The organism is Maribacter sp. 2-571, assembly GCF_050589625.1.
GTDB lineage: Bacteria > Bacteroidota > Bacteroidia > Flavobacteriales > Flavobacteriaceae > Pelagihabitans.
In genome coordinates this window covers 1-57,671 of sequence record NZ_JBNGOP010000027.1, presented here as the reverse complement: position 1 = coordinate 57,671, position 57,671 = coordinate 1, and the positions used below count along the sequence as shown (strand labels likewise).

Here is a 57,671-nt window from a genome sequence, read left to right as displayed (position 1 = left end):
ATCTGCACCTACAACGGCACCGCTATGGATAATGCAATTGTTTCCAATAACCGTTTCGGAATATACCTTTGCTCCGGCAAAAACGGTTACGTTATCACCAATGGTTACGTTATCGCCAATATAGGCGTTCGGATAAATTTTTACGTTGTCGCCCAAACGCACATTGTTACCCAAATAGGCAAACGCGCCCAAATAAATTCCTTCGCCATAGGTAGCGGTTTCCGATTTATAATTGGGTTGTTCGATACCTACCTTATTATTTTTTACCTGATTGTAATACTCCAATAATTTGGAAAAGGACTCGTAAGCATCGTCTACCTTGATCAACGCCGTGGCCAACTGCTGCTCCGGCACAAAATCTTTATTTACTATGGTGATGGATGCTTTTGTGGTGTAAATGTGGGATGTGTATTTAGGATTGGCCAAAAAGGTAAGGGAACCGGACTCCCCCTCTTCGATCTTTGCTAGTTTATGGACTGCGATATCTGGGTTTCCCTCCAATTCGCCTTCTAAAATTCCTGCAATTTGGCCTGCCGTAAAAATCATGGCAACAAAAGTAACAAAAATACTTAAAGCGTGTCCGAAAAGCGCTCTTTCGGATAACACAGATAATGTTTTGTTACCTTTTTGGAAAGTGCCTCAAGGTTAAAATGATCGGAAACCTTGATGATATCCACCAAGCGCCCCTTGTCCTTGCGAATATAAATTTGTTGTTTCCCGCTGTTATAAGCGGTATTTGCAATGGTATCCGAGAATACGAAATAGGCGGCCTCCTCCTCCGTAAAGGACTCCTCTTGCTTTAACTGTTCGAGACGGGTCTTTACCTTATTCGGATCAAACGGTTTGTTTTTCAGTTTTATATGCAGGAGTTTGCGATCTAAAAGCATAGCGCACAAATGGGACAAAACCCTATCGGGATGTTGCCGCCACTGTTTTAAAGCTCCCAGGATGTCGACATCATCAAGTAGGGAAAAGCGGTGCAATACGGTTTCAGAAAAATCGGAAGCCGTGATCTTGGTGGTCAAAAAGAAATGTAACGTATCGCTACAAGACACCTCCTTGCCCCGATCCAAGAGTTCCTTTGCCCGTTTCAAGCTCCGGATCAACAGTTGTTCGGCCACCAGGCTGGTTTTGTGCAAGTATACCTGCCAATACATAAACCTGCGCGCCATTAAAAATTTTTCAACCGAATAGATCCCCTTTTCTTCCACCACTAAGTTTCCATCCACAACGTTGAGCATGGCAATAAGCCGCTCCGCGTTGATATTTCCTTCGGAAACCCCCGTATAAAAACTGTCACGTTTTAGGTAATCCATCCGATCCATATCCAATTGACCGGACACCAACTGATTCAAAAAGTTTTTGGGATGGGTTCCCTTAAAGATGGCGATCGCGGTCGTTAAACTTCCGTTAAACTTATGGTTCAGGCGTTCCATAAAAAAAAGCGAGATGGCCTCATGCTGAACCCCCTCCACTATGCTATGCTCCATCGCATGGGAAAACGGTCCATGACCGATATCGTGCAACAGAATGGCTACAAGCAATCCTTCCTCTTCCTTTTTATCTATTGCAACACCCTTAAAGCGAAGCATTTGTACGGCGCGCTGCATCAGGTGCATACTCCCCAGCGCATGTTGGAAACGGGTATGGTGCGCGCCTGGATATACCAAATAGGACAGCCCCATTTGCGAAATGCGACGTAACCGTTGAAAATAAGGATGTGCGATCAAGTCGAAAATCAGCGGGCTCGGGATTCCAATAAATCCGTAAATTGGGTCATTAAAGCGGGTCAGTTTTTTGGAAGCCATAGGGTAGATACCTTTTTGAGAACGTAAAGTTATACATTATCAATCTATATCGTAGGCTACTTCTTTTATGTTACCGCCAAGAAACTTCGCAATGGACAAGCGTGCGCGCGTGACCTTGCTTTTACGAACGGATACCCATAAGAACGGCACTATATTTGGTGGATGGTGTAAGCGGAATATCCGAAACAACGAGAACAGGAACAGCTATGAATAAAATCAGCATACTTTGGGTCGATGATGAGATTGACCTTTTAAAACCACACATCCTTTTTTTAGAGAGCAAGAACTATGAGGTAATTCCCTGTAGAAGTGGCCAGGAGGCACTTGAGGAATTGAACGATAGCAAGGTCGACATTGTTTTTTTGGATGAAAACATGCCCGGAATCTCCGGATTGGAGACCTTGAATGAAATAAAGGTAAAAAATGCTGCGCTGCCCGTTGTCATGATCACCAAAAGTGAGGAAGAGTTTATCATGGAAGAGGCCATAGGGTCCAAAATCGCGGATTACCTGATCAAACCGGTAAACCCCAACCAGATTCTGTTGTCCCTAAAGAAAAGTTTGGACCATTCGCGACTGGTTTCCGAGAAAACCACCAGCAATTACCAACAAGAGTTCCGCAAGATCGCTATGGACCTTAGTATGGTAAATACCCATGAAGAATGGGCCGATCTGTATCGGAAATTAATCTATTGGGAACTGCGTTTGGAAGATATCGAAGACCCCAGTATGTTCGAAATATTGGAATCTCAAAAAGCGGAGGCCAATTTACAGTTCGGGAAGTTTGTCGACCGCAATTATGCCGATTGGTTCCAGGACCATGATGGCCCTGTAATGTCGCACACCCTGTTCAAGGAGAAAATAAGTCCGGAGTTAAAAAAAGGGCCGACCCTTCTCGTGGTAGTGGACAATCTTCGCTACGACCAGTGGATGGCGTTCGAAGGCAGTACGGCGGCATTTTATAAGAAGGAGCAGGAATCGGCCTATTTCAGCATTCTGCCCACGGCGACCCAGTATGCCAGAAATGCCATTTTTTCGGGGCTGACCCCTTTGGATATGGAAAAAAAGTATCCGAACTGGTGGAAAAACGATACGGACGAAGGCGGTAAGAACCTGTTTGAGGCCGACTTTTTAGGGGCACAGATCAAACGCCTGGGGTTGGACCTAAAGTGGGACTATCATAAAATAAGTAGTCTGAAACAAGGAAAAAACCTCTCCCAAAACTTCCGTTCCCAAAAAGACAACGACCTTACCGTTATTGTATACAATTTTGTGGATATGCTCTCCCATTCCAAAACCGAAATGGAGGTGATCAAGGAATTGGCCAGTAACGACAAGGCCTACCGTTCGCTTACCCAAAGTTGGTTTAAAAACTCGCCCTTGTTGGAAATCATCCAACAGGCGCAGACCATGGGAATGCGGCTGATCATCACCACCGATCACGGTACCATAAACGTAAAACAGCCTTCCAAAGTAATCGGGGACAAGGACACGAGCCTTAACCTACGCTACAAAACGGGACGCAGCCTTACCTATGAGGAGAAAGACGTTTTGGAAGCACGAGATCCGAAAAGTATTTATTTACCGAGCATTAATATGAGCAGTTCCTTTATTTTTGCCAAAAACGACCTGTTCTTTGCCTACCCGAACAATTACAACCATTATGTAAGCTATTATCGGAACACCTATCAACACGGAGGGGTGTCCTTAGAGGAAATGATCATTCCCTTTGTGGTATTGGCGCCCAGGTAATTTTCTCCAAACCGAAGCACAAGACTCGAATTTTCATCTCTAAAAATTTAAGCATTACCGTGTTTTTATTTGTTGAGATTGGAGGAGGACTAGGAAATGTTTTTTGAATATTTTTTTAGTTGTGTTGATAAAGTTTTTGCCATTGGCTCGCTTTTTGGTAAGCGTGGTGGCGTTATGCTTTTCAAAAATAGTTTCATAACTGCTGAAAAGCCTGGTTTTTAGGTTTCAAGTAAAAAATTTACCTGGTTTCATACGTTATCCGTACGCCATAAAAACATGGAAAAGTTGCTTCAACCCTACCAAAGCTCCACTTATAAGCACCACCAATATCGCGGCATCCAACACATTGATGACCAAATAAGTATCATTAAAATTAAAGGCTACTCTATTATTCCGAAATAGGGCCCCGATAACAAAAACTATGAAAAGACCGATAAAAATTTTGAAGCTCATGTCTAAAAAAATATAGTTTTATTGAATATTGTATTGATACCGCTTCCAGAGCAATTTAGGTAATGGAACGGATGCAGTTTTCGTTGTCATGATTTTTTATGGAAACTGAGATACGCACTTCAAACTGAAAAAAATCAACGTAGTAATATGTTTTACGACTTCTATCATATCGAATAATCGCATTAAAATCTTTGAGTTGGTCAACTAAAGTGTACACCAACCGTTCACTTATCTTTAAAACGAGTGCAAGTTCCTTTGGAGTGCCGGTCACTTCCTTTTGAATCAGCGCATGCAATCTTTGTAATCGTTCTATGTTTTTTAAAGAATTCAAATAATTGAAATTTCGTTATACGGTATCTTACCCTCAAGTAACAATTCCCTTTTTATTTTTTTAGGCTAATTGTTTTTTTGGTAATCACTAATTGACAAATCAATGATATAGAATATTTTCTATACTTACAAATTTGTTTAGAAAAAATACTATATTATGTTCTTTTTGTACTACATACAAGCTACCGCACGGAAATACCATATTAAATAAAAGAATGACGCCTGGTCCTTAGTTATGATAGCGGCAAGGACATCATGGATTTTTGCAGTTACCATTGTCCAATCCATATAATCCCTGAAATAAGAATTAGGAATCCGATTATTGTATAGCATGTTTACCGCTGTAATTCAACAAAAAAGTTTTCCGAAAAGTGCCCACATTGTTGTATATTTAACAAAGTTTTGCCTTTAACATGTAGTTTATTTTCTACATCGAAGTAATTATGTTAAAAACTATTGATCGACTTATGCAGTTTATTACCCATGCCGGTTTGAGTGCCAGGCAGTTCGATTTATCTATCGGGGCAAGTAATGGGTACACACTACGCATGAGAAAGAACAATGCGTCTATCGGCAGCGACGTTATCGAGAACATTGTCAAGATTTATCCGCAACTAAACTTGGTGTGGCTCATTACGGGGGAGGGAGAAATGCTAAAAACTGAGGAAGAACTTATCCTAGATTTTGATGATTTGCCCCGATCGGAGCAAATAGAAATAGAACAATTGATCGAACTAAAAATCAAGGAAAGGCAAGAAGAAGAATTACAGCGCCTCTTAAAGGAAGTTGCCGCTGAAATTGAAAAACGCGGAGGTCAAAAATAAAGGCTATTGCTTATTAATAGACTATCATTTTTCATTGGTATATTCTTCGTCATCCATAAAATATAGTATTCTACGGATTGATTTTTTTTACCAATATTGGATGTTATACCATATAATTTCTTCAATAAACGCATTTCCAATTAATTTATAAACTATCCGATTCGCTGTTCTTTGAAGTCTGTGAACTACCCTTTAGCGATTCGGAAGCGCTCATTTGATTCAATACCGCTTCCATTTCGGTTTCCAGATCTTCGTAAACATCCAATATCCGATATTTTACCCGGATCAAACGGGATACCGCATACAACAGGGCAACTACCAATAGAATCCATGGGGCGGCGCTAATATATTCCACTTCATCGACTTTTGTTGCTTTAGAATTGAAGAAGACTTCCCACAAGCGGTACGCTTCTAAAACAATCGGAGATAAAAGGGCATAACGCCACCACCTCCGTTCACTGATATACCATATAAAACAGACAAGTAGGCTACTAAATGTATGTGAAAAATACCAGCCTAAGCTTCTGAGAGAAGGAAAACCATAACTCTTAATTAACCAATTGGCAAGCTGGTATTCTTTGACATCATTCGGTAAAATGATATACTGGAAAGCCAAAAATGGCAGGCACAAAAGAAATGCACAAATCCCATAGTCTAATTTGCTCTTATATTTTTCTATCGAATCCGGTTCGCGTAGAAACAGTTGTCGGCCTACATGTCGTTTTTTATGATATAGCTGATAAAGGTACGTTTTGTCGTTCAAACCGACTTTTTTCATCTTAAGCGTTTCCATAGAGGCACTTAGCTGCCCGTAGTAACGGTCTAAATCTTTATTGTAGAATACATGCTGCCTTTTAAAGAAAAAATAATTGAAACGTTTAGCAGCGTGCTTTTGTCTTATTTGGTCAATTCCGTAAACCAAAAAAATCATAGCCAATCCCAATAAACCGGGCCAAAAGTAAACCATGGTACCCCCCCTTTCTTGGAAAACCGAAATGATACAGGATCTTGCAAACCAATAGGAAAAGGGAAAACTAGCAGCCAACAGAAAATTGCGCCACCAAAACCTGCAATGGAAAAACCAAAGTAAAAGTATTGTAAAAACAATTGCCGACTTTAGTATGAACCAAACCAAAACCAAATTACTTTTATAAAAATGGGAGAACTCCAAACCAAAAAGATAAATGGTGGCCGTATCACGCGAAAAAAAAGTATGTACCAATAACAAATGCGGGAGCAGGACGAGGGACAGCGCCAAGGCGAGTTCGCGGTAAAACACCTTACCCCACTTGTATGTCTTAGCTTGCAATGGCATAGGCGGCAAAGAAAACGATAATTAGGGACACTAGCTCAAATGAGCTTATGAATCGGAGAAAAAAATCGATGTTAGGGCGAAAAGAAGCTGATAAACGAGAATCATTTCTAGTTTTCACCGTAGTAATCAAGCAATCCTTCATTACGCCCAAAAAAGTATTATTTCGATTCTAAAAAACGGAATTACGGCTAATCTGTTTTTTAGAAAAAGTATAAAGTATCGGCTACATACTTTTCTTATGACGCTCAAGCGCAATTAACAACTGCTCCCGAAGTTCTAAAAGGTGTAAAACCCCTTCTTTTGTTGACTTGGTATTTTTTTTAGACACCTTGATTTCCTCTAAAGTGTTCCTTGATGTTTTATCCAAGGGATTTCTCGCAACTTCGGAAAGTACATATTCAATCTCCAAACAAACTTTTTGATATAGGTACATTACCAATGACTGATATCCAATATATTTTGAAAGCCCTATTAAGAGTGCCGTTAAAATCAGTAAACCGGGGAGTGCCTGTAAAATCTCAATCTCATCAGCTTTTGTAGAACTATTTAAAAAAGTTCCCGAAGCTGAAAAAAGTATGTCATAATAGGAGAAAGTATTGCGTACTTCCACCAGTGTTGGCAAGTAACGAACCAAACGGCCATTGGTACAAAAATGGTTATTTTGGAAACACACATCCAGTAAAAAGTAGCGAAATCCGGAAACCCGTTACTACCAAAAAGAAAAGGACCAAAACTGTAGACCGTTATACCGCTTTCAATTACCAAAAAAGAATAGTAAACGAATGGTACGGAAACAATCGAAATGATTACAATTATATCAACGTATCGAAAAGCTGGGGGCGTACGGCGTACCACCACTTCCATTTTCTTCTTTTTAAGAATGCCCTTATTAAAATAAAGATGCCTTAAATAGTCCTTTGTCCCAAGTAAATCTAATTCCGCAGGTTTTGTTTTAAACAAAAATGAAGAAGGCGGTATACCTGCTTTTTTTTGGATTATAAGGTTGCCCGGTTTAAATAAAATTCCATCCTGAAAGTATTTTTTAAACCTCAATTTTATCCAAACCAGAAAACAAAGCGTAATGGATGCCACGGTGAAAGAAAAGACAGCTAGATTATTTTCTATAATATCGGAATAATAAAAGGTTCTTCTCACCAAAGAGTCAATATAGAAAGCCAGAGGAATTACTAAAAACCAATTCCACCAATGAAAGTTGGTTATGAACCAAATTATGCACAAACCAAGTGCAACAAGCTTGACAACCACCTGCCACACAAAATTCTGAGAACTAATATAATTGTGTTCGTATGAGAATCCGAAAATATTCAAACTTGATGACCCACTATCCACAAAAACGTGGAAATAGGGCAGTAATGGGAATGACACGATCATTATTAAGACAAAGAAGTCCAACTGGAATTTTTTTTTCCAGAACAAACGGTGCAAACTATTTTTCGTCATTTCATTTTGATCAGCAGTTCCTTTGTTTCTCATTTAACATGATTCCGGTATTTTAAAGAAATCATTTTTGAAACTTGTTAATACATTTACTCGGAATCAGTTTTAACGCGTTCCTCTACGGTTTTTTGATATTCTTTATTTTTTGCTTTTAATGGTGCCACTGGCAAAGGAATTTAATCTAAGTTATTGTTGAAGTATACCTTTTATATCATTTCAAATGGCCAAAACAGAGACCCTATGATTTCGGACAACCTTTTGTTCTATTTGTTTGTATTTATCGAATGGGCTATTTGGAAAACCCATACATCGTTCTTGTAACCGACTCGACAGTGTATAAATAACCCAAAAGCCCTATTTATCTACCTTTTTTGAGTACTATTCAAAAGTTCTTCCATCTCGTTTTCCAGCCAATCATGAATGTCCAAAATTTGGTATTTTACACGTACCAATCTTGAAAGTAAAATTAAAATTAATAAGATGAATAACACAAAGGGAGCCGCTCTTAAATATTCTGATTCATCAACCACGCTTGAGGAAGTATTAAAAAAAACTTCCCATAACCGATATACCACTAAAACAAAAGGAGATAGAATAGCATACCGCCACCATCTGGTTTCTGTAAGGAACCATATCAGCAAAACTCCTAGAAAACAGAGTAGCTGAGAGGTATACCATACGAAAACATAAACGTTTTTAAAACCATGATCGTGAATAGTCCAAAACAAAAATTGATACTCCTTTAAGTTTTTTGGTAATACTTCGTATGAAAAATAGAAGATAGGAATAAGGAACAATAACAACCGAATTGTTTGATCCAAACTACTTGAAGGTTTTGGACCGATCAGGTATTCACTACTTACATCTTTCCGAAATAGTTGGCTGCCCACACTTGTTTTCTTGTAATACAAATGGCTTAAATACTTTTTGGGCGTCAACTTTTCTTTTTTAATGTTTAGTTTTTCTAATGAATCGACTAGGGCAGTATGGTATGTTTCTAAGGTTTTTTTTGTATCAAAAAATGATTTTTAAAAACCTTATCGTTTAAAATTGTTCGTTTTTTTTCGTTTAAAAACTTATCAAAAACAAAAATCAATACCACTACCGCTACACCAAAAATCCCTGGCCAAAGGTATTCCCCAACTAATTTTGTTTCTATCAAAAGGGCGGTCCTAAAGATTTTGGCAAAAGAGAATACGTATGGAAAAATCGTAAATAAAAGGTAATTACGCCACCAAAACCGGCATTGGAAAAACCAGATTAACAGCAAAGCCAAAGGAATGCCTTTTTTTAAACTATGCCATACAAAAGCCGTATTATTTACATAAGAATGCTTTATATTCAAACCCATAAACCAAAACGAAGATGAGCTATCATCGAACAATAGATGTAACGCAAGGGAATGGGGCAAAAAAACGATAAGTAAGGCGATAAACACTTCAACGGCATAAACGCCGCTTCTCTTTGATGTTGTGATGTTCATGTCTTTTATTCTAATACAGAACTACTTTTTTAGCCCTTAATTCGTTATGCTAAAAACTTAAACAGTCTTATCAGGCGATGGACGAATACATCCAACATCTTTAAGAATTTCAATAACAACATGGTACTAAAATTTATTAGCATTTTTATGGTTGCTATTTCCTGCTGTTTCTAAAACTTATTAAAGCAATTTTAACTTAAACCCATATACGGTTCTTTTAGCCGACTAGACATTTGTAAATAATCTGTAAACTCTATTTCTCTACCGTTTTTTAGGCGTTTTTCAAAAGTTCTTCCAGCTCGTTTTCCAGCCAATCATGAATATCCAAAATTTGGTATTTTACACGTACCAACCTTGAAAGTAATACTAAAACCGTAACAATGGATATCATAAAGGGAACAGCCTTAATATATTCAGGTTCGTCTACAAAACCAGTTTTTGTAAAATATGCTTCTGTTAAACGATAGGCTCCCAAAACAAAAGGTGATAAAATAGCATGCCTCCACCATCGATGCTCAGTGATATACCAGATAATCAACACTAACATAAAACACCATATTTGACTCATGTACCAAAAGTAAGCTTGAGCATCTATAAATCCATGGTTATCAATGGTCCAGATAAGAACCTGATATTCGGATACATCGGGCGGTATCAATTCGTGTAAAAAGTAAAAAAAAGGAAATAACAGCAATAGTATACACACCAAACGTTCGAATGCCCCGACTTTTGGCGTATTTATCCTATTACCGGATTGATCTCCGAACAAATATCTACCGACCAAAAGCTTATTGTAGTAAACTTGATATAAATAAGGCTTAGCTTCAATCTGCTTTTTTTTGTTTTTCAAAGACTCTAAAGAAGTTTTAAAGCTTTCAAATCTTGTGCGCAACAATTTCTTATCGGTGAGATAGTACTTTTTGAAATGATGCCCTTTAGAACTTCTTAATACCTTTTTGTCCATAAATAAAATGACCAATAGAAACAGCAAACCTAAAACAGCTGGCCAAACAAATTCAGCATGAAAGCTGGTTTCGTATCCACTAGCAATTACAAAGACCTTAGCGAATGAAAATAAGTATGTACATAAAGCAATTAGTATGTATTTTCGCCACCAATAGCAACAGTTAAAAAACCAAAGACTTAATAATGCCACTGGAACGCCTTTTTTAAAAACATACCATAAGAAAACGCTATTACTATGAAATTGATGATTGAAGTGGAAGCCTAGAAAGTGGATAGTATTGGAGTCGGTATCGAAAAAAGTATGTAAATAGACGATATAGGGTAAAAGAACGAGACAAATTGCCAAAAGCAACTCCAATGAAAACCTATTTCCCCCTATTTCCTTGACCATGATTTCAAAAAAAGCATAAATAAAACAATTATCGGTCAGATTACATACATGAATCCTACAAAACGATGAAAATAATCTATAAACAATCGGAGATAAATGCTACCGCCAAAAACATCATTAAAAACGCAGAACACAAGGTATTGTGCCTGCATGGCCCTATGGGGGTCGGTAAAACTACTTTGGTAAAAGCGTTGTTAATGGTACTTGGTGCCTCAGATAGCGGGAACAGCCCTACTTTTGGCATCGTAAACGAATACCACCATAACAACGGGAAACTTCTGGCCTACCACTTCGATTGTTATCGCCTGGAAGATGAAATGGAGGCCTATGATCTCGGTTTTGAAGAATATCTGGCAAAAAATGTTTGGGTCTTTATCGAATGGCCCGAAAAAATTACCGGACTTTTGCCATTGGAACATACCGATATTTTTCTAGAATTGGAACCAGATTTCAGTCGGAGTCTTCAACTAAAAAACCCTTGAAGGCAAACGCTTCAGCTTTCAACTATAAACGGATTTTATCGAGAACTACGCTTTTTTAACCAGCGGCGAAACGTTTTTCGCGAGTCTTTATTGTAATTTTCGCAAAAATTGTCTTAAAATTCGATGAAATACATGATTTTATCGATAAAGTCATCTTTTTTAACGTTTTTACGCTTTGTAGCCAAGGTATATTTCCTACTTTTATCCCAGAACAATAATTAAATTTCTAACTAAAAACCCCGTTTAAGATGAAAAAATTTGTATTTGGCCTTTTGGCATGTGTGACCCTTTTAGCTGTTTCTTGTGAGCCCAGTTCTACTGCTGAAGATGAGCAACTATATGAAACTGGTATTGAAAGAGAGTATGTTACTCCAGATCAAGAAAAAGAATAAATTTTAAGAAAAATACTTCTTACGCAAAAAGTTAAAAAGGGCAATCAATAAATTGCCCTTTTTTTCGTTATCTTTATGTATTAATCAAATCAATGGAAAACAAATCCATTCCGAATAAACGAAGGGCGATAAAGAAAAGATTATTTATAGAATCTTTTCTTGTTCTTTTTATCATTGTATCTCCTTTCATGTTCAATCTGCATAACTACTTACCAAAAGATCCAGAAGCAACTTTGGATATCTTTGGTATTACTATTGGAAGAAATGGCTTTCCCAATATTAAAAGTCATGCTTGGTTTCTATTGGGCAAAATCATACCACTTTACCTCCTAGCAATATGGTTTTTTACTTGTAAGCATTGGTGGTATCATATTATTTTGATACCGACAACGATGTATGCTTTTCAAATTTTTGAAGTAATGTTTTTTCAAAATGAGGTAGTAGACACAGACAATTTGTTTTGGTTGTTGCCTGTATGTATGGTGGTTATACCTTTTGTTTACTTTGTAAGAATTAAACTTTATGATAAACATGTTCATGGTATCGATTTGGAAGCGATGGAGGCTGAACTTAATAACCTGAGGGACAAACAACACAAGGAACAAGCTGCAAAAGAAGCCAAGCAAGCAAGTGCTACATCCCAAGAAAAACCCCGCTACCGTACGCTAAGTGAAAAAATCGAGTACGGCTTATCGACCCAAAACATTGAGCGGAAACTCAAAAAAATACAGCACGGGGTTAAAAATTTACTCCATTTCTAAAATTCTTGTAAGTGGTTTACGAGGGTTTTCTTCTCTTCGCTCCCCTAGTATCTCTTATCTCACTCTTTATTAAGCCTTTACCCACGATTATTTTCTGTGAAGATTATCAGTAATTTGTCGTAATTTTATCACGAACAATCGCCAATACGTCTTCTTGTTTTATGAAACAACCGAGTTCGCCTTTTAGCAAACAACAACTACTACCGCAAGAGGAAACGCTAGAAGTGTTAAAACAAAAGCGGGAACTTTTTATCGGTATTCCCAAGGAAAACCATTATCAGGAGCAGCGCATCTGCCTTACCCCCGATGCGGTAAACGCCATTACGGCCCATGGCCATCGAGTGCTGATCGAGTCCGGGGCAGGTGAAGGCTCCCATTTTTCCGATGCCGACTACACCAACGCCGGCGGCGAGGTAAGTCGCGATACCAAAAAAGTGTTCGGTTGTCCGCTCCTTCTTAAAGTGGAGCCCCCTACCCCTGCGGAAATCGAAATGGTGCATCCGCAGGCGACCATCATTTCAGCCTTACAGATAAAAACCCAGGACAAGGGGTATTTTGAACATTTGGCCAAAAAACGCATTACCGCCATTGCCTTCGAATATATCAAGGATGAGGACGGAAAATATCCTGCAGTGCGCTCCTTAAGCGAAATTGCGGGAATTTCCTCCGTATTGATCGCCTCGGAACTGCTTGCGGCCACTAACGATGGTAACGGACTCATGTTCGGCAACATTAGCGGTGTACCCCCTATCGAGGTAGTCATCATCGGTGCGGGCACCGTTGGGGAATTTGCCGCCCGGTCGGCCATTGGCCTCGGGGGAAACGTAAAGATTTTTGACAACTCCCTCACCAAGTTGCGCAACATACAATCCAACCTAAGGCAAACGGTATACACCTCTACCATACAGCCCAAGAATTTATTGAAATCCCTAAAACGTTGCGATGTGGCCATAGGGGCCGTTCGCGGTACCGATCGGGCGCCCGTAGTGGTCAGCAAAACCATGGTGGAGCACATGAAAAAAGGGGCCGTGATCATTGATGTGAGCATCGATATGGGCGGGTGCTTTGAAACCAGTGAGATTACCTCCCACAACAAGCCTACTTTTGAAAAATATGGGGTCATCCACTATGGAGTGCCCAACATTCCCTCGCGTTATCCAAAAACCGCTACCGTATCGATCAGTAATATTTTCACCCCATATCTCCTAAAACTGGGCGAGGAAGGCGGATTGGAAAATTCGCTTCGTTTTGATAAAGGGCTACGTAACGGACTGTACATGTACCATGGCATTCTGACCAATAAGTCGGTGGGCGAATGGTTCGGACTGCAATACAGCGATATCAACTTCCTCATTTTTTAATATGGATTTTTTAAAACGCCTGGGGTTCTACCTCATCGGGCTTTCTATAGGCATTGTTTTTCTAATGGTCTTCTTTAAAAAAAAATCGGAGGAAACGGGAGTTTCTTTTTGCTACCTTCCCAATTGTAGGACCCTCAAGGACATCCGCTCCAAACCACTTGTTTATTCCGAGGAGGTTCAGGAGCTCTTGAAAAATAAAGCGATCGACTCTCTGGACATCAATACCTTTTTGTTCGAAGGGGATATCGACTTTGGCAAGAGCAAAACGGAAACAGCGCCTTGCAAAACCTATGTCATCGAGGGGATGGTAGCGGAACGCGAAGCTACACTTTATGTGCGGAATTGTACCGCCAAGGCCCTTGTGGAACGGATTTCATACGAATAGGCGGTTTAACGCTATCTTCCTTGAATTTTTTATGATATGGCTTGTCTTTCGAAGGAGGTGCTTCGATGGGCTCAGCATGACAGCTGTGTTTCCAATTGGCATTCTTTACTTCAGAAACTTGATGACCATTCGGGAACGTGCTTCGACGGGCTCAGCATGACAGTTGTGTTCCTAATTGACATTTTTTACTTCAGAAACGTAATCGCTATTTAGAGACCTGGTTCGACGGACTCAGCATGACCGACCCTATTCCGAACTACGGTTCAAAAAACCGCAATCCGTAAGCGCAATTAAACTCCGGGAAGTTTCTTTTCAAGACTAGATACTAAATGCCCCTGCGTTTGCGCTCTTTTTTTAGCAGGTTCAGCTCCCTTGTCGTTTGTCCGGCTACGGAAGTGTTTTCTTCGGCACGGCGTATCAAGTAGGGCATTACGTCCCTAACCGGGCCAAAGGGCAGATATTTGGCTACATTATACCCTTTGTCGGCCAAATTGAAGGAGATATGATCGCTCATACCGTACAATTGCCCGAACCATATTCTGGTATCATCGGAAGGAATGCCGCGGGCATCCATTAATTCCATTAATCGATAGGTACTGGCTTCATTATGGGTACCGGCAAAAATGGAGAATACATCCAAATGGTCGGCCATATAGGTGATGGCCCGATCAAAATTGGCATCACTCTCCGCCTTTGAGCCACAAATAGGACTGGCATACCCCTTACGTTCGGCACGCTCATTTTCCTTTTCCATATACGCTCCACGAACGGCCTTCATACCGATTTTAAACCCGTCGTCCTTTGCTTTTTTGTGCAACTGCTCCAAGTATGCCATACGGTCCCATCGATACAACTGTAGGGTGTTGAACACAATGGCCTTTTTGCGATTGTATTTGCGCATCATCTGTTCTACCAGCGTATCGGCCGCATCTTGCATCCAACTTTCCTCGGCATCGATTAATAGGGACACATCCAAATCGTAGGCCTTTTTACAGGTGCGATCGAAACGGTCTACCACCCGATCCCATTCTGCGGCTTCTTCAATATTCAACTCCTTCCCTTCCCCTATTTTTTTAAAAAGGGCGAACCGGCCATAACCGGTCGGTTTGAATACCGCAAACGGAATCGCGGCTTTTTCTTTTACAAAATCGAGTACCTTGAGTACCATTGCCAAGGTATTGTCCAAAGGATCTTCATCGTCCTTTCCTTCCACCGAATAATCCAATACCGAACAAACATGTTTGCTCCACAGCTTATCCACGACGGGCATACAATCGGTTTCGTTTACCCCACCGCAAAAATGGTCAAAAACGGTGGCCCGGATCAATCCATCTACCGGTAAGCGCGCCTTTAGGGCAAAATTCGTCATTGCCGTTCCGATGCGCACCAAGGGCTCGTTAGCGATCATCTTGAACAAAAAATACGCCCGTTCCAATTCGGAATCCGTTTTTAAGGAAAAAGCGGTTGCGGTATCTTCAAAAATTTGCTCCATTTACCAACATCTTTGCAGTTGTTCAAAGATAAACACGCTAAAATATTCCTCTCTATAAAATTTAGGTTTATTTTGCACTCCGTTAAACCATTTTCGACCGCTATAAAAGCTCTTTTAGATGATCGCATCGATACGTACCCCTGCCTATTCCATCCATTTTAATGAAGAAGCCTATACCGCTTTGAACACGCATCTAATGGATGCCGGGTATTCCAAGATTTTTATTTTGGTGGACGAGAATACGCACGAGCACTGCCTTGCCCAGTTTATGGGAAACATTGAAGGGGAACATGATTTTGAGATTATTGAAATTGAATCGGGGGAAGTCAACAAGAACATCCATACCTGCACCCAGGTTTGGGAGGTGCTTTCCGAACTGGATGCGGACCGAAAGAGTCTTATGATCAACCTTGGTGGAGGCGTGGTGACGGACCTTGGCGGTTTTGTGGCCTCGGCCTACAAACGCGGTATCGCCTTCATCAATGTACCCACGACCCTATTGTCCATGGTAGATGCCTCGGTAGGCGGAAAAACAGGGGTGGATCTTGGCTCGCTTAAAAATCAGATCGGATTTATCAATCAGCCCGTTATGGTACTGGTAGTCTCCAATTTTCTAAAGACCTTGAACCAACGGCAACTGAACAGTGGCTTTGCCGAAATGCTAAAGCATGGGCTGATCCAAAGCGAACCGTACTGGAACGAGTTAAAGGAAATAGACACCTATGAAGGACTGGATGCGCTCATTCACCGATCGGTGATCATTAAGAACGAAGTGGTATTGGAGGACCCGACCGAACAACATCTTAGAAAAATATTGAATTATGGCCATACTTTAGGCCATGCGGTGGAGTCCTATTTTCTCGACAATCCCGACCGGGAACTATTACTTCATGGCGAGGCCATTGCCATAGGAATGGTATTGGAAGCTTGGCTCTCGCATCAGCTGGAAGGACTTACCGAAACGGTACTTGGTGATATTAAAACCACCTTTATCGAACGCTATGGTAAAATCGAATTTTCACAGGGTGAAATAACGGCCATTCTCGAGCTATTGAAATACGACAAGAAAAATTCCCATGGCAATATTAATTTTGTGCTGCTTAAAAGCATCGGCGTACCCAGTATAGACGTGCGTATCGACACCGAACTTTTGCGAAAAGCATTTGCGTACTACATGCTTTAAGAACTACACCTACTAAAATTAGGCCTTCACAACACTTTTCAATTCCAAATTAAAAAAATTAGTAGTTTAGGATAGATGGTAGGGCATCCTTGGATGCAGTACACGCTTTCTTTGATAGGGTTTTGAATTGATGGTGGCGCGGAAGCGGATATCGCTTTGATTGTACCAAGTCCCAAAATCATGCGAACACCTTTAAAGAAAGCACATCGTCCCTATTTTGATGATTTTTTTTGTAAAACAAACCCTATTTCGCAAACCAAACCGCCTATTTAATACCATTTCTAATGGTATAAGGCCAGCAAAATAACCTACTTATGATACGAAGACTTATCGATTACAAAAAACTGGACCATACCTTGGCAAAACTTCTTATCGACACCTACCCTGACGGGTATGGGGACGAGGACATCATCGTTTTTAAAAATACCAAAAACGAATACGTGGAAGCCGTGGAAATAAAAACGGAGGATACCGTGTATTTGGTAAAAATCAGCAAAAGTCTCGCTACTTTTATTGCCAATTTTGATTCAATGATCACTAAGGAACTAGAAAAGGACATTGAAAATGCTCCGGATAATTCCCTTGAATAGCGGTGAGACCAGCAGTTTTCGAAAGCAAGAAAGAAGCGCAAATATCTAGAGATAGCGTTCCCGTATCAGATTGCGATGGTACCGTTGATGGCCACAAATAAAGAAACCGATGGCCCCGACGCTCCAATCCAAGCCGCTTGCAACGCCGGTCCGTTCCAATGACGGCAGCCCCATATGACGGAAAATCGAAAGGGTCGCCCGTCTTACGACCTCATACTCCTCGATCAAGCTTTGCATTGTCCTGGTCCCGGTGTCTGTGCCTGCAGCAAAAACTTCCTGATCAAAGCCCGGTAAAGCTGTGCTATCTCCCCTAGCAAATGAAAGCGCCCGATACTGAAACACCCGTTCGGTATCAAAAATATGAAGCAATACCTGTGCTATGGTCCACTTATCCGGACCATAGGCATAGTGGACCTTCTCCGCGGGAATACTTTTTAAAAACTTTGGAAAATTTTGCAGTTGCTTATCCAAAAGTGCAATAAGTTGGTCCTCCTCCCCTATCAAATCGATATACCGTGCATAGTATGCCGGAGGTTCCGGAAGTGTTAAGGCTGATTTTTTCATACATACAATTTTTTGTGTTTGCATACCGATTCCCAAAGACAGACCTTGGCACTTTTACGGTAACCGCCATCTTTCTTGAAAAGGCTTTTACGCCATGGCGGCATGTTTTATAAAAAGTCAAACGGACCATACTAATTTTATACCATTTCAAAGTCAAAATGGTATAACACCCTCGGTCTTAAAAAATCCCGAAAGCCTATAAAGCCATCGGGATTTATTTTTTTAGGAAACGGACCTGCACAACAAACTCAATTTGCCGTTGTTAGGAGGCCCCTTTCGACCAGATAATTATAGCTCATTAAAAATTTTATGCATCAACCGCTTTTTGTCGTTGATACTCTCCTCCAATGAAATCATAGTCTCCGTGCGACTGATGCCCTCGATATCATCAATTTGGAAAATAATGTTTTTGGCATGGTTGGTATCCCTGGCCCTTATTTTACAAAAGATATTGAATTTTCCTGTCGTAATGTGTGCTACGGTTACGTTTGGAATTTGCTCCAACCGCTCCAATACGAACTTGGTCTGATGCGTTTTTTCCAAAAATATCCCCACATAGGCGATAAAGGAATAGCCCAGCTTCACATAATCGAGCGTCAACGACGACCCTTGTATGATACCGGCGTCCTCCATTTTTTTGACTCTCACATGGACCGTACCCGCCGAAATCAATAGCTTTTTTGCAATATCGGTAAAAGGGGTCCTGGTATTGTCTATCAACATATCCAATATCTGGTGGTCTATCTCGTCTAATTTAACTTTGCCCATCTTCTAATTATTTTTAGCTAAATTAAAAAATTAAGAAATTATATTTAACAAAACTGTATTTTTTTTAACAAAACCGTAATTGTTTAAGCCTTTGTATGAAAAAGGAGCAAGCAAAATTTATAAAGTCGACCAATACGCTTGGCGTTTTAATTCCTCCAGGTCGGTAACCGACTCACAATCAAATGCTCGATGTCCGAAAAAAGAATGCCCTTGTTCCAAACGGCTTATTACCGGCAAAAACACGACCGACCCCTCCAGAAGAACTTCCTTAAACAAAATTGCCAAAACTTCCTGTTTTTTATATTTTGGAGCGATGCGATGCGGGTTGTGGATGAGTACATCGTAATACTGTTTGCCATTTTCTGGAATGGAAAAGTAGTCGTCCCGTTCAAAAGTATCGATAGCCGAGGTAGCAACAACCTCTAATACGGACAGCAGGGCCATAAAAATATAGGCACGGGTTTTTTCCCGTCCATAATCGCCGGGGGCATGTCCCGCTTCGAACAAAATGGTAGGTACTTTTTCCATTTGAAAACTATCGCCCACGCAATTCGGGTTAAAACCGTCGTCATAACGTCCAATTTGCCCGGGAATCAGTTTTTCCAAGCTTTTGTTCATGGCTACGATCAACTGCATGCTTTTGCCCCTGCTTTCGGAAATACTGCGCTGGGCATCATGTGCCGGTGCCAAAAAAGAGACCGTGGCCGGTTTCTCGGTACTCCCCACATTAAAAATGGTGCGCTGGTCGTGCAAATTGAAACAAAAATGGGGCTTAAAATTTTCGAACACCGATCTTAAAACACGGCTTTCAGGTTCACCCAACAGCTGTGCGTCCCTATTCAGATCTACCTCATTTGCGTTCACCCTGGTGTAGGCGTCCCCACCATCCGGATTGAGCATGGGAATTACCTTAATGGTACACTCCCGCAATAGCAGTTCCGACAAGGTCGATTTTGACCTTAGAAAACGAAACATATCGAGAACGGCCTTTGTGGTCGTCGACTCGTTCCCGTGCATTTGCGACCACATTAAAATCCGATTTGTTCCGTTACCAAATGTTAAAGAAGGTATTTTTTTTCCCAATACCGAACGGCCTTCCGTTACCCATCCCACATCGGAATAAACCTTTTCTAAAACACTAAAAAGCCGGTCGTGGGTAAGATACCTGCCCGAAACCAACGGCTCTTTATATTCGGAATGTACTACTGTATCGTGTATCATAATTTTTCAAACTGGGTTACAAAAGTAACATCTATAAAAATTACAATTGTAATTACGATATATTACATTTGTAATTCAAAATGATTGCGCCAAGCTTGTTTTTTAAAAACAAATGTAACCGTCACTATTGAAGTTTTAATTTTCTTCTATTAAAAAATTAAAAATCAGTATTTTAAATACAAATACCTGTATTTAAAGTTTAAGAATTCAACCACTTTTTGGCACCTATTTGGAACTCAAAATAGGGTAATGTGCAAAAATGTAAAATAAAATGTTACAATGGTAAATAGCGTAGATTTCATCAAACGATTGGAACGTATTTTGGACTATTATGGGCTTACCGCCTCCGCTTTTGCCGATCGGATTGCCGTACAACGATCGAGTATTTCACACCTGCTCTCCGGCAGAAATAAACCCAGTCTCGATTTTGTTTTAAAGGTTGTCAAGAACTTTCCGGAAGTAAACTTGTATTGGTTGCTGAACGGCAAAGGGAACTTCCCCTCTTCCAGCACGGCCGTCCCGAAAAATGAAACCGCACCGAAAATGCTCCCCGCACCTCAAGATCAAAAATCCTTACCAGAACCGAACGAAAAAAAAATCGAAAAAATTATTGTTTTCTATACCGATGGAAGTTTTAAATCGTACCTGGAGATTTAAGGTTTTTATTTTTTACTTTGCAAGGGTAAGCCCCCGATAAGGAACAAAGTTTAAGAAACCAAGATCGTAATAATGCAAATGGCCATTTCACAGTTGATCGATACGGCAACGGAATATTTTGAAGGAACCCCTTGGTTAGGAGATTCCTTAATGCTAAAATTGAATCGAATCGACTTTAGGGTCGTTAATGCTACCTTCCCGAATTCCCAGAATTCCATAGCACGGATCGTGAAGCATATCCTTAACTGGAGGCTTTTTATGATAGCAAAACTGGAAGGCGACAATTTGTTCGATATTGAAATGAATACGGATCAAGATTGGACGCCCATTACAATAAAGACCGAAGCGGAATGGAACGACTTGCTCCATCAATTGACAGAAACCCAAAGTAGGCTTTTGGAAATACTACAAAAACAGGAAAAGGACTCTTTTTTGGAAAATAAAACCTTGGGTAGGGAATACAGTTTGGGCTATCTTATCAATGGAGTCATACAACACGATACCTATCATTCGGGGCAGATAGGGTTACTTTATGCCTATCTGAAAAATCAAAACTAAACAGTTAACCATGGTCACAAGAATTTGGGAAGGACGAACGAAAATTGAGCATTCAGAAACCTATACAAAAATCATTAGGGAACGTGACATACCGGACTATAAAAAAACGAAGGGGTTTACGGGTCTCAAATTTCTAAACCGGTCCGACGACCAATACACTTATTTTAAACTATTGACCTTTTGGGAAGATTTTGATGCCATTGTCAATTTTACCGGACCAAACATGGAAAGGCCAAAACACTATGATTCCGACAAGTCCTATTTGCTGGATTTTCCCGGGAAGGTGTCACATTACACCGTTTTTGCACAATAAACTCGTTTAAACTTTTTCCATTTGCTAAAAAATTGCCCTTTTTCGCTCGACGCGCCGGCCGGCTCCTCATCAAAAGCCAAATCATTGGCTTTTTCTTTCGGCCCTGCCTTTTTTTCATTCCGTAGCCCTGCTATGCAACTCAAAAAAGCCTTCAAATGGCCAAAAAATGACTAATTTTCGCTTAAACGCAAAAAGTTTAAACGAGTTCAATGAAGTATATCGATAGTAGAAAAAAGCGCACAAAAAATTATCATCACCAATACAATACCCTATACCTTATGCTCAGAAAAATTGTTTTAGGGATCGCCCTTCCCATTTTATGCACCGCCTGCTATGCGCCACAGCGAGACTGTAACGCTTTTAAAGACGGGGAGTTTTCTTTTACCGTAACCGTCGACGGTGAGGAGGTGGCAAACACCTTTGTTCGAAAAGGAAACTTGGAGGTCGCCCATTTTATGGGACAAACCGATTCTTCCTCGGTACGCTGGATCAACGATTGTGAATATATCGTTAGAAAATTACATCCCAAAAACAGGGCCGAAGAACAGGCCGTTCACATGAAAATATTGTCTACCACGGACAAATCCTATACATTTGAATACAACCTTGTGGGCAAGAGCAAGAAATCGCGAGGTACCGTAGTTAAAAACGACTAAACGCTATGTTTGAAATTTTCGCAAGTCCCGATGCTTGGATCGCTTTGCTGACCTTGACCTTTTTAGAGATCGTACTGGGTATCGACAATATTATTTTTATTTCGATCGCCGCGGGCAAACTGGAAAAAGGGCAGCGAAAAAAAGCCACCAATATCGGATTGGTGCTTGCCATGGTAATGCGAATCGTACTATTGTTCGGCATTACGTGGCTAACCGCGGCCGAAAAACCGTTTTGGTTTTTTGAGACGGAATGGATTTCAGGGGGCATCAGCTGGCAATCCCTTATCTTGTTCGCAGGAGGGCTTTTCCTTTTGTATAAAAGTACGCGAGAAATACACGAAAAAGTCGAAGATCGTGGCCATGACGAACGGGAAGTGACCCGCTCAAGGGGAAACACCCTTGGCAAGGCAATACTTCAGATTACGGTAATCAATATCGTATTTTCGTTCGATTCTATCCTGACCGCTATTGGTATGACCAATGGCATATCGCCCGATCCCAAAGATGCCCTGATACTGATGATCGTAGCGGTGGTAATTTCCGTAGTGATCATGATGTTGTTCGCCAACCCGGTCGGGGAGTTCGTCAACAAGCACCCGTCCATACAGATTTTAGGACTTTCCTTTTTAATATTGATCGGTTTTATGCTGATAGCGGAAGCAGCACATATTGGCCTGATCGTCGTGTTGGGACAAGAGGTCGGTACCGTTCCCAAGGGATACCTTTATTTTGCGATCGCTTTTTCATTAATGGTAGAGTTTTTCAACATGAGGATGGAGAAGAACACGAAAACGCAAGACACCGAAGCATAATAACCATTTACGTTTAAATTGGATCATATACCGAAGTAGCTTTTTCGGGTACTGACGCCTTAAGGGTGTTCATGTCAAGAGCTATACATACCGCTTTGTAAAGGCATAGATGGATAATGAGCAAGTTGGATGGGCGTGATTAAAATGCATGAAACTTACGGACTGTCATGTGCGACTGCCAAATCATTTAAGCATTGTAGCTCCGAGTACCCAGAGAAAAATGCTGCTTTTTAGGATATCCTCTCAATTAACGCCTGTGACCAGTGAACAGAGAGGTGCCTAGACTAAAAAAGAACATCGAAATTCATTTTAAAAACAGGGGGACACGGACCCAAAAAAATTAATATCATGTCGAATATCAAATGGGGTACCGCATTCTTCCTCCTTTTTTTCATCTCCAATTTCTCCAACGGCCAAGTGGAAAAGGAAACCGAAACGTCCCGTTATCAAGGAATGAATGTTGGGTCGGAGACCAGGATCCTTGATTCCCGGATAAACGACAAGCACTACAAGCTCTATGTAAACCTTCCAAAAAGTTATGAAACAAATACCGACCGAAAATATCCGGTACTGTATGCGCTGGACGGCCAATATGATTTTGCTTCCATCGTATCGATACAGGGAAGTTTACGATATGACCGGCGTTCCCCGGAGTTGATCATTATAGGGGTGTCCTACGCAGGGGAAAATCCGGATTATGAAACCTTACGGGCCAACGACATGACCCCTACGGTAATTCCACAGATAAAAAATAGCGGGGACGCCGAAAAATTTACGGCCGTTTTTCGGGACGAGATCATTCCCTTTATAGACAAAGAATACCGAACACAGACCGAAAACAGAACCTTGACGGGTACTTCTCTTGCAGGACTATATACACACTACGCCCTGTTTAAGGCCAACGACCTATTCCATAACTTCGTTATTTGCAACCCATCCTATTGGTATGACAATGGGCATGCCTTCGCCCTTGAACGGGACTACTCCAAAAATAATGACTCTTTAAACGCCAATGTATTTTTGGTCAGTGGTTCTATGGATGGTTCGGTATCCCTTCACCATGAAATGGCCGAACAAATCGCTTCAAGAAAATACAAGGGCCTCCATTTTGAAAGTAGTATTTCGGAAGGAACGGGACACTCTGGCGCAAAGGCCGAAGGATACACCAAAGGCATGCTGCACAGCTTTAAAAGAAGGGATATCGGGCTTTCCGAACCCCAACTACAACCATACACCGGCACCTATCGCTTTGCGCCCGGAAACGAGGTATCTTTGATCATACATGAGGGGCAGCTGGCCATTGCACGGCTCGGAAACCAAATGAACCTTCCGATCTATGCCCTTACCGAAGATAGTTTTTGTTTACAGGGCGGTTATAACATGTTTGAATTTACCAAAAACGATACGGGATCCGTAACCAGATTGACCCTTGAGGTAGGCCCTGACAACGTGGTTAGCTTGGAAAAAGTGAAGTAAGCCGGGATCTTTCTCCCTTCGTCCACCAAAACACTATGTAAGCAGTCTACCGCCCTCCCGATGTCTTTTTGCGACATTGGGCAACCGCACCCATCGAAGGGAAAAGGCCATTCGCCGAAACATTTACGCTACGGACCTGTTGAAGGTCCTCCTTATCACGAAACGGGCTTAAATTAGCCGTATCAACCCCAAAATCTTATATTATGAAAACAAACAGACTTTATTTTCTCATTGCTCTTAGCATATTTTCCATAACCATCATCAGTGCGGTAATGAACTCCATTATCAATTACGATACCGTAGCGGAAACGTTCACCACTTTAGGATATCCAACTTATTTGATCGAGATATTGGGCTTCGCCCAAATATTCGGACTGGCACTTATCTTGCTAAACAAAGACCAATGGTATGTGGAATGGGTGTATGCCGGTTTTTTCATGAACCTGTCCCTTGGATGCATCGCCCACTTGGCTACGGAACAAGGAAACGGAGCTTCTGCAGTAGTTTGCCTTATGCTGTTATGGGTGACCTACATTCAGAGTAAAAAAGTACGCGAATCCAAAAAAGAAACCGTCGGCGCTACCTTGGCCAGTGCGGCCTAGTTGAAACAGTCTCAAATACAAAAAACCTCCGAAATTTTTCGGAGGTTTTTTGTATTGTTATGAATTCTTTAGTCTTCCTAAGAATCTAAATGAACAAAGTAGTACGTAAACCCATCTAATTCGGCCTACTAAAGGCTATTTCAGGGTTTTCAGCTTTTTGCTTCCTAAACAATCGCTGTTGTTGTTTGACCGTCATGGTACTACCATCATGGCTCCACCCCGGAGGACCAAAAATATACATGAACTTATGGGACCATTTTGGAGATTTTTTGGTGTCGTTCCAAATATCCTTGAATTCGTGTGTCAAAATCACTAAGGGATTGTAGGAATCCGGAGCGTGGATTACCCCAAACTTAACTTCAACGTCATCGTCCAATTCTTTCCAGGTACCAAACAACTTGTCGAAGATGTTCAAAAAGCCGCCGTGATTTTTATCCAAGTACTCCACATTTTGCGAATGGTGTACCTGGTGCATGGTATGCGTATTGAATATTTTTTCGATCCATCCCATTTTTGGGACGTATTTGGAATGTAGCTGAAACTGCCAAAACGATTCTATGGCCAAACAGAAAATTACCACTTCCACAGGGAAACCTACGGCCGGCATCCACATATAAAAAAACGGTTTATACAACAACGTAAACCAACCGTTTCGAATAGCGGTACCCAAGTTAAAGTGATCGGAAGAATGGTGCACAATATGCGCCGCCCATAACAGGCGTATTTCATGGTTTGCACGATGAAACCAGTAATAGGTAAAATCGTCTGCCAATTGACAAATAAGAAAAATGTACCAAGCATAGCCAAAGGATTCATATCCCATGATGTTCATACGAACGCCGTCAACCATTGGGTTGAACAGTTCGTAGGTGAAGTTGAAGACAACGATCAATACGGTAACCTTGACCAACGGACCCAAAATGGCCGAGCCGATACCCATGGCCCCACTGGCCATTAGATCTTTCCAAACGTACAGGTCTTCGTTATCGTGTGTTTTACTATACGTCAGTTCCAATAAAATAAAAGCTAGAAAACAGGGTACTCCGTAAATGAGGGGGTTCGTTAAATCCATCCGGTAATTTAAATTTTGCTAAATATAGAGATTCTCCATTCAAAAAGAAGTAGTTGTTGAACAGTTAGGCGCGGAACTGCATAAAACAACGACAAAACCATCAACAAACTAGGATTCCAATTTCTTTAAAAGTGCGTTTTGCTCCTTCATAAGCTGTTCCATGCTGGCGAGCAATTCAATATTTTTTGGTGTTTTCACTTTTTTGTCCTTAGGGTCGTCGGCCTGATCTCTAAACCGGTTGATTCCCTTTAAAACGATAAAAATGGTCATGGCGATTACGCCAAAATCCACAAGCACTTCTAAGAGTTCCCCATAGCCTATGGCAATTTCGTCCGCACTTTCCGATGCCGTCCGAAGTACCCATTTTCTATTGGAAAAGGATACCCCGTCCGTAATAAAGGCCAAGGGTGGCATTACGATCTGTTTTACGATCACGTTCACCACATTATTAAAGGCCGTACCGATAATGATACCGATGGCCATATCGATCATATTGCCCTTAACAGCAAAGTTTTTAAACTCGTTTATAAATTTTTTCATCTCCTTAGAATAACGTCAATGGGTTATCGTCATCATCCGATGCCTTGGATGCATCGTCACTTCCGGTATTATCAGTTTTTGAATCCTGAGTCGCCCCATTTGGGGAATCGGCGACATTTTCTTCATCGACCACTTCTATTTCGGTAGGGGTCGGTGGTTCCGGAACAGTGTAAGGCAAAGGGTCCAAAGTATTAATTTCCAAAACTTTGTCCTTGGTCAACTGATTTCCCATGGCCGAAATTCCTTTTACGGCAATAAAATCGGCGACATCGATAACGAGATTTTCTTTTCGTTCTTGTCCTCGTTTCTTCGCAAAGACCACTTCAGCTTGGGGCCGATAATCGGTAAAAATCGTTTCCAAGTGGGATTTTGGATGGTCCGTAATAATCGATTCCTCCTTATCCGGATGTTCGATAAGAAACCTTTTCAGGTAAAACAGTTCCTTTTCCCCTTCCCAATGTATAGCGGAAAGCGGTTTTTTAGGGTCCCACTTTTCCAGGACCACCATGGTAACGCCAAAACGAAGTGTCAGTTCCGGTATTACGGTCTTTACCGCTCCGTTCTGATGTACGATGAGCAACCGGTCGTCCCCGGTAAATTCTCCCAAATACTCTCCTCTTTCATCGGCATTCAAGCGTTGTACCGTTTCATCGAACCAGAGCTTTCTAGGTTTGAGGGTAGAAATACCCTTCTCCTTTAATTCGATTCGTTTTACGCTGTATTTGGTAACGATATTTCCCTTGGAACCACGTCCTTTGATCAGTACATCGGCAAAATCGATATCCCATTTCAATTTTTTCACACTGCCCACTTGTCTGAGCAATACGGTAACCACCTCGGCCTCACCGTTGGGGTTTGCCGAAAAATAGAGCACATCGGTACCGGCCTTTCCCGTTCCCAACTCATAGGCCTTGTCCCTAGTAATACTGGTTACCGCAAAGCGTTTGATATAAGTGGCACCACCCCTACCATCTTTATAGATCATATTATAAATGGTGCGTTTGTCCTTCTTTTTAAAGACCGCTACATGCAAAATGTTCTTGCCTACAAACGTTTTTGCCCCTACTCGGGTCACCATCATCTTCCCGTCCTTGGTAAACACGATAATATCGTCAATATCACTGCAATCGGTCACGTATTCGTCCCTACGTAATGATGTTCCTATAAACCCTTCTTCCCGGTTTACATACAGTTTTGTATTCCGGATCACCACTTTTGTAGCTTCGATATCATCGAAAATCCTTATTTCCGATTTTCGGTCCCGTTCTTTACCAAAAGTGTCCTTCAAACGGGTAAAGTAATCGATGGCAAAAGCGATCAAATGCTCCAGGTGGTGTTTTACCTCGGCAATTTTTTCGGCAAGGGTATCCAACTGTTGTTGCGCCTTGTCCAGGTCAAATTTTGAGATGCGTTTGATCCGAATTTCGGTCAACCGCACGATGTCGTCCCTTGTTACGGCCCGTTTCAAGTCCTTTACAAAAGGTTTTAATCCGGTGTCTATAGCGTTTAAAACACCTTCCCAAGTCTCTTCTTCCTCGATATCACGGTAAATACGGTTCTCTATAAATATCCGTTCCAACGAAAGGTAGTGCCATTGTTCTTCCAGTTCGTTCAACTGAATTTCCAATTCTTGGCGCAACAGTTCTACCGTGGCATCGGTCGAGCGCTTTAGCATTTCGGACACCCCGATGAACAGCGGCTTATTGTCCTCGATAATACAGGCCAAAGGGGAAATGGACGACTCACAGGAAGTGAACGCATACAGGGCATCTATTGTTTTATCCGGCGAAATACCGGATGGCAAATGCACCAGAATCTCCACATCGGCAGCCGTATTGTCCTCTATTTTTTTGATTTTTATCTTCCCTTTATCGTTCGCCTTTAGTATGGAATCGATTAAAGAAGAAGTATTGGTTCCGTACGGTATTTCATTGATAACCAACGTGTTTTTATCACGCTGTTCCATCTTGGCCCGCACTCTTACCTTTCCACCGCGAAGCCCGTCGTTGTAGTTACTGACATCGATGATGCCCGAAGTCGGAAAATCGGGATACAGTTTAAAACGCTGCCCCTTCAGATGCTTGATGGAAGCATCGATCAACTCATTGAAATTGTGTGGAAGCACCTTGGTGGAAAGTCCGACCGCGATTCCCTCCGCACCTTGCGCCAACAATAACGGAAACTTCACGGGAAGGTTCACGGGCTCTTTTTTACGACCGTCGTAAGAGAGCTGCCATTCCGTTATTTTTGGACTAAAGACGACCTCAAGGGCAAATTTGGAAAGCCGCGCCTCGATATACCGACTTGCCGCGGCACCATCGCCGGTAAGGATATTCCCCCAGTTCCCCTGGGTATCGATCAACAGATCCTTTTGACCGATCTGCACCATGGCATCGGCGATACTCGCATCACCATGCGGGTGGTATTGCATGGTGTGGCCGACTACGTTCGCCACTTTATTGTACCGGCCGTCGTCCAATTCCTTTAGGGCGTGCATGATACGCCTTTGCACTGGTTTAAAACCATCTTCAATGGCAGGTACCGCCCTTTCTAAAATAACATAGGAGGCATAATCCAAAAACCAATCCTTGTACATGCCGGAAACCCTGGTAAGGGCATCCTCTTGATCGGTCTGTTCGGTATCGGTTTCGTTTTCGCCGTCTACGGAACGTTCGGCAGATTCCTCATGCTCAGCGGAATTCCCGGTATCTTCGGGAGGTACGCCCATATCTTCATTATCTTCCATTCGGAAAAGTCCGTATTAGTTTGGTTAGTATTGGTTTTCTTCGACTAGGTCTATTTCTACTTTAAGGTTTTCGATGATAAATTCCTGTCTGCTCGGGGTGTTTTTGCCCATATAAAACCGTAACAGCTCCTCAATGGACATCGCCTTGTCGAGCATCACGGGCTCCAAACGGATATCGTCCCCGATAAAATGCTGAAACTCATCGGGAGAAATTTCCCCTAGTCCCTTAAAACGGGTAATTTCCGGCTTGCCCTTTAGCTTTTGGATGGCGTTACGGCGTTCTTCATCACTATAGCAATAGATGGTCTCTTTTTTGTTACGGACCCGAAACAAGGGGGTCTGTAAAATGTACAGGTGGCCTTCTTTGATGACTTCGGGAAAAAACTGTAGAAAAAAGGTGATCAGCAACAAGCGGATATGCATCCCGTCGACGTCGGCATCAGTGGCGATTACAATGTTATTGTACCGAAGATCTTCCAAAGACTCTTCAATATTCAATGCCGCTTGCAACAAATTGAACTCCTCGTTCTCGTAAACGATTTTTTTGGACATTCCGTAGGAGTTCAACGGTTTTCCCCGCAAACTGAATACCGCTTGGGTATTTACGTCCCTCGATTTGGTAATGGATCCGGAAGCCGAATCCCCTTCCGTTATAAATAAGGTGCTGTCCAACCTATTGTCTTTTTTCATATCGCCCAAATGCACGCGACAATCCCGTAATTTCTTGTTGTGCAGGTTGGATTTTTTGGCGCGGTCCCTGGCCAACTTTCGTATTCCGGAAAGTTCTTTACGCTCCTTTTCGGCCATCATGATCTTGCGCTGTAACTTTTCGGCGGTTTCCGGATTCTTGTGAAGGTAATTGTCCAGATACTTCCCGACAAAATCGTTGATATAACTGCGCACCGTGGGGAAATTACCGCCCATTTCCGTAGAGCCCAGTTTGGTTTTGGTCTGGCTCTCAAAAACCGGCTCCATCACCTTTATGGAAACGGCACTGATGATCGATTTGCGAATATCGGAGGCATCATAACTTTTTCCGTAAAAATCCCGGACGGTCTTTACGATGGCCTCCCGAAAAGCGGCTTGATGCGTACCGCCCTGAGTGGTGTGCTGCCCGTTTACAAAAGAATGGTATTCCTCGCTATACTGGGTCTTACTATGGGTAATGGCCACCTCGATGTCGTCCCCCTTTAAATGGATGACCGGGTACAACATATCCTCTACATTGTTGTTGTTCTCCAACAGATCTTTCAATCCGTTCTCGGAATAAAACTTTTCCCCGTTGAAAACAATGGTCAGCCCCGGATTCAGGTACACATAGTTCCAGAGCATACGCTCCACATATTCATTACGGTACTTGAATTTTTTAAAAATGGCTTCGTCGGGAACAAAGGTTACTTTGGTCCCTTTACGCTTGGACGTTTCCATGGGGCCCTCTTCCAAGGTCAGGTCCCCTTTTTGAAATTGGGCCGTTTTTACTTTGTTCTCGCGGGAAGACTGTACTTCAAAAAAACTGGAAAGTGCGTTAACGGCTTTGGTACCGACCCCGTTAAGTCCAACGGACTTTTTAAATGCCCGGCTGTCGTATTTCCCTCCCGTATTCATTTTGGAGACCACATCGACCACTTTTCCCAAGGGAATTCCCCTACCATAGTCACGCACCTTTACACGTTGGTCCTTGATGCTGATCTCTATTGTTTTTCCCGACCCCATCACAAATTCATCGATACAGTTATCGATTACTTCTTTTAATAGGATGTAGATGCCGTCGTCGGCCGAAGAACCGTCCCCAAGTTTCCCGATATACATACCCGGACGCAAACGTATGTGCTCTTTCCAATCGAGCGAACGTATATTGTCTTCGGTATATTGGTTCTTTTCTGACATGCGAGGAGTTTTTCGAAAGTGTCGTTAAAGATAGTATGGCTTTCAAAAAGATAAAACCCCTTCACGTTAAAGTAATTAACAAACCGTGCAAAAAGATTGTTGATAGCGGTTGCTACACAACGGCTCGTATTTTAAGATTAAAATACCGCTTTTTGTGCTTTTGAATCTCTTAAAAAGGGAGCGCTATACGTTGAATCGAAAATGCATGACATCACCGTCCTGCACCACATAGTCTTTTCCCTCCACGCGCATTTTACCTGCCTCCTTCACCTTGGTTTCACTACCGTAGTTCTCGTAATCGTGATACGAAATGACCTCGGCACGAATAAACCCTTTTTCAAAATCGGTATGGATTACCCCTGCCGCCTGGGGAGCTGTAGCACCCACGGGGATGGTCCACGCTCGCACCTCCTTTTCCCCTGCGGTAAAATAGGTCTCCAGTTGCAACAGTGCGTATGCGCCTCGGATCAGTTTTGCGGAACCGGGTTCCGAAAGGCCAAGGTCTTCCAGAAACAGCTGTCGTTCCTCGTAGGTGTCCAGCTCCGTAATATCGGCCTCCGTACCAACGGCAAGCACGACCACTTCGGCATTTTCGCCGGCAACCGCCTTCTTTACCGTATCAACATAGACGTTCCCATCAACAGCGGCACCCTCGTCCACATTGCAGACATACATTACCGGTTTGTCGGTGATGAACTGTAAAGGCCGCACATATTCGGCCCGAGCATCTTCATCGATGGCAATGGCGCGTACCGAAGTTCCGGATTCCAGCCCTTCTTTAAGCCGCAACAATACCGTTTCTTCCTTTTGGGCGTCCTTGTTCCCGGTTTTTGCCGCACGCTTTACCTTATCCAATTTTTTTTCTACCGTTTCCAAGTCCTTCAACTGCAGTTCCATATCAATGGTTTCTTTGTCCCGAATAGGATCTACGGAACCATCGACGTGTACGATATTATCATTGTCAAAACACCGGAGTACATGCAGTATGGCATCGGTTTCGCGAATGTTTCCCAGAAATTGATTGCCCAACCCCTCTCCTTTGCTGGCTCCTTTGACCAATCCGGCAATATCTACGATTTCGACCGTGGCAGGAATTACCTTTTCCGGATTTACAAGACCTTCCAATTTTTGCAATCGCGCATCCGGCACGTTTACGACACCAATGTTGGGTTCTATGGTACAAAAAGGAAAATTAGCACTTTGTGCCTTTGCATTGGACAGACAATTGAACAATGTGGATTTCCCTACGTTGGGCAATCCTACGATACCTGCTTTCATCGAATTGTATTATAAATTGAATGGTTGTGTAACTACTATGTGTAAAAAAATGCTAAGATAAGAAACAACACCCCTAATGCCGCATAAAAATAGCATTGAGCCGTTTTGAAAGGTTTTTTAATACGTTAAAGCATGGTAGTGTAAACTGAGGATAAAAACAAACTAATGCTCATCACCAAAAACAATCGCTAAAATGAAGATTACCCCTCCGGATGCATAAATTTTTGCTTCCCTAAGAGGGTTTCTTCCGATTCTACCCGATCTTCATCGGGTACACAGCAATCAACAGGGCATACCGCTGCACATTGTGGCTCCTCATGAAAGCCCATGCATTCGGTACACTTGTCCGGGGAAATATAATAAATTTCATCGCTGATCGGCTCCTGTACCTCGTCCGCATCGACCGCTTTGCCGTCCGGAAGCACTACCGAACCTTCCAATGACGTTCCGTCGCTGTAACGCCATTCGTCGGCGCCCTCATAAATGGCCGTGTTCGGACATTCGGGTTCACAAGCCCCACAATTGATACATTCGTCTGTTATGATAATAGCCATAATCGTCTTTTTCTGTAAACCGATATCGAACCCGGGCATCCCTTGTCGAATATCTTTTAGTTTGTACGCTGTTCAAGGACAACCTTACGCTTCACCTTAAAAATATCGCGCCGTAATCCTTACTTTTGAACAAAGGTAACCCCTAAAACATTTTTGCACAAGTATATGATCGACCAACAACCGACATTTAAGGCATTTGTAACACTTGGTTCATTTTTACGGGATTTTTGCAACGATCCCGCGGAAACATCGGAGTGGAAATCGCGATTGCGCGATGGAATACGTTTGGCGCGACAGCAAAACAAATGGTTTACCGAGGAAAATGTACATTTTGCCCTTCAAAATTGGGGCGACCTATTGACCGAAACAAAACTGACCACTTGGCTGCAGGCTTATGACGTTAACGCAACCTCGTTAGGGACACCCAAAACCGTGGCCTTGATCATGGCCGGAAATATTCCGTTGGTGGGCCTACACGACTTCCTATGCATTTTACTTACAGGAAACAAAGCCCTTTGCAAACTTTCTTCGAATGACAGCGCACTGATCACTTTTATAGCGGATTACCTTATTCATGTAGAACCTTCACTTGAATCCAAAATCGAGTTTAAGGAAGGCACCATCAACGGTTTCGAAGCGGTTATCGCTACGGGAAGCAATAACACCGCTCGGTACTTTGAGCACTACTTCGGCAAGGTGCCCCATATTATCCGGAAAAACCGGAATTCCGTAGCCGTACTTAGCGGTAAGGAAAGTACAGCGCAATTGAAAGGGCTCGGACAGGATGTTTTTCGCTATTTTGGTTTGGGATGCAGAAGTGTATCCAAGTTATTTGTGCCAAAATCCTATGATTTTGACCTCTTTTTTAAGGCGATCTATGCGTTTCACCCCATTGTCAACGAATTGAAATATGGGAACAATTACGACTATAACAAGGCAGTATACCTTATGTCCGAATACCTTTTAAAGGACAATGGTTTTCTGTTGTTGAAAGAAGATACCGGCTATGCCTCACCGATCGCCTGCCTGTTTTATGAGTATTATGAAAACGCCGCAGCTTTGGAGACCCGGCTTTCCCAAGACAGGGAACAACTACAATGTATCGTATCCGACGGCTTTCCAATGGAGTCGGTCGGTTTTGGCGAAACCCAAAAACCTTCGCTGGACGACTATGCAGATGGTGTGGACACTGTTGATTTCCTGTTGAAAATATAATAGAATTAGCGGCCGATTTCCGCAATACTTCCTTAGAAAATTAGCATCTTTAGCCTTTAAAAAATGAAACACCGCGCAAGACGCAACATGATTGGTTTTTTTGGCGACCGCGGTTTTTCTTTGAACTTGTTTCAACGTTGTTTGGGACCTAGAAAACCGGCTTTTGTGCCGTTGTGAAGTCATCTTTAGTGCTTATAACCGGGCTATGGTTTCTAAAAACGGCAAAACAAGTGCGTAAAATGGTATTGGTAGGGAAAAGAAAAGTTTAAACGAGTTCATTACATAAATTTATAGGATAAACAATCGTTCGACATGAAAAAACACAATTTTAGCGCAGGACCTTGCATTTTACCCCAAGAAGTACTTTTAAAAGCTTCGCAAGCGGTTATGGATTTTAACGAGTCTGGCCTTTCCCTTATCGAGATATCACATAGGAGCCCCGACTTTGTCGCCGTTATGGAAAATGCCCGTGCTTTGGCGCTAGAACTGTTGGGGCTGGAAAACAAAGGCTACAAGGCGCTCTTTTTGCAGGGCGGTGCCAGCATGGAGTTTTTAATGGTGGCCTACAATCTTTTGGAAAACAAGGCAGGATATCTGAATACGGGAACTTGGAGCGATAAGGCCATTAAAGAGGCCAAACTGTTCGGAGATGTTGTAGAAGTGGGATCTTCAAAAGACGAAAATTTCAATTACATCCCAAAAGGGTATGCAGTTCCCGAGGGACTCGATTACCTCCATTTGACCTCCAATAACACCATTTTTGGCACCCAAATCAAAAAATTCCCGAAAACCGACGCCCCATTGGTGTGCGATATGAGTTCCGATATTTTCTCTAGGGAGCTCGATTTTTCAATGTTCGACATCATTTATGCGGGGGCACAAAAGAATATGGGACCGGCGGGCGCCACATTGGTTGTTATTAAAGAAGACGTTTTGGGCAAGGTATCGCGCAAAATCCCATCCATGATGGATTATCAGGTGCATATTTCAAAGGATAGCATGTTCAACACCCCATCGGTTTTTGCGGTATATACCTCAATGCTGACCTTGGAATGGCTGAAAAATCTGGGAGGTGTAGCAGCCATCGAAGAAACCAATGAGAAAAAGGCACAACTGCTTTATTCGGAAATTGACCTCAATCCCATGTTCAATGGGTATGCCAACAAAGAGGACCGTTCGAACATGAACGCCACCTTTACCATTGCCGACGAACGCTTAAAGGATACGTTCGATAAGCTTTTGAAAGAAGCGGGTATCAATGGACTGAACGGACATCGCTCCGTGGGCGGCTATCGGGCATCCATGTACAATGCCCTCCCCTTGGAGAGTGTCGGTATTTTGGTAGATGTGATGAGCGATATTGAACGAAAAGCCTAAACAAACGTACAACAGTGCCTATTGATGAACGGAAACATTTTTTGGGTTACTTTTTAGAACTACAATATGAAAATATTAGCAAATGACGGCATTTCCCAAAGCGGTGTCGACGCCTTGGAGGCGGCGGGTTTTACGGTAATCCTTACAAAAGTCGCCCAAGAACAATTACAGGCCTATCTTATAGAAAATGGCATTGTTGGGCTTTTGGTGCGCAGCGCCACACAGGTTCGAAAAGAACTCATCGATTCGTGCCCCGACCTCAAGCTTATTGGCCGTGGCGGAGTGGGAATGGACAACATTGACGTTGCCTATGCCAAAGAAAAAGGGCTTGCCGTAATCAATACCCCGGCGGCATCTTCGGAATCGGTAGCTGAATTGGTATTTGCCCATTTGTATGGGGGTGTTCGATTTTTGTACGATGCCAACCGTGCTATGCCGTTAGAGGGAGATTCGAAGTTTAAAGCACTTAAAAAAGCCTACGCCAAAGGGAGCGAACTAAGGGGAAAGACCCTTGGGATCATCGGATTTGGCAGAATCGGCCAGGCTACAGCCAGAATAGCGCTCGGGGTAGGCATGAAGGTAGTTTATGCAGATCCGTTTTTAGCGCAAGTAACCGTTACCGTTCCCTTTTTTGATGGGCAGCAGCTGGAATTTAAGCTTAAGGCTACGGAGAAGGACAGGCTTTTGCAACAATCGGATTTCATAAGCGTCCACGTTCCGGCACAAAAGGAATATGTTATCGGGAAAAAGGAGTTCGCTCAAATGAAAAAGGGCGTTGGCATCGTTAATGCCGCGAGAGGTGGGGTACTGGATGAAGTAGCTTTGATAGATGCCATAGCGGACGGCACCGTTCGCTTTGCAGGACTCGATGTTTTCGAATCGGAGCCCAAACCGGAAATCCCTATTTTGATGCATCCTAGCATTTCGTTATCACCACATATCGGGGCGGCAACAGAAGAGGCGCAGGACCGGATCGGCCTGGAACTTGCTTCTCAAATTATTACGATATTGGGATAGTTCCAAGAATTTTAAGACCACTTTTTTTCCACTGTTCTTTTTTGTACTTTACCCTAAATTAATAAACACTAAACTATTATGGCAGGATTATTAGACTTATTGGACAGCCCAATGGGAAAACAACTCATTAGCGGCGTGGCGGGACAAACCGGACAATCGCCCGAAAAGGCGGGAAGCGTTTTGACCATGGCCTTACCCGTGCTAATGGGCGCTATGAAAAGAAATGCATCGACCCCTGAAGGTGCGCAAGGACTTATGAACGCATTGTCCAATAAACACGACGGAAGTATAATGGATAACCTCAGTGGTCTTTTTGGAGGTGGTGTAGACGATTCCGTAATGAACGACGGTGCCGGTATACTGGGCCATGTGCTTGGCGAAAAACAACCGCAGGTACAAAATGCACTTAGCCAAAAATCAGGTTTGGACGCCGGTTCGATCGGTACCATCCTAAAAGTGGCGGCACCCATTTTAATGGGCTTTTTAGGAAAGCAGGCAAGCCAACAGAACGTTTCGAACGCAAACGGTATCGGCGACCTTCTCGGAGGTTTAATGGGTGGTGGCGACACTGCTGTTAAACAACAATCGCTAATCGAAAGCTTTCTGGATTCTGATGGCGATGGTAGCGTTTTGGACGATGTTGCAGGTATGGTACTCGGTAGCGGAAAAAGTAGCGGCGGTGGACTTGGAAGTCTTCTTGGCGGACTTTTTGGAAAGTAATACCATTTTAACTTTGAAATAGGAAGCCGTTCTTTTTTGGAACGGCTTTTTTTTGTACTTTAAAAAAGGAGAATGGGTATAATACCATCCTATTTATTTTTTTAATCGTTAAAGGCAAAAGCGAAGGAAAACAAGGCCTTATCACAACAAAACAACTTCCGTTAATATGAAAATTGCCCTTGGTTTTTCGTTAGTATTTCTTTTGGTCGCTATATTTCCTGGGTGTTCCGCTACCAAAAATACCGCTTTGAACATATCCGAGGAAGAAAAAACCGCCTTCACCCAAAGCGACGGCCGACAAGACACCGTGCTGCTAAGCAGCGACGCTACCGAATATGAACTCATTATAATCGAACCCGGTTTTAATACTTGGTTACAGGGCGTAGCTAGGCCAAAAGGCTTTTATTCTCAATCCTTCTTGGAGCGACGCAACCTATTTTACGTGAATGCCTGGAACCAACGGACCTTATCGCCGCAACGCTATGATCCGATGTTGTATCAAATGCAAATCGATTATGATTCCCGGATCGACTATGGCTATGATCTCAACTTTAAGCTGTACAACTACTTTATCTATTTTCAGCGAAAATATAGACAACGTTTGGGGCCCTTTACCCCAAGAATCTAATATCTTTGCAGGCGAAATCGAACCATGGAAAAATTAAAGCAACGTTGGGGAATAGATTCCAACTTTCAAATCATCGTTATCTGTATCGTTTTTGCAATTACCGGATCATCCTCCGTATATGTGGCCAAGCCTTTCCTGCAATGGATAGGTCTTTCTAAAGCGGCCTTCCCCGATGGTATTTTAGGTGGATTTTTATATTGGACACTCCGTATTTTGTTGATATTCCCCTTTTATCAAGTACTGCTCGTAATATATGGATGGCTTTTCGGTCAGTTCAAATTCTTTTGGAATTTTGAAAAAAAAATGCTTTCCCGAATGGGACTTGGGTTCCTATTTAAGAACTCGTCTTGAGTTGTTGTTTACAACCGAGAATGAAGGCTTTTGTGTCGTAATGAAGCCTTTTTAAGGTTGCATAGCCATAGCTACGGAAGCTGAAAATGGTGAAATTACGGTGCAAAATGCGAAATTCGAAGGTAAAAGAACAACTCAAGATGAGTTCTAAATGAAATTGGGTTTTATTTAACATGGACCGCAAAACGGAATAGCTATTTTTGCCGCGTGAAACGTAATCGTTATTACATACAGATTTCATTTGTACTTCTTACCCTTTTACTGGTAAAGGTAACTTCCTTGCATGTTTACACGCATGCAGAGGATTGCGATACTTCCATAGAACAGTGCGCCATTTGTGATGTTGCCTTGGAAAATCAGCAGCCCTATCAACTAAGCGATAGCGTTTATGAATTTCGATTTGTGGATATTCCTATCGTCACTACAGTAAACTATGGCTATCGTAGTTTAAGTGAGTCACCCTTATCGCGTTTTTCCCTTTTTGGAAGACCTCCTCCGTTTTTAGGATAACTCCGTCTAAAGGGGTCCTTGTTTTGGGTACTCCGGATTTGTCATCCTAATTTTTCATGAATGAAACCCTTTTTTTTGTTCCTCCTGGCCCTATGGTCGGTGACACCTATTTTCGCGCAGGAATGCGATTATAGTATTCGCGGTGAGGTCATTGATTTTCACGATAAAACCCCGCTTTCGGAAGCGCTGGTATCAATAACCGGCACCGACAGATATGTTACAACCGATACAAACGGTACGTTTCGTATCGGTATGTTGTGTCCGGGACCGCTGGAGCTGGAAATTTCCCATGCCGAGTGTACCTCGAAGTTTGTGTTCGTGCCAGCGGATCAAAAAAAACCGCTTAAATTATCGCTGGAACATCATCTAGAAGAATTGGAAGAGGTTCAGGTCACCGGGGACACCCAAAGAAAACAAACCGCCTCTTCCATTGAAAAAACGGTGCGTACGGAAACTATGGACCGTATGGCCGGAAGCAACTTGGGCGACGTACTGAAACAGCTTAGCGGGGTAGCTTCCTTGAACACCGGAGCGAACATAGTAAAACCGGTCGTACAGGGGCTTACCGGAAGTAGAATTTTAATACTGAACAACGGGGTGCGCATGCAGGATATGGAATGGGGCGATGAACATGCCCCAAATATCGATATCAATGCCGCCGATCGGCTAACGCTGATAAAAGGCGCCGGCGCGTTGCAGTATGGTGGGGATGCCATTGGTGGCGTCATCATGGTCGCTCCGGAAAGGATTTTCGCAAAGGACAGCCTGTATGGTACTTTTTTGGCCAGCGGGGCCACCAACGGTAGGGGCGGCACAACTTCTTTGGAATTGATAAAGTCTTTTGATAATGGGCTCTTTTTTAAAGTTCAGGGATCGTACAAACGTCTCGGCGATTTAGAAGCACCCGATTATCTTTTATCGAATACAGGCGTTTCGCAAATAGGAACGTCCTTGCAAATCGGGAAAAATGCCTTTCGGGAAGGATGGGAATTGTTCTATTCCTATTTCGATTCCGACATCGCCATATTAAGGGCATCCCATATCGGAAACGTGGACGATTTGATCACCGCCATCAACAGTCGGCAACCCAATGTCATCGACCCTTTCAGTTATACCATCGACAACCCCCGCCAAGAGGTAAGCCACCATTTGGTAAAAGGAAAGTATTATCGGCGTTTTGAGGGCTTGGGGAAATTGACGCTTCAATACGATTTTCAGAGCAACCAACGCTTTGAATACGATTTGAGAAGAGGAGACAGAAGAAACATTCCGGCCATTGACCTAAAATTAAATACCCATACGTTCAATGCCGATTTTAAAGCGGACGCCAATTCGCAATGGGAAAGCCGCTTTGGAATAATGGGGCGCTATCAGCAGAATATTGCCGATCCCTCCACCGGGGTACGCCGATTGATTCCCGACTATGAAAAATACGATATGGGCCTTTTTGGCACTACTTCGTATACCCTTTCGGATGCACTGGTACTGGATGCGGGATTTCGGTATGACTTTACCCGCATCGACGCTAAAAAATTCTATCGTCTTTCGCGTTGGGAAGCACAGGGGTACAATAGCGACTTTGAAGACATTATCATAGAAGATCTCGGGTCTCAACTACTCACCAACCCGGTACTCGATTATCATAATTTTTCGGGCACCCTTGGCGCGGGATATCAACTCGGAAACGAGAACGAACTTCGGGTGAATTATGCTTTTTCGCAACGTGCACCGAACCCATCGGAACTCTTCAGTGAAGGGCTTCACCATTCGGCCGCCCGCATTGAACTGGGCGATTTACGGATCAAAAGCGAAACCTCCCATAAACTAGGGATTTCCTTAGAGAAAAGTGTCGCCGACTGGGGCTACACGCTGGTGCCCTACATCAATCAAATCAATGATTTTATACTTATAGAGCCAACAGGGGCCGAATTTACCATACGGGGCGCATTCCCGGTCTGGAGCTATCGCCAAACAGATGTTGTAATGGCAGGGGTCGATGCTTCCGTATACCGACAATGGTTGCCCAAATGGCGGAGCGAGCACCAATTTTCCTTTATTAAAGGTAGGGACGAGACCTTGGATGGACCGATCATTAATATGCCTCCGGTCCAAATTCAAAATCGATTGGTGTACCGAAATCCAGAATGGCAGTACCTCCGCGTTGCGCTCGATAGCAAGTATGTGTTTCGGCAAAATGAGTTTCCGTCCTATGTCAACGTATTCTCGCCGCAAAGCAATGAAAATGTGGTTTTGGATATCAACACTCCCCCACCCGCCTACCATCTTTTGAACCTGGATATGGAAACGCGATTTGACTTGTTTAAAAAGAAGGATTTGACCGTAGGCCTTAGTATATTAAATGTGATGAATACCAATTATAGAGATTACCTGAACCGCTTGCGTTTTTTTGCCGACGATCTTGGCAGAAATTGGGCACTGCGGCTCATATGGAGTATTTGAATTTTAAATTACTAATATAAACCCTTTTAAAACAACACCTATGAAAAAAGTACCCTTTTACGCAATTATGACATCCTTGGCATTTATGGCAGTAAGCTGTAGTAGCGATGATAACGACCCGGAAGAAGTGCTGGAACAAGAAGTGATTACCACAATGACAATCACTTTAACACCTTCCGAAGGTGCCGCTATTACCCTTCAGTCCCGAGACTTGGACGGTGATGGCCCCAACGTTCCTGAAATCAATGTTTCTGGGCCACTCACGCCAGGGGAAACCTACACTGGTACAATTGTGTTACTGAACGAAACGGAATCTCCCGCAGAGGACATTACTTTGGAAGTAACGGAAAAAGCTGACGAACACCAATTTTTCTATGGCGTTTCCGGAGGCTTGGACGTAACCACCGAATATACCTCTTTCGACAGTGACCAAAACCCTTTGGGAACAGCGTTCAGCATTACTACGGGAGAAGTGAGCTCAGGATCGGTTTTATTTACGTTACGACATGAGCCAAAAAAACCGAATGACGGGAGCTTGGCCGATGCCGGAGGAGAAACCGATATCGCGGTAAGTTTCGATCTAAGTATCGAATAACGATATCGAAAAACACATTAAGCATTACAGTGCTTTAAAAATGCGATTTATGTGCTATAGGGGAGTCAAAAAAAGACTAGGATCTGTCCGCTGTGACAATCGGTTTTTGCTTGGCTCCCTTATATAAATACGTATAACACCACATAATCGTAAAGGTGGGAACGATGTCCAATCCCGGAACAATCTCTTCGATAAAGGTTACAAAACCTGCTATCTGCCCCATTTTTCCTTTATACATCCTGGTCATTAACCATCCGGCAACCGGCGCCCAAATGACGTCTGCAAAATCACCTATGAACGGTAGTGCGAAGGATAAGGTTCCAATGGCATCAAAACAGAGGCCCAGGAATAAGTGTTTGAATTTGTGTTACTCATAAAACGTACTATTTATGTCAATATATAGTACAATAAAGATGCCAAAACCAAATATAGCCCCTTCCTTACTACTTCATAGAAGAACGGTCCATAGGTTTAAAACGCGCGATACGAGCTAACGGCGTTACGAAAGGTTGGAACCCAAAAGTTTAAGGAACTCGTTTCTGGTTTCTATTTTTTCAAATTGTCCTCGAAATCCCGAAGTGGTGGTTACCGAATTTTGTTTTTGCACCCCGCGCATCATCATGCACATATGAGAGGCCTCGATTACTACGGCTACACCCTTGGGTTTCAAGGTATCGTTGATACACTCTAAAATATCATGGGTCAGCCGTTCTTGTACCTGCAAACGTCTTGCAAAAACATCGACCACTCTTGGAATCTTGCTCAACCCTACAATATGTCCGTTTGGAATATAGGCGATGTGGGCCTTCCCAAAAAACGGGAGCATATGGTGCTCACATAGGGAATACAGCTCAATATCCTTGATTATGACCATATCGTCATATTCTTCCTTGAACATCGCCCCTTTAAGAATATCCACGGCATCCTGTTTGTACCCTTGCGTTAAAAAAAGCATTGCCTTTGCCGCACGTTCCGGGGTCTTTAGCAACCCCTCCCGCGAAACATCTTCACCGATTTCATCAATGATTCCAGCAAAACGGTCTTTAACATCATTGGTAATTTCAAGATTGTATTCTTCTAAATTTCGGTACGGGGACATAGTTGTTTTTAATTTTGTTTATCTATTTAAAGTAAAGATTAAACAAAAAGTTTGATCTTCCACTTTTCACGGCAAATTTAACCTTTTATTATGATGTGGTCACAAGCCAGTAAAATTGTGTTTCCATGCTCTTGGCCGGTTCTATTCCTTGGAACATTCATTAATGACCGAAACTGCCACAAAACCATCCCTTTCATAGTGTTTTGAGTTTTAATGGAGCATAGGGACCATGCCCAAACCAAAAAAACATCCTGTTTTTATGGCATTTTTCAACTCTCCCGACAAAGTTCTAATGCGTAAACCGGGTTAAAAAGGTATTTTTGTATCGTCTTTCCACAAAAAACCATATCAAAATAGTTTAGCCATCTTATGATTAGAGCGAGTAATATTCAAAAGTTTTATAATGATTTAAAGGTACTAAAGGGTGTTGATCTGCATATTGAAAAGGGTACCATCGTTTCTATTGTGGGAGCCTCGGGTGCCGGAAAGACCACTTTGCTACAAATATTGGGCACATTGGATGTACAGTCCAACAAAAAGGATAGTGCGTTAAGCATAAACGGAATCGATGTCACCCATCTCAACGATAAGGAACTCGCTAAATTCAGAAATGAACATATTGGATTTATTTTTCAATTTCACCAATTATTGCCGGAGTTTACCGCTTTGGAAAATGTGTGCATACCCGCTTTTATAAAAAAGACACCGAAAGATAAAGCCGAGAAAAGGGCCATGGAACTTCTTGATTTTTTGGGCCTATCGGAACGCTATCATCACAAACCCAGCGAGCTTTCCGGAGGTGAACAACAACGAGTGGCCGTTGCCCGGGCACTGATCAATGGCCCCTCGGTCATTTTTGCGGACGAACCGAGCGGTAACCTGGACACGGAAAGTGCCGACAACCTGCATCAACTCTTTTTTAAATTGCGGGACGAGTTTGGGCAAACCTTCGTTATCGTCACCCATAACGAACATCTTGCAAATATGGCTGATCGTAAATTTACAATGACCGATGGCTACATCAGCAGTAAAAGCAAGGTTGTCGCCCCTGAGGTTACTTCGGACCAAAACGGGCCACAACCCTTGAACGAATAGTATGCTAGGTACATTTTTGGCTTTTCTCAAAAAACCTGTCTATGAAGATGATCTCAATCGCGATTTCACCTATCGGATTATGGTTTTTTGGCGCTTGTTGGTGCTTGCCCTGCTATTCAGTTTTGTATTCGGCATACTTAACGCCGGTTTAAAACAAACGATGGGGCTCGATCTCGGAAAACATGCCATAGACGATTTCATGGAACGTTATCCCCCCTGGTTGCTGCTGCTTGCCGCCGTAATATTGGCTCCGGTATTGGAAGAGTTGGTCTTTCGCGGACCGCTGGTATTTTTTAAAAATAGCCGTTTTTTTGATGTGGTATTTTACGTACTGATATTGGTTTTCGGATTTTACCATATTACCAATTTCGAATGGAGCAGGGAAGTTTTTCTTTGGTCGCCCCTACTGGTAGCCCCCCAGCTAAGCGTAGGTCTTTTTTTGGGATTCCTAAGGGTACGGTTCGGACTCAAATGGGCAATCGCACTTCATGCGGCTTACAATCTGGTATTGATCGGTCCGTTGGTACTCCTGCAACTTCTTGATATTGAAATCGGATAAACCTGAATATGAACAAAAAGGAACTAAAGGCGTTTTTGGACCTAAAAGTAGCCCAATACAACCATCCGAAATTTCTGGAAAGCGACCCGATACAGATTCCCCATCGGTTCACGCTGAAGGAAGACATTGAAATTAGCGCGTTCCTTACCGCGACCATCGCATGGGGCAATCGAAAAAGTATTATTACCAATGCCCTTAGGCTTATGGAGCATTTGGGACAGGCGCCGACCGATTTTGTAATGAACCACACCAATAAGGATCTTGAGGGGTTACGACCGTTCGTGCACCGTACGTTCAACGGTGACGATCTTATTTATTTTATGGGCAGTCTACAAAACATCTATAACAACCATGATGGTCTGGAAGGGATATTCTCCAAAAATCCTCAAAAAGGTACCCTGCAACCGGCCATTGCCGAATTCAAGAAGGTTTTTTTTGAACTTCCCCATGCGCAACGCACCACTAAACACGTTAGCGACCCGGAAAAAGGATCGGCAGCCAAACGCATCAATATGTTTTTGCGATGGATGGTGAGGGACGCCAACACCGGGGTCGATTTTGGGCTCTGGAAAAAAATTGAGCCCTCCCGATTATCCTGTCCTTTGGACGTCCATTCCGGAAATGTCGCCCGAAAGTTAAAACTCTTAAAGCGCAAACAAAACGATGCCAAGGCCGTCCGGGAACTTGATGACAATCTTAGAAAACTAGACCCCATTGATCCGGTAAAGTATGATTTTGCGCTTTTTGGGCTCGGCGTTTTTGAAAAATTTTAGGCCCTACAATAAATCGACCGGAAGTAGTACACGGTCAACAATATGTATGGTTCCCCTTCCTACATTTATATCGCCCTTAACTATTTTTGATGTTTGACCGGTTTCGTCGATCAGACTAACGAACGCTTCTACCGATACACCTAATCTTCCCCCTTGTTTCATTGTCAACGACTGTTCCCGTGATAGGGAAGCAACTGTTTTTCTTTGTCCAACGAGGCAATGGTATTTTAAAATTTCCGCTAAAAGTAACACCTCATCACCTGTTCTAAAATCCCGTAAACCAGAATTTCCGTCCATGTTTTCCAACAAAAAGGATACCGCTTCGTTCGATGGAAGAAAAAGGGTAAACTCCTTTTCCCAGATGTCCTTCAAGTGACTTCCCAATAGGGTGGTTATGGTGAGTGCTTCCCGAAGCTCCAAATCCATATCGGACATTAGGTTTAGTATTTGTTGTTGGGTTCCATTCCCAATTTCCTGAACTACCGATAATGGTAACAAAAGTCTATCGACCAGGTGTACATAACCGTTATCTGCCTTGATATCGGTGGTTGAAATCATTGTTTCCAAACCCGTGGCATCGATCACTACGTATCCATTGGGTTTCCCCAAAAGCTGCAAACTATCGGCCTCGGAAAGGGTCGCATGGGCTGTAGTGCTAAATTCAGCTGCAGGCAGGGACTGTGGTAGGATATGATACATGAGTATTTTTCGCAACAATGCTATTTCGCTTTCCGTATCAATATCCTCCAAATTAGAAATGGCCTCCCCAAGAAAGGGGAATAATGCTGTCAACACGTTGTTCTCCGGAGCAAAAAGGGTATACGTTCCGTCCTGTCTAAGCAAGTTTTCCAAACCCGTCAGTTCTAAGGCTTTTTGCAACAAGGAGAACTCTGGTTTTTTGGTCATCAGTTCCCCTATGGTTCCCCTATTGGTATCCGAAGGATTTCGGACAAGATCGACCAATTCTTGTGGAATCAAAATTTTATCGACAATGTGTAAACTGCCGTTTGCAGCTTTGCGGTCGACCGCTACGAAATTCGCGTTAGTGTCACTGGCATCAACAATGACGGTTTTGCCATCAACCCGTGCTGTTGCCAAAGCGTTCCCTTCCAAAAGCGTGGGTAAATCGCCGTTAGGGATATTGTTTAGGGAATATTCCGTGCCAACCACATGGTACAACAGTAGCTTCTCCAATAATTGAACCTCCAGAAAATTATCAAAGTCATCAAAATTCTCGTATCCTTCCCCCAATGTTTCGAATAATTGCTCAATGGCCCTATTGGATGGCGCAAAAACAGTGTAGGGCCCCTCAGTGTTGAACCGATCTCTTAATCCCGCTTTGATTAAAGCATCGTTGAACCCGGAGAGGTCTTCCGAAGTTTCAATCAAGCTGGCCAAGGTTTCTTGGGGGAACAACGCTTCCGCAACCCTCTCCGGAATCATAACTTTGTCGACGATATGCAATATGCCGTTTGAAGCCAATATATCTAAATCCGTAAGTTTCCCGAGTTCATTGCTTTCGTCGGCCAAATAAATAGCCTCGCTTACCGCAACCTTAAGGGTATCCGATAGTACCGTTTTTAAAATCGACCCGTCCGTAAGTGCTTCGCTTTCTTTTTGGGCCGCCGTTACCACATGATACCGTAAAATTTCAGAAAGTAACCTTTTCTCATTTTCCGTATCAAAATCTTGCAACCCGCCAAAGGCTTCCAGACGGTCAAACAAATTTGTCCATGCCCGATCGGAAGGGGCAAAAACCGTTTGGGATTTGGTATTTTGAATGACCTCCGTAAGGGAAGGATCGTTAGCCAATGCAGCCGAAAAATCCTCGATTTCCGGAAGTGAAGCGACTACCGATATAATATCCCGCAACGACTCCCCATCCAGTTCTGGAACGCTAGGTGCGGAATCATCATTTTTGGAACAACCATTAGAAAAAATGAACAAAAGCGACAAGGCTACGGCTTTTGTAATCGTTAAATAAGTATGCTTTCTTTTCATGGTAAAGGTGCTTTTTTAATGTTATCTGTCTGTTCAATACTGGTTGTCACCAGTTGCGGTAGTAGCTCATCTACCTTGGTATCCGAGAGCGTCTTCACGAATGCGACCAGGGCATCCACTTCATTGTCGGTAAGCTGTAGTTCATCGAACGGTAAGGTTTGGTGGGGCAGGTCGAAGCCCAATCCCGCTCCTCCCCCTTTGTTGTAAAAATCCATCACCTCATGTAATGTGGCATACGCTCCATTGTGCATGTACGGAGCGGTAAGGGCACTATTACGAACCGTTGGGGTCTTGAACATTCCCATATGCAGCTCTTCCTGATATTGCGAAAAGAAGCCAACATCGGTATCGAGTTTGTTATTTTTGGCCGTTTGAGCCACGCCGATCACCTCTTTCTCCGTTTCGTTATAAAAAGGGGGCACCGTACCATTGGTCAAGGGCATAAAGTGGCAGGTAGCGCAAAGTGCCTTGCCCATAAAAAGATTCATCCCTTGTTGTTCCTCGGCCGTAAAGGTATCTTCTTCGCTACGCATGTTCCGGTCGAATTTGGAGTTAAAACCGTTCAAAGTGGCCACGTAAGCGGAGATGGCCCGTACCACTTCCCTATTTTTTTGGGGGATTTTGCCATATGCCTTTTTAAACTGTTCCGTATACGTGCTGTCGCTTAAAATGGCATCTGAAAACTGATGGATCTTGGTATTGAATTCTTTTTCGTTTTCAAAGACCGCACTGATCTGATTTTCCAAGGTCGGGGACCGACCGTCCCAAAAAAAACTTCTTTGAAAAATGGAGTTCAACAATGTCGGTGTATTCCTCGATAGCGGCCTTCCCTCATTATCGACATTTACGGCAAGTCCGTCAGCGTATGCCTTTTCGGGTTGGTGACAGCTAGCACAGGCCATCGTACCATTGGACGATAACTTAGGGTCAAAAAAAAGCTTTTTCCCTAAAGCGATCTGGGTGTCTGAAGGATTTCTATGGGTCGGCGGAACAAAATAATCGGTATTCCAGGTATCCGTCTCAAAGAACGTAACGGCATCAAAATTGAACGGTTTGTTGTTTACCCCTTCCCAAAGTCCGCTAGCCTTTCGAATGGCCACCCAATCCCTTGTGATCGGATTCATGTGTTCCCTTATAAAAGTATACCGATCAAACGTTTCAAACGCTGTATTGCGCTCGATAAAACGAACGGCCCGAGCAATATGGTCTTTAAACTGGCGGTCCAATTCCGGTCTGCGTTCCTGTATAATGGACGCAATGCTTTTTTCATATACTTCTTTTAGTGCATCCAACGAAACGGCACTCTCGGCAATTCCCAAATGACTTACAGGGGTATCGAAGCCGGATATGCCAAAACTGATGATCCGCAACAACTGTTGGTGGCTCGCAATAAAAAAACGTTGTGTATTCAATGGTTTCTCGCGGACAGTGGTGGCAAGGTTTACCAGAAGTCCCCTTGTAAGCGATACCTCCTTTTCGAAATCCTGTTGGGAAACCCCTCCATCAAAAATACTTTCGGCCATTTTTTGAAGCCCAAAAGGTTCCAACACCTTGCCAGTATCCTCCAAATATACCGGAAGTGCCGGTCCATTTGCACGATGCCCGATGGGCGGGTTCAAATAGGAAGCATAGGGTTCCGCTTTTTTAAAGGCAATTCGCAGTGCTGCAAAGGTTTTTTTGGTATCCGGATGGGTAACGGGTTTTTGTAACAGCAGATCGATCAATCGCAGACACTCGTCCATGTGTACTTTGTAATACGTATGCGCCGCACTCCAATCAACGACTCGCCCGCTGAGGAGCGTAGTTACTTTTTCCTCTTTGCAAGCGGTTAAAACTGTACAGATGCACAGGACCAAAACATATGTTTTTTTCATCTGTTTTAAATTTTATAGTTTGCTGAAAATGAATAAACTAAAAGTTAATGCTCATTCCACAGCGTTTTGTATGTGGGATAAGGTATCAGCAACAGCTGGTTCCCCCGGTTTTAAAAAAGTTCAAAAGCCCCCATCATATCGACAGGGGCCTTAAACAAACACTTGAAGCACTATCTCGGCAGTCCTCTTAAAAGCACGATCTGACCACCTTGATCGTCTTCCCTAGCTCCGTTGGCAATGGCATCGGGGCGGGTTTCCATATCATGGCCGTCTACATTTTTAAAGTCATCGCTTTCCCAATAATGCGGTTGTAGGTTCAGTATGAAAGTATCCGGTTCCCCGACCTTGTCGGAAATATCGATCAAAGCGCCATATTCACCACTAAGACCCGTACTTCCTGTAGGATCTAAGTCTTGACGGACGACCATTTCCAAGACGACCTTATTGTTCTGTCCGTTTAGGTCGGATTGATAGATAAAGGCCGAATGCCCCCTATCAAAAGAATTTGGATCTTCTTGATAGTATACAAAGTTTTCGGTCACACAAATGTTATCGGGACTTTGAAGACTGGCCACATTACCATCGGCATTGTTGGTATCCGTATTCCCGCTTACAATTTGGGTGAGCTTTCCAGTGAACGGACTATGGTCATCCAAACGTAGTCGATATACCGTTCCCCAGTCGTTATAGGTACCTCTTCCCGGTCCCCTTCCGGTAACCGCAAAAAACACGTTTCGGGCATTGGCATCGGTTCCTTTTTGATAATCTACATCTTCAACCCGCATAAAGGCAGAGGCTCCTACAGCTACACAGGCATCTTCCATTTCACTCTTGGTAAGCTGTTTTCCGTCTTCTATTTCTACAAACTCCACGTCGTAGGTAACTCCATAATCCAAGTTGCTTTCGTTATAAATGGTGCCGGGGACAACTTCGGCAACCCCACCTTGGCCATCGGATACTTGTTTGAACTTGAGTACATAAATTTTTCCACCGTACAGGTCGGCATCCCCATTTTCGGAATAGTATAGCGTAACCTGTCCTTCAGAACCGCTGGAATCATCGTCGCCACCGATAATAACGGTTCGTCCGTTGTAGGCGCCTTCAGGTAAGGGCACGGCGTTTTCCCATGCAAATTCTCCCAAGGCATCCAGTCCAAAGTCTGCGGTGGGGGTCGGCGTGTCCACGTAGGGGTCAATTCCCTTGACATCGTAGTTAAAACTTTCGGAAGCGGATAGAAAAAGGTCTCTAGAGCCACCATGTATGGCCGCTTCCCACATGGTTCCGGAGCACTGTCGTGCAAAATCGGCCACGCCTGAATTCAGCAACCAATCGCCACCAATGGGATTGAAATTTTTATCCAACTTAATACGTGACACCGCGTAATCGTCCTCGGCGTTGGTTACATAAATATAGCCATCCCCATCCTTTAACAGGCCCGCACCGTCTTGGGCGCCCACCAATCGAAAACCATCTTCCAATACGTCGCTAGAACTCAAAATGGAATACGCATCCACATAGTTAAATTGAGGGGTCAGGGCGACCAAGGGATCTAAATTCGATTTGTTTTCAAAAATTGTCCCGGACTCATCCTCTCCGGGACCATCACCGATGAAATCATCAACGAACTCGCAAGAACTAAAGAGTACCACCCCTGCGCCGAGTAGTATTTTTTGTACTGTTTTCATAAAAGCGTTTTTAGGTTTTAATATGATCCCAAAACTACCGTAGCACTTTTATGAAGAGGTTAGTGTAACATTTTTAAACATTTAGCGCGGCTTTACCAAATGGTTACTACGTAAATTCTGTGTAAAACCAATGAACCCTTTTATTTAAATTAAAGTTAAAACAATGAAAATCAACGCTTTAAAATTTAGGCTTGCTACAGTATGCCCATCTTATACCATTTTTGCTTTGAAATTACCCAAATAAAAAGCCGCTATTTTTTGCTTGGACGAAAAAGAAAAATCAAGCATAGCAGTAGCTACGGTTGTTTTTTATTTTGAAGGATTAGTGGAAAAGGGCAATTTTTAATGGGTAATTTCAAGGTAGAAATGGTATTATCTTCGTTTGGGTCCCGGAAACCCTGCGGTTCCCCTACTGTACGGGTATCGGTTGCTATAAAAATTATCGACTTCGAAATCTTTTGCGACAAAAACCTTAATTTCGTGGAAACCGTGAATATCCCAGTCGACCATATCCAAACCTTAGGCCCAGATCGTTTTTCCGATATTGGTGTTCATCTCCCTATGTTGTATTAAATGTTTACCGCAATACCATAACACTATGCCCTTAAAAAACGTTTTGAACACTTTGCGAATCATTCATGGCGCACTGACCATGGGGCTTATAGTATTTACCCTTTTCGTCTTTTACCGAGCAAACAGTTTTATTGCCAGAATGGATAACGAGGACTTTTTCACTTATTTGGTACCCTTGGGCGGGGCAATAGGTTATTTTTTAGGGAAATGGCTGTTCGCAAAGCAGGTTTCCGTTATAGCAAAAAACGAGCCCTTGAATACGAAACTTGCTAGGTACCAGTCGGCATCGTTGATCAAATTTGCCCTTTTGGAAGCACCGGCATTTTTGGCCCTTTTTGCCTATTATCAGAACGGTAACGCACTGCATTTGACCATAGCCCTGTTTTTGATTACGTATTTGGTTTTTCAGCATCCTACATTAAAGCGGGTCATAGGGCATTTGGACTTGGCCAAGGACGAAATACAACAATTACAATAAAAACAATTTGTAGCGCCAACGAGTTACAGGATAACATCTAGTAGACACAACATGGGAAGACTTAAAATTTTACTACTTTCGGCCATGTTCGGAAGTACCCTGGCCACTAATTTAATGGGGCAGGACTGGCCCAACCTGAAAGCGTTCGAAGCTGACAATGCGGCCATAGGCCCGCCCAAAGAGGGTGAGAACCGTGTTGTTTTTATGGGGAACTCCATCACCATAGGTTGGTTGGAGGCCCGACCGGACTTTTTTAAGGGCAAGCCCTATATCAACCGTGGTATCAGTGGGCAAACCACGCCACAGATGCTTGTACGCTTTCGGCAAGATGTACTGGACCTCTCCCCAAAAGTAGTGGTACTACTGGCAGGCACCAATGATATCGCCGGAAATACGGGTCCCTCATCCCTAAAGATGATCATGGACAACATCCGATCGATGGCCGAACTGGCAAAGACGAACGGCATTAAGGTCGTCCTTTGCTCCGTATTACCGGTGTACGACTATCCTTGGAAACCCGGTCTGGAACCGGCCGAAAAAATTATACGTTTAAACAAGATGATCAAGGAATATGCCCTTGCGAACGACTGTCAGTATCTGGACTATTTTTCCGCTCTGGTCGACGATCGCAATGGACTGCCCAAGAAGTATGCGGAGGACGGTGTGCACCCTAACGGGGAGGGTTACCGTGTGATGGAACCCTTGGTGACCGAGGCCATTACCACCGCTTTGGAATAGGAGAACGGAATGAGTAACTTCACCCTATCATTAAGGACTAATTTTCATGGCAACGATCGAAGATTTCGAAAAACGATATGATACCATCATTGTAGGTTCCGGTGCGGGCGGTTTGGCAACGGCCATTTGCCTGGCACGTGCGGGACAACGGGTTCTCGTATTGGAACAGCACGACGTTCCAGGCGGATGGTGCCATAGTTTTTACCTCGATGGCCATCGTTTTACCCCCGGTGTCCACTATGTAGGGCTTTTGGGCGAAGGACAGGCGACCAATAACCTTTATCGAGGTTTGGGCATTGCCAATGACCTCGTTTTTTTTAGAATGAATCCAGATGCCTATGAACATGTATGGGTCGGGGAAGAGCGCTTTCATTTTCCCGCTAATTTTGATGGTTTGATCGCCCGGCTCTCCAAACGTTTTCCCAAAGAGAAAAAACGCATCTCAAAATACTTGAACCTCACCCGGAAAGTAAGTGAGGAACTTTACTCCCTACCCTATATCAAAGGTTTTTGGCAAAAGCTCACACTGCCCTACCGTACCCGTCATTTTGGCAAATACGGTCTTTTCACCTTGCGCCGTGTTATCAACTGGCATATAAAGGATCCCTTATTGAAAAACATCCTGAACATCCAATGCGGGGATCATGGGGTACAGCCCCGAAAAGCCGCTTTTGTATTACACTGCGCGCTAATGTACCATTATTTCCAAGGAGGCTATTATCCCATGGGCGGCGGTGGGGCATTGATCAAAGCGATGACCAATGCCATTAAAAAACATGGAGGAACATTGCGGACGGGTACATCGGTGTCAAAAATTTTATTGGAAACCAACGGTAACCTTAAAAAAGCTGTAGGGGTGCAGCTAAAAAATGGCCAACAGTTGTTTGCCGACCGCATCGTATCCAATGCAGATGTCGGCATTACCTATAACGACTTGATCGGAACCGAGCATTTGAGCAAAAAATTGCAGAAAAAACTGGCCAAGACCAAGTATTCCTGTACTTCTTTAATGCTCTTTCTTACGGTGACCATGGACGTACGGGCGGCCGGACTCGATTCCGGAAACATTTGGATGATGCCAAACCGGGATGCCGACGATTTTTATGATGAAATGCTACAGGCCGATATTCGCAAAGGAAAAGCTTTTGAAGGCATGTTCATCAGCTGTACCACGCTGAAAGACCCAGCTTCTTTTGATGGAAAACACCATACCTTGGAAGCGATTACCTTTATCGATTATACCACTTTTGAGCAGTTTAAAAACGAAAAAGAACAACGGTCGCAAGCGTATTTGGAACTGAAGGCCCGTCTTACCGAAAAAATGCTTTGCGGCCTTGAAAAAGTTCTTCCAGGGGTGCGTGAGCACATTGTACAACAAGAGTTGGGCACTCCCGTAACCAATGAATATTATGTGAACACCACAAGAGGAAACGTTTATGGTACCGAAAAGAGCTTAAAACACATCGGTCCGTTTTCCTACCGATCTAAAAGTGAGATCGACGACCTCTACCTCTGCGGGGCAAGTATTCTATCCCATGGCGTGGCGGGTGCCTCCCATTCCGGTGTGGAAACCGCTGCCATCATCCTCGGGTGTGATGCCGATTCGCTAAAAGCGCCTCAGGAAGATCAACACCTGCGAATATACGAGGCGGAGGACGCCACGGCATATCCGGAATGGATGCTCAAAAAAATGGCCGTGAAAAAAGCAAGGGCCCTTGCCAAAAATCCCGATAACACCGTAGTCCGCTAAGTTTGAGGAGCACACCGGACGAATGCATAAAACATCCGTTGTTTGAAAACACTTTGGTGCACTACTGTATTTGCACTTCAAAAGTATCATAACCGCGCTTTTTTATCTTTTTGCTTTTTAAATACAAGCAATAAAGTGGTTTTTGCGAAATAGCCGATCTGATCGCGTTCTTTTACAGCGAAAAATACCTGTTCATTTTAGCCGCGGATGGCAACAAACTACTGATTTAGCACGATAGGATTTAGGAGATTCACTGCGATGTGATTTCATGCGTTGTTATGAATCTTCGCCCTATCAAGTATTAAGTTCAGGATAACAAAAACAGGTATGGATACACCATAGAAAACGATTTATAAAATAAACCTTTCTCTTTTATCGGGGTCTAATGAGGAAACAATCCTTACCATGAAAAAAATCTTCTTGTCCTGTTATACGATTTTGAACTGTATTTTTGGCTTTTGCCAAACGCCACAAGAGGTCGTGGACGCTGCCAAGGTATTTCCGCCAATGCCGACAGGTACTGCGGAATTGGTCCCTTTTATTCAAGGTCCACCCACGTTTGCCTCCGGTGCGCCTTTTAACGATCTTGATTTTACGATTTTAGATACCGACTATATGGATGGGGAAAACAGCGGCGGTGATGTTTTTATGCCGGTAGACCCATCGAACACCTTTCCCGGTGCTGATAAAGTGAAATATATCCGATGCGTAACAAATACCGATTTAAACGAAGTATACAACAGCGCAAATGCCGATAGGATTATCTTGGGTACCCATGAAATGGACACTCCCTTTTTTATGAAGGGAAGCGATGGTATCGATAACGACTATGTAGTAATACAACACTTTGATTTTGAGGCTGGGCGCATTCAACTTAAAGGTGCCCCAACCGATTATAGCCTTATTTATTGCACGGTGGCAGAGGGATGCCAGACCGAGGGTTGGTATCTTTTTTACACTGCCGGCGATCATTTGGATTTGATCGCCTTTATCTTTCCTTGCGATGCCATAGCACCACCCTTGAGCGGCAACCCGCCCAACAACCCCAACCCCCTCTGCAACGGCAGTACGCTTTTGAGCCTTGACAATCCTGTTCAATTCCAGTATGCGGAACCTATTGACACTACCATCGCAATTTCCGATGGCATTGCACAAATAGGGTCCGATGGTAAGGAAATTGTAGGCGGTTTGGCTGTGGATCCCTTCGGGAACTCTTATTTGTTCGGATGTACGGATGGGAATCTCGATGGTAAAGCGACTGCGGACAACGAAATTTTTATTGTTAAGATAAATTTGGATGGTGAGCAGGAATGGGCGACCGAACTCCCCATGACCGAAGGAAGCATATTAAAGGGAGGCACCGCCGATAATCAATTTCTATACGTTTGTGGACGAACATTGGGAAGCTTGCCTGGATTCACCAATGCCGGACTATGGGACGGTATCCTTTTAAAATTAAATTTGAGCGACGGACAAATCGTAGCAATGGACCAATGGGGAAATGCCGGAATTGACGGGTATGGAAACATTGTTCAAGACGATAACGGGAATATTTTTATCTCGGCACAGGGTTCGCCTTTGGGTCCGGCCGATTTTGATGACGTTTACTTGGTGGCAAAACATCGTAAATCCGATTTAAGCAACCTATGGCGACAACTCAATGTTCCGAACACCACGAATTTTGTGTCCTCTGCCGAGGCTTGGGGAGGACTGACTTACGTACCGGGAACACTGCCGGGAGACGGAAGATTAATCGCTGGTGGATGGTACTTTTCCAATATGGGTGCCGATGCTTTTGTTTCGGTCTACGAAAATTTGAATACTGCCGCCCCTACCCGTCCCCATTCCGTAGTAATCGCCTCCCAAGGCGCAAGGGCCGACTGGATTTTGGACAATACCGTGGACAGTAATGGTAATATTTATGTCGCGGGTTTTACGACGGGAAACCTGGGTGCGGCCGCAATGGGCCAAGGCGATGCCTATGTCATGAAATACACCCCACAGCTGACCGACCCGATTTCCGTACAATTCGGAACTACAAAATCTGACCTTGTTCGAAAATTGGAGATCAAGGATGATATGTTGTACGCTGTTGGCTATACCTACGGCAATTATATTGGGGCAAATGCCGATCCAAATCAAGAAAGTGGGGATGTTTTTGTACAGAAATTGGATACCGACCTTACGCTTACGAACGGCATCCAATTTGGCACACCGCACGAAGACCGCGCCTTTTCCTACATATTGGACGATTCACTGTTTTTGGGCGGAATGACCGAAGGCTATATGTCGGGCAACAACCTGGGCACCTTCGATGGTTTCGTAACTACGGTAGATACCAACGACCTCGCATTTACAACACCAATTCTCGATGCGGATGAAGTGGTTTTAGCACCAAGGGTGACCATCTATCCAAATCCCGCCGAAAACGTGTTGAATATCGATATGGGTTCGATAGCTTCCGACAAGGCGACCATGTCCGTTGCAAATGTGATGGGGCAGACCATAAAACGGTATACCACCTACGAGCCGAGCATAAACCTAGAAAACTTTGCGAGTGGAGTCTACTTTTTAACGGTTACCTCCGACAGCCATACCACGACCAAAAAAATTATAAAGCGGTAATTCCAATGTTCCAAACAGCGTTTACGGATAAAACGGAAGCACTCGTTTTACTATAATACTGAATTGGTTTAGCCAAACTTGTTGCTATGCGCTTTTGTTTGGAACCCTGGCCATCTAATTGACCCACTTGATTTCCTTATCCCGATACGTTTTTTCGTTATCCTAAAAAGAACATTAAAGTCGATGACCGAAGACAAAGAACTTCCTCCATAGTGGAACCTATAAAGGAATATCGCAAAAATAATGTAACTTCCTTTGTCATTTTTTACAAGACGAGTTCAATAATAACATCAGACCTCCTTTATAAGCTAAAGAAAACACTCATGGATAAAACGCTAGGATTTATTAGGGCGTGTTAACACTAATTGCATCGAAAATCAGGGCGATATAGATAAAGGCCGTGAACATGACGTCGAGTT

At 43.1% G+C, this 57,671-nt stretch carries 55 protein-coding genes (1 of these 55 running past the window's edge); 32 read left to right on the top strand and 23 right to left on the bottom strand.

All coding sequences use genetic code 11. The features are described from left to right. Window positions 1-546: the 5' portion of a UDP-3-O-(3-hydroxymyristoyl)glucosamine N-acyltransferase gene (lpxD, locus tag ACRD7P_RS16895; protein WP_430908858.1), read on the bottom strand. 477 nt of this gene lie to the left of the window's left edge; the window shows 546 of its 1,023 coding nt (coding positions 1-546); its start codon is at window positions 544-546; its stop codon lies off the left edge, out of view. A 23-nt stretch (window positions 547-569) separates the two neighbouring features. Then, window positions 570-1,808: an HD domain-containing protein gene (locus tag ACRD7P_RS16890; protein ID WP_430908844.1), complete on the bottom strand. Its 1,239-nt coding sequence runs from the start codon at window positions 1,806-1,808 to the stop codon at window positions 570-572. A gap of 206 nt (window positions 1,809-2,014) precedes the next feature. Here ACRD7P_RS16890 and ACRD7P_RS16885 point away from each other — a divergent pair, with 206 nt between their 5' ends. After that, the gene (locus ACRD7P_RS16885; protein WP_430908843.1) at window positions 2,015-3,559 is read left to right on the top strand and encodes a response regulator; all 1,545 of its coding nucleotides are present in this window, start codon (window positions 2,015-2,017) and stop codon (window positions 3,557-3,559) included. Window positions 3,560-3,814: 255 nt separating this feature from the next. Here the strand turns inward: ACRD7P_RS16885 and ACRD7P_RS16880 are convergent, their stop codons facing one another. Further along, window positions 3,815-4,012 (bottom strand): hypothetical protein, encoded by a 198-nt coding sequence (locus tag ACRD7P_RS16880; protein ID WP_430908842.1) that lies wholly within the window; start codon window positions 4,010-4,012, stop codon window positions 3,815-3,817. A gap of 797 nt (window positions 4,013-4,809) precedes the next feature. Here ACRD7P_RS16880 and ACRD7P_RS16875 point away from each other — a divergent pair. After that, entirely contained in the window at window positions 4,810-5,166 is a 357-nt protein-coding gene (locus ACRD7P_RS16875; RefSeq protein ID WP_430908841.1) for a hypothetical protein, read from the top strand. Between the two features lie 145 nt (window positions 5,167-5,311). Here ACRD7P_RS16875 and ACRD7P_RS16870 read toward each other — a convergent pair whose 3' ends face one another. The 6 genes from ACRD7P_RS16870 to ACRD7P_RS16845 all read right to left on the bottom strand — a co-directional run bounded on the left by ACRD7P_RS16870 (window position 5,312) and on the right by ACRD7P_RS16845 (window position 10,578). Then, entirely contained in the window at window positions 5,312-5,521 is a 210-nt protein-coding gene (locus tag ACRD7P_RS16870; protein ID WP_430908840.1) for a hypothetical protein, read from the bottom strand. Between the two features lie 1,183 nt (window positions 5,522-6,704). Beyond that, window positions 6,705-7,091: a hypothetical protein gene (locus tag ACRD7P_RS16865; RefSeq protein WP_430908839.1), complete on the bottom strand. Its 387-nt coding sequence runs from the start codon at window positions 7,089-7,091 to the stop codon at window positions 6,705-6,707. Continuing rightward, complete coding sequence (locus ACRD7P_RS16860) at window positions 7,028-7,975, bottom strand: hypothetical protein (protein ID WP_430908838.1); 948 nt, start codon at window positions 7,973-7,975, stop codon at window positions 7,028-7,030. Before ACRD7P_RS16860 ends, ACRD7P_RS16865 begins: the two co-directional genes overlap by 64 nt. A 326-nt stretch (window positions 7,976-8,301) precedes the next feature. Next, window positions 8,302-8,877, bottom strand: coding sequence for a hypothetical protein (locus ACRD7P_RS16855; protein WP_430908837.1), 576 nt, complete (start codon window positions 8,875-8,877; stop codon window positions 8,302-8,304). Window positions 8,878-8,936: 59 nt separating this feature from the next. Next, a complete protein-coding gene (locus tag ACRD7P_RS16850; protein ID WP_430908836.1) occupies window positions 8,937-9,290 on the bottom strand; it encodes a hypothetical protein in 354 nt (117 codons plus the stop codon). 403 nt (window positions 9,291-9,693) lie between these two features. Then, complete coding sequence (locus tag ACRD7P_RS16845) at window positions 9,694-10,578, bottom strand: hypothetical protein (protein ID WP_430908835.1); 885 nt, start codon at window positions 10,576-10,578, stop codon at window positions 9,694-9,696. A 266-nt stretch (window positions 10,579-10,844) separates the two neighbouring features. Between ACRD7P_RS16845 and tsaE the strand changes: the two genes are divergently transcribed. From tsaE to ACRD7P_RS16820, 5 genes are all read left to right on the top strand, one after another. Continuing rightward, entirely contained in the window at window positions 10,845-11,261 is a 417-nt protein-coding gene (gene tsaE / locus ACRD7P_RS16840) for a tRNA (adenosine(37)-N6)-threonylcarbamoyltransferase complex ATPase subunit type 1 TsaE (protein WP_430908834.1), read from the top strand. Window positions 11,262-11,509: 248 nt separating this feature from the next. Beyond that, on the top strand, window positions 11,510-11,653 hold the full coding sequence (locus tag ACRD7P_RS16835) for a hypothetical protein (protein ID WP_430908833.1): 144 nt from the start codon (window positions 11,510-11,512) through the stop codon (window positions 11,651-11,653). A 92-nt stretch (window positions 11,654-11,745) separates the two neighbouring features. Then, window positions 11,746-12,414 (top strand): hypothetical protein, encoded by a 669-nt coding sequence (locus tag ACRD7P_RS16830; protein WP_430908832.1) that lies wholly within the window; start codon window positions 11,746-11,748, stop codon window positions 12,412-12,414. A gap of 161 nt (window positions 12,415-12,575) precedes the next feature. Then, window positions 12,576-13,775 (top strand): alanine dehydrogenase, encoded by a 1,200-nt coding sequence (locus ACRD7P_RS16825; protein ID WP_430908831.1) that lies wholly within the window; start codon window positions 12,576-12,578, stop codon window positions 13,773-13,775. Between the two features lies 1 nt (window position 13,776). Next, the gene (locus ACRD7P_RS16820) at window positions 13,777-14,160 is read left to right on the top strand and encodes a DUF4258 domain-containing protein (RefSeq protein WP_430908830.1); all 384 of its coding nucleotides are present in this window, start codon (window positions 13,777-13,779) and stop codon (window positions 14,158-14,160) included. Between the two features lie 325 nt (window positions 14,161-14,485). On the opposite strand, the gene ACRD7P_RS16815 is transcribed toward ACRD7P_RS16820, so the two are convergent. After that, window positions 14,486-15,652, bottom strand: a complete 1,167-nt coding sequence (locus ACRD7P_RS16815; RefSeq protein ID WP_430908829.1) for a proline dehydrogenase family protein — start codon at window positions 15,650-15,652, stop codon at window positions 14,486-14,488. 118 nt (window positions 15,653-15,770) lie between these two features. On the opposite strand from ACRD7P_RS16815, the gene aroB reads away from it, so the two are divergent. Together aroB and ACRD7P_RS16805 are read left to right on the top strand one after the other, a co-directional pair. Beyond that, window positions 15,771-16,835 carry a 3-dehydroquinate synthase gene (gene aroB / locus ACRD7P_RS16810; protein ID WP_430908828.1) on the top strand — a complete coding sequence of 355 codons (1,065 nt, stop codon included), beginning with the start codon at window positions 15,771-15,773 and terminating at the stop codon, window positions 16,833-16,835. 314 nt (window positions 16,836-17,149) lie between these two features. Next, the gene (locus ACRD7P_RS16805) at window positions 17,150-17,425 is read left to right on the top strand and encodes a hypothetical protein (RefSeq protein WP_430908827.1); all 276 of its coding nucleotides are present in this window, start codon (window positions 17,150-17,152) and stop codon (window positions 17,423-17,425) included. Window positions 17,426-17,470: 45 nt separating this feature from the next. Here the strand turns inward: ACRD7P_RS16805 and ACRD7P_RS16800 are convergent, their stop codons facing one another. The 3 genes from ACRD7P_RS16800 to ACRD7P_RS16790 form a co-directional block, all read right to left on the bottom strand. Next, window positions 17,471-17,989 carry a DinB family protein gene (locus tag ACRD7P_RS16800; RefSeq protein WP_430908826.1) on the bottom strand — a complete coding sequence of 173 codons (519 nt, stop codon included), beginning with the start codon at window positions 17,987-17,989 and terminating at the stop codon, window positions 17,471-17,473. Between the two features lie 288 nt (window positions 17,990-18,277). Then, on the bottom strand, window positions 18,278-18,757 hold the full coding sequence (locus ACRD7P_RS16795; protein ID WP_430908825.1) for an Lrp/AsnC family transcriptional regulator: 480 nt from the start codon (window positions 18,755-18,757) through the stop codon (window positions 18,278-18,280). 117 nt (window positions 18,758-18,874) lie between these two features. Then, window positions 18,875-19,978 (bottom strand): M14 family metallopeptidase, encoded by a 1,104-nt coding sequence (locus ACRD7P_RS16790; RefSeq protein WP_430908824.1) that lies wholly within the window; start codon window positions 19,976-19,978, stop codon window positions 18,875-18,877. A 279-nt stretch (window positions 19,979-20,257) separates the two neighbouring features. Between ACRD7P_RS16790 and ACRD7P_RS16785 the strand changes: the two genes are divergently transcribed. The 7 genes from ACRD7P_RS16785 (at window position 20,258) to ACRD7P_RS16755 (ending at window position 25,052) form a co-directional block, all read left to right on the top strand. Continuing rightward, a complete protein-coding gene (locus ACRD7P_RS16785; RefSeq protein WP_430908823.1) occupies window positions 20,258-20,635 on the top strand; it encodes a helix-turn-helix domain-containing protein in 378 nt (125 codons plus the stop codon). A gap of 78 nt (window positions 20,636-20,713) precedes the next feature. After that, window positions 20,714-21,193, top strand: a complete 480-nt coding sequence (locus tag ACRD7P_RS16780; RefSeq protein ID WP_430908822.1) for a DinB family protein — start codon at window positions 20,714-20,716, stop codon at window positions 21,191-21,193. A 10-nt stretch (window positions 21,194-21,203) separates the two neighbouring features. Next, entirely contained in the window at window positions 21,204-21,506 is a 303-nt protein-coding gene (locus ACRD7P_RS16775) for an antibiotic biosynthesis monooxygenase family protein (RefSeq protein WP_430908821.1), read from the top strand. 209 nt (window positions 21,507-21,715) lie between these two features. Next, the gene (locus tag ACRD7P_RS16770) at window positions 21,716-22,162 is read left to right on the top strand and encodes a DNA topoisomerase IV (protein WP_430908820.1); all 447 of its coding nucleotides are present in this window, start codon (window positions 21,716-21,718) and stop codon (window positions 22,160-22,162) included. Between the two features lie 5 nt (window positions 22,163-22,167). Further along, the gene (locus ACRD7P_RS16765; protein WP_430908819.1) at window positions 22,168-22,974 is read left to right on the top strand and encodes a TerC family protein; all 807 of its coding nucleotides are present in this window, start codon (window positions 22,168-22,170) and stop codon (window positions 22,972-22,974) included. A gap of 348 nt (window positions 22,975-23,322) precedes the next feature. Next, entirely contained in the window at window positions 23,323-24,450 is a 1,128-nt protein-coding gene (locus ACRD7P_RS16760) for an alpha/beta hydrolase (protein ID WP_430908818.1), read from the top strand. A 203-nt stretch (window positions 24,451-24,653) separates the two neighbouring features. Beyond that, window positions 24,654-25,052: a DoxX family protein gene (locus ACRD7P_RS16755; RefSeq protein WP_430908817.1), complete on the top strand. Its 399-nt coding sequence runs from the start codon at window positions 24,654-24,656 to the stop codon at window positions 25,050-25,052. A gap of 115 nt (window positions 25,053-25,167) precedes the next feature. Here the strand turns inward: ACRD7P_RS16755 and ACRD7P_RS16750 are convergent, their stop codons facing one another. The 6 genes from ACRD7P_RS16750 to ACRD7P_RS16725 all read right to left on the bottom strand — a co-directional run bounded on the left by ACRD7P_RS16750 (window position 25,168) and on the right by ACRD7P_RS16725 (window position 33,129). Further along, window positions 25,168-26,124, bottom strand: coding sequence for a sterol desaturase family protein (locus ACRD7P_RS16750; protein ID WP_430908816.1), 957 nt, complete (start codon window positions 26,122-26,124; stop codon window positions 25,168-25,170). A 108-nt stretch (window positions 26,125-26,232) separates the two neighbouring features. Then, entirely contained in the window at window positions 26,233-26,664 is a 432-nt protein-coding gene (mscL, locus tag ACRD7P_RS16745; protein WP_430908815.1) for a large conductance mechanosensitive channel protein MscL, read from the bottom strand. A 4-nt stretch (window positions 26,665-26,668) separates the two neighbouring features. Beyond that, entirely contained in the window at window positions 26,669-29,410 is a 2,742-nt protein-coding gene (locus ACRD7P_RS16740; protein WP_430908814.1) for a DNA gyrase/topoisomerase IV subunit A, read from the bottom strand. Between the two features lie 24 nt (window positions 29,411-29,434). Next, on the bottom strand, window positions 29,435-31,297 hold the full coding sequence (locus ACRD7P_RS16735; RefSeq protein ID WP_430908813.1) for a DNA topoisomerase IV subunit B: 1,863 nt from the start codon (window positions 31,295-31,297) through the stop codon (window positions 29,435-29,437). Window positions 31,298-31,480: 183 nt separating this feature from the next. Next, on the bottom strand, window positions 31,481-32,575 hold the full coding sequence (ychF, locus tag ACRD7P_RS16730; protein WP_430908812.1) for a redox-regulated ATPase YchF: 1,095 nt from the start codon (window positions 32,573-32,575) through the stop codon (window positions 31,481-31,483). 200 nt (window positions 32,576-32,775) lie between these two features. Continuing rightward, window positions 32,776-33,129 (bottom strand): 4Fe-4S dicluster domain-containing protein, encoded by a 354-nt coding sequence (locus ACRD7P_RS16725; RefSeq protein ID WP_430908811.1) that lies wholly within the window; start codon window positions 33,127-33,129, stop codon window positions 32,776-32,778. A gap of 153 nt (window positions 33,130-33,282) precedes the next feature. On the opposite strand from ACRD7P_RS16725, the gene ACRD7P_RS16720 reads away from it, so the two are divergent. The 9 genes from ACRD7P_RS16720 to ACRD7P_RS16680 all read left to right on the top strand — a co-directional run bounded on the left by ACRD7P_RS16720 (window position 33,283) and on the right by ACRD7P_RS16680 (window position 42,002). Beyond that, entirely contained in the window at window positions 33,283-34,344 is a 1,062-nt protein-coding gene (locus ACRD7P_RS16720; protein WP_430908810.1) for an acyl-CoA reductase, read from the top strand. Window positions 34,345-34,656: 312 nt separating this feature from the next. Then, window positions 34,657-35,721 (top strand): 3-phosphoserine/phosphohydroxythreonine transaminase, encoded by a 1,065-nt coding sequence (gene serC, locus ACRD7P_RS16715; RefSeq protein WP_430908809.1) that lies wholly within the window; start codon window positions 34,657-34,659, stop codon window positions 35,719-35,721. Window positions 35,722-35,787: 66 nt separating this feature from the next. Next, on the top strand, window positions 35,788-36,738 hold the full coding sequence (locus ACRD7P_RS16710; RefSeq protein ID WP_430908808.1) for a D-2-hydroxyacid dehydrogenase: 951 nt from the start codon (window positions 35,788-35,790) through the stop codon (window positions 36,736-36,738). 78 nt (window positions 36,739-36,816) lie between these two features. Further along, window positions 36,817-37,458, top strand: coding sequence for a DUF937 domain-containing protein (locus ACRD7P_RS16705; RefSeq protein WP_430908807.1), 642 nt, complete (start codon window positions 36,817-36,819; stop codon window positions 37,456-37,458). Window positions 37,459-37,624: 166 nt separating this feature from the next. Next, on the top strand, window positions 37,625-38,086 hold the full coding sequence (locus ACRD7P_RS16700) for a DUF6146 family protein (protein ID WP_430908805.1): 462 nt from the start codon (window positions 37,625-37,627) through the stop codon (window positions 38,084-38,086). A gap of 24 nt (window positions 38,087-38,110) precedes the next feature. Further along, a complete protein-coding gene (locus ACRD7P_RS16695; RefSeq protein WP_430908804.1) occupies window positions 38,111-38,437 on the top strand; it encodes a DUF6787 family protein in 327 nt (108 codons plus the stop codon). A 207-nt stretch (window positions 38,438-38,644) separates the two neighbouring features. Further along, on the top strand, window positions 38,645-38,947 hold the full coding sequence (locus ACRD7P_RS16690; RefSeq protein WP_430908803.1) for a hypothetical protein: 303 nt from the start codon (window positions 38,645-38,647) through the stop codon (window positions 38,945-38,947). A 60-nt stretch (window positions 38,948-39,007) separates the two neighbouring features. After that, window positions 39,008-41,407 (top strand): TonB-dependent receptor, encoded by a 2,400-nt coding sequence (locus ACRD7P_RS16685; protein ID WP_430908802.1) that lies wholly within the window; start codon window positions 39,008-39,010, stop codon window positions 41,405-41,407. 40 nt (window positions 41,408-41,447) lie between these two features. Then, window positions 41,448-42,002 (top strand): type 1 periplasmic binding fold superfamily protein, encoded by a 555-nt coding sequence (locus ACRD7P_RS16680; RefSeq protein ID WP_430908800.1) that lies wholly within the window; start codon window positions 41,448-41,450, stop codon window positions 42,000-42,002. A 499-nt stretch (window positions 42,003-42,501) separates the two neighbouring features. Here the strand turns inward: ACRD7P_RS16680 and folE are convergent, their stop codons facing one another. Beyond that, window positions 42,502-43,101 (bottom strand): GTP cyclohydrolase I FolE, encoded by a 600-nt coding sequence (folE, locus tag ACRD7P_RS16675; RefSeq protein WP_430908799.1) that lies wholly within the window; start codon window positions 43,099-43,101, stop codon window positions 42,502-42,504. 369 nt (window positions 43,102-43,470) lie between these two features. Between folE and ACRD7P_RS16670 the strand changes: the two genes are divergently transcribed. Genes ACRD7P_RS16670 through ACRD7P_RS16660 form a run of 3 tightly spaced genes read left to right on the top strand, consistent with a single transcriptional unit; the run spans window position 43,471 to window position 45,528 of the window. Beyond that, a complete protein-coding gene (locus ACRD7P_RS16670) occupies window positions 43,471-44,196 on the top strand; it encodes an ABC transporter ATP-binding protein (protein ID WP_430908798.1) in 726 nt (241 codons plus the stop codon). Window position 44,197: 1 nt separating this feature from the next. Beyond that, window positions 44,198-44,755 carry a CPBP family intramembrane glutamic endopeptidase gene (locus tag ACRD7P_RS16665; protein WP_430908797.1) on the top strand — a complete coding sequence of 186 codons (558 nt, stop codon included), beginning with the start codon at window positions 44,198-44,200 and terminating at the stop codon, window positions 44,753-44,755. 8 nt (window positions 44,756-44,763) lie between these two features. Then, window positions 44,764-45,528 carry a TIGR02757 family protein gene (locus ACRD7P_RS16660; protein WP_430908796.1) on the top strand — a complete coding sequence of 255 codons (765 nt, stop codon included), beginning with the start codon at window positions 44,764-44,766 and terminating at the stop codon, window positions 45,526-45,528. A gap of 3 nt (window positions 45,529-45,531) precedes the next feature. On the opposite strand, the gene ACRD7P_RS16655 is transcribed toward ACRD7P_RS16660, so the two are convergent. The 3 genes from ACRD7P_RS16655 to ACRD7P_RS16645 form a co-directional block, all read right to left on the bottom strand. Beyond that, window positions 45,532-47,529, bottom strand: coding sequence for a fasciclin domain-containing protein (locus tag ACRD7P_RS16655; RefSeq protein WP_430908795.1), 1,998 nt, complete (start codon window positions 47,527-47,529; stop codon window positions 45,532-45,534). Next, entirely contained in the window at window positions 47,526-49,403 is a 1,878-nt protein-coding gene (locus ACRD7P_RS16650) for a cytochrome-c peroxidase (protein ID WP_430908794.1), read from the bottom strand. Before ACRD7P_RS16650 ends, ACRD7P_RS16655 begins: the two co-directional genes overlap by 4 nt. A 170-nt stretch (window positions 49,404-49,573) precedes the next feature. Beyond that, window positions 49,574-51,088: a hypothetical protein gene (locus tag ACRD7P_RS16645; RefSeq protein WP_430908793.1), complete on the bottom strand. Its 1,515-nt coding sequence runs from the start codon at window positions 51,086-51,088 to the stop codon at window positions 49,574-49,576. A 598-nt stretch (window positions 51,089-51,686) separates the two neighbouring features. Here ACRD7P_RS16645 and ACRD7P_RS16640 point away from each other — a divergent pair. The 4 genes from ACRD7P_RS16640 to ACRD7P_RS16625 all read left to right on the top strand — a co-directional run bounded on the left by ACRD7P_RS16640 (window position 51,687) and on the right by ACRD7P_RS16625 (window position 57,252). Continuing rightward, window positions 51,687-52,139 (top strand): hypothetical protein, encoded by a 453-nt coding sequence (locus tag ACRD7P_RS16640; protein WP_430908792.1) that lies wholly within the window; start codon window positions 51,687-51,689, stop codon window positions 52,137-52,139. A 51-nt stretch (window positions 52,140-52,190) separates the two neighbouring features. Beyond that, window positions 52,191-52,877, top strand: coding sequence for an SGNH/GDSL hydrolase family protein (locus ACRD7P_RS16635; protein ID WP_430908791.1), 687 nt, complete (start codon window positions 52,191-52,193; stop codon window positions 52,875-52,877). A 46-nt stretch (window positions 52,878-52,923) separates the two neighbouring features. Further along, window positions 52,924-54,627, top strand: coding sequence for a phytoene desaturase family protein (locus ACRD7P_RS16630; protein WP_430908790.1), 1,704 nt, complete (start codon window positions 52,924-52,926; stop codon window positions 54,625-54,627). A gap of 405 nt (window positions 54,628-55,032) precedes the next feature. Next, entirely contained in the window at window positions 55,033-57,252 is a 2,220-nt protein-coding gene (locus ACRD7P_RS16625; protein ID WP_430908789.1) for a T9SS type A sorting domain-containing protein, read from the top strand. Window positions 57,253-57,671 lie beyond the last annotated feature (419 nt).

Excerpts from the sequence above, each read along its gene's own strand:
- ACRD7P_RS16890 (WP_430908844.1), bottom strand. The coding sequence starts at position 1,808 with ATGGCTTCCAAAAAACTGACCCGCTTTAATGACCCAATTTACGGATTT.
- ACRD7P_RS16885 (WP_430908843.1), top strand. The coding sequence starts at position 2,015 with ATGAATAAAATCAGCATACTTTGGGTCGATGATGAGATTGACCTTTTA.
- ACRD7P_RS16880 (WP_430908842.1), bottom strand. The coding sequence starts at position 4,012 with ATGAGCTTCAAAATTTTTATCGGTCTTTTCATAGTTTTTGTTATCGGG.
- ACRD7P_RS16875 (WP_430908841.1), top strand. The coding sequence starts at position 4,810 with ATGCAGTTTATTACCCATGCCGGTTTGAGTGCCAGGCAGTTCGATTTA.
- ACRD7P_RS16860 (WP_430908838.1), bottom strand. The coding sequence starts at position 7,975 with ATGAGAAACAAAGGAACTGCTGATCAAAATGAAATGACGAAAAATAGT.
- ACRD7P_RS16850 (WP_430908836.1), bottom strand. The coding sequence starts at position 9,290 with ATGGGTTTGAATATAAAGCATTCTTATGTAAATAATACGGCTTTTGTA.
- tsaE (WP_430908834.1), top strand. The coding sequence starts at position 10,845 with ATGAAAATAATCTATAAACAATCGGAGATAAATGCTACCGCCAAAAAC.
- ACRD7P_RS16835 (WP_430908833.1), top strand. The coding sequence starts at position 11,510 with ATGAAAAAATTTGTATTTGGCCTTTTGGCATGTGTGACCCTTTTAGCT.
- ACRD7P_RS16830 (WP_430908832.1), top strand. The coding sequence starts at position 11,746 with ATGGAAAACAAATCCATTCCGAATAAACGAAGGGCGATAAAGAAAAGA.
- ACRD7P_RS16825 (WP_430908831.1), top strand. The coding sequence starts at position 12,576 with ATGAAACAACCGAGTTCGCCTTTTAGCAAACAACAACTACTACCGCAA.
- ACRD7P_RS16820 (WP_430908830.1), top strand. The coding sequence starts at position 13,777 with ATGGATTTTTTAAAACGCCTGGGGTTCTACCTCATCGGGCTTTCTATA.
- ACRD7P_RS16815 (WP_430908829.1), bottom strand. The coding sequence starts at position 15,652 with ATGGAGCAAATTTTTGAAGATACCGCAACCGCTTTTTCCTTAAAAACG.
- aroB (WP_430908828.1), top strand. The coding sequence starts at position 15,771 with ATGATCGCATCGATACGTACCCCTGCCTATTCCATCCATTTTAATGAA.
- ACRD7P_RS16805 (WP_430908827.1), top strand. The coding sequence starts at position 17,150 with ATGATACGAAGACTTATCGATTACAAAAAACTGGACCATACCTTGGCA.
- ACRD7P_RS16800 (WP_430908826.1), bottom strand. The coding sequence starts at position 17,989 with ATGAAAAAATCAGCCTTAACACTTCCGGAACCTCCGGCATACTATGCA.
- ACRD7P_RS16795 (WP_430908825.1), bottom strand. The coding sequence starts at position 18,757 with ATGGGCAAAGTTAAATTAGACGAGATAGACCACCAGATATTGGATATG.
- ACRD7P_RS16790 (WP_430908824.1), bottom strand. The coding sequence starts at position 19,978 with ATGATACACGATACAGTAGTACATTCCGAATATAAAGAGCCGTTGGTT.
- ACRD7P_RS16785 (WP_430908823.1), top strand. The coding sequence starts at position 20,258 with ATGGTAAATAGCGTAGATTTCATCAAACGATTGGAACGTATTTTGGAC.
- ACRD7P_RS16780 (WP_430908822.1), top strand. The coding sequence starts at position 20,714 with ATGGCCATTTCACAGTTGATCGATACGGCAACGGAATATTTTGAAGGA.
- ACRD7P_RS16775 (WP_430908821.1), top strand. The coding sequence starts at position 21,204 with ATGGTCACAAGAATTTGGGAAGGACGAACGAAAATTGAGCATTCAGAA.
- ACRD7P_RS16770 (WP_430908820.1), top strand. The coding sequence starts at position 21,716 with ATGAAGTATATCGATAGTAGAAAAAAGCGCACAAAAAATTATCATCAC.
- ACRD7P_RS16765 (WP_430908819.1), top strand. The coding sequence starts at position 22,168 with ATGTTTGAAATTTTCGCAAGTCCCGATGCTTGGATCGCTTTGCTGACC.
- ACRD7P_RS16760 (WP_430908818.1), top strand. The coding sequence starts at position 23,323 with ATGTCGAATATCAAATGGGGTACCGCATTCTTCCTCCTTTTTTTCATC.
- ACRD7P_RS16755 (WP_430908817.1), top strand. The coding sequence starts at position 24,654 with ATGAAAACAAACAGACTTTATTTTCTCATTGCTCTTAGCATATTTTCC.
- ACRD7P_RS16750 (WP_430908816.1), bottom strand. The coding sequence starts at position 26,124 with ATGGATTTAACGAACCCCCTCATTTACGGAGTACCCTGTTTTCTAGCT.
- mscL (WP_430908815.1), bottom strand. The coding sequence starts at position 26,664 with ATGAAAAAATTTATAAACGAGTTTAAAAACTTTGCTGTTAAGGGCAAT.
- ACRD7P_RS16740 (WP_430908814.1), bottom strand. The coding sequence starts at position 29,410 with ATGGAAGATAATGAAGATATGGGCGTACCTCCCGAAGATACCGGGAAT.
- ACRD7P_RS16735 (WP_430908813.1), bottom strand. The coding sequence starts at position 31,297 with ATGTCAGAAAAGAACCAATATACCGAAGACAATATACGTTCGCTCGAT.
- ychF (WP_430908812.1), bottom strand. The coding sequence starts at position 32,575 with ATGAAAGCAGGTATCGTAGGATTGCCCAACGTAGGGAAATCCACATTG.
- ACRD7P_RS16725 (WP_430908811.1), bottom strand. The coding sequence starts at position 33,129 with ATGGCTATTATCATAACAGACGAATGTATCAATTGTGGGGCTTGTGAA.
- serC (WP_430908809.1), top strand. The coding sequence starts at position 34,657 with ATGAAAAAACACAATTTTAGCGCAGGACCTTGCATTTTACCCCAAGAA.
- ACRD7P_RS16710 (WP_430908808.1), top strand. The coding sequence starts at position 35,788 with ATGAAAATATTAGCAAATGACGGCATTTCCCAAAGCGGTGTCGACGCC.
- ACRD7P_RS16705 (WP_430908807.1), top strand. The coding sequence starts at position 36,817 with ATGGCAGGATTATTAGACTTATTGGACAGCCCAATGGGAAAACAACTC.
- ACRD7P_RS16700 (WP_430908805.1), top strand. The coding sequence starts at position 37,625 with ATGAAAATTGCCCTTGGTTTTTCGTTAGTATTTCTTTTGGTCGCTATA.
- ACRD7P_RS16695 (WP_430908804.1), top strand. The coding sequence starts at position 38,111 with ATGGAAAAATTAAAGCAACGTTGGGGAATAGATTCCAACTTTCAAATC.
- ACRD7P_RS16685 (WP_430908802.1), top strand. The coding sequence starts at position 39,008 with ATGAAACCCTTTTTTTTGTTCCTCCTGGCCCTATGGTCGGTGACACCT.
- ACRD7P_RS16680 (WP_430908800.1), top strand. The coding sequence starts at position 41,448 with ATGAAAAAAGTACCCTTTTACGCAATTATGACATCCTTGGCATTTATG.
- folE (WP_430908799.1), bottom strand. The coding sequence starts at position 43,101 with ATGTCCCCGTACCGAAATTTAGAAGAATACAATCTTGAAATTACCAAT.
- ACRD7P_RS16670 (WP_430908798.1), top strand. The coding sequence starts at position 43,471 with ATGATTAGAGCGAGTAATATTCAAAAGTTTTATAATGATTTAAAGGTA.
- ACRD7P_RS16665 (WP_430908797.1), top strand. The coding sequence starts at position 44,198 with ATGCTAGGTACATTTTTGGCTTTTCTCAAAAAACCTGTCTATGAAGAT.
- ACRD7P_RS16660 (WP_430908796.1), top strand. The coding sequence starts at position 44,764 with ATGAACAAAAAGGAACTAAAGGCGTTTTTGGACCTAAAAGTAGCCCAA.
- ACRD7P_RS16655 (WP_430908795.1), bottom strand. The coding sequence starts at position 47,529 with ATGAAAAGAAAGCATACTTATTTAACGATTACAAAAGCCGTAGCCTTG.
- ACRD7P_RS16650 (WP_430908794.1), bottom strand. The coding sequence starts at position 49,403 with ATGAAAAAAACATATGTTTTGGTCCTGTGCATCTGTACAGTTTTAACC.
- ACRD7P_RS16645 (WP_430908793.1), bottom strand. The coding sequence starts at position 51,088 with ATGAAAACAGTACAAAAAATACTACTCGGCGCAGGGGTGGTACTCTTT.
- ACRD7P_RS16640 (WP_430908792.1), top strand. The coding sequence starts at position 51,687 with ATGCCCTTAAAAAACGTTTTGAACACTTTGCGAATCATTCATGGCGCA.
- ACRD7P_RS16635 (WP_430908791.1), top strand. The coding sequence starts at position 52,191 with ATGGGAAGACTTAAAATTTTACTACTTTCGGCCATGTTCGGAAGTACC.
- ACRD7P_RS16630 (WP_430908790.1), top strand. The coding sequence starts at position 52,924 with ATGGCAACGATCGAAGATTTCGAAAAACGATATGATACCATCATTGTA.
- ACRD7P_RS16625 (WP_430908789.1), top strand. The coding sequence starts at position 55,033 with ATGAAAAAAATCTTCTTGTCCTGTTATACGATTTTGAACTGTATTTTT.